The organism is Thalassospira sp. MCCC 1A01428, assembly GCF_002115825.1.
Taxonomy (GTDB): Bacteria; Pseudomonadota; Alphaproteobacteria; order Rhodospirillales; family Thalassospiraceae; genus Thalassospira.
In genome coordinates this window covers 1-57,671 of record NZ_JFJZ01000029.1, presented here as the reverse complement: position 1 = coordinate 57,671, position 57,671 = coordinate 1, and the positions used below count along the sequence as shown (strand labels likewise).

Below are 57,671 nucleotides of genomic sequence, written 5' to 3'. Positions count from 1 at the left end.
ATCAGTATTGTGGTTGAGTTACGGAGAAAACAGCGGTAACGTCACTTACTCCAAAATTTCTGAAACCACCGGATATCAACGGTTTCCGTGGCACCTTATAAGGACACGGATAAGCAAAGGAGCACAAAGTGCCCACGTCTAAACGGACCGAAAAGCTCCAAATTATGTTGGATGACGACGAGCTGAAGGTGATTGATGACTGGCGTTTCGAGCACAGAATGCCGACACGGGCAGCTGCGATCCGCGAATTAATTCGCCGCGGACTGGTATCTGAGGATGTTGATGCCCCTGATGTTGAGGGCAAAACCACCACAGATTTCCGTATCGAAGCCGAATAACGGCAAAAAAAGCGCCCGGAAAAATCGACCGGGCGTTTTTATTTCAATATTACAACAAATGTTCGCTTTAATATTTACCAGTTCCCGGCTTTATTTTGCCTCTTTGTTGCCTTGTTTGGCACTCTTGCTGGAAAAATAGTGGATATACCCGGCACCCAACAGACGGACAATTGCAAAAAGTCCGTAATATCGAATCGCCCGGGATAAAAAAATCGCGATAAAAAACAGCCAGAACGGATAATTCACACCACCGGCGGCCAATGCAGCAAGCTGCATCGGGGCTGGTGTAATGCTTATGATAAACACCACCCAGAATCCCCCCTCCTGGAACCGTTCTTTTAATTGATCGAATTGCTGGTGGCCGTTGCTCCAGTCCAGAAAGGGTGTAACAACATCGTCAAACACCCCCCAGGCCAGAAAATAAAGCACGACCGCCCCAATAACACTGCCGATCAATGTCACTGTTGCGATTTGAATGCCCCGTTTTCGCGAAAACGCCATCAGCGGGGCGATAATCACCTCGACCGGAATGGGAATGATCGTCGTTTCCAGAAAAGACGCAACACCGATACCGGCCAATCCACGTTTCCCCGCCGCCAGGGCATGTAGTGGACGCTTTATTTTTTGCCAAATACCGGCAAAACCGGAAGCCGGGGCCGACGATACATTATTGTTATGGACGGTTCCGCTATGACGGGCGGCTCCGTTTTCTTCATCAGAACACTTTTTATTCATGAACGACCTGTTCTGTTTTTGCCTAACACAAACGTTAAAACCCCGGCCATGACAGCCAGCATGACAGCCAGAACGCCATAACAGACGCTAAAATCAGAACGGCCCGCCTCAATTAATTGAGGCGGGCCGAAAAGCACCCTTGGACTAGCACGCGCCCGAACAGGTTGTGATGTCCGTTACTGAGCGTCAGGCTCGTCGTCGAGTGCATTCTGTGCCTTGTTAAGGGCTGCAATCGTCTCGGCCTTTACATCTTCCCATGTATCGGCGGACGCATCCTGTACGTCATCCATTGCTTCGCTGATGCTGTCTTTGGCATCTTCCCAGGCATCGGCCACAGCGTCCATTGCGTCGTCGCTGTTATCTGCGGCTGAATCTTTCATCTCGTCATATTTTTCGCCCAGAGCATCAGACTTGGATTTTGCCCAATCCATGAAATCTTCTTTTTGCTCGTAGGAATACTCCTTGGCATCTTCATATTCGTTTTTGGCATCGTTCTTCATTTCGGTCGCATCTGCCTTAACAGCATCATCCGTTTTCATCGTATCGGCGGAATCCGCATACGCCGGAATCATAACGGCCGAAGAAACCATAATAGTACCAGCCATCAACATTGCTTTACCAAGCATCACAACCTCCATTTTTTGTTTAAAAAGCGACGCCTTTATTTGACGTTGCTTACCCCTGATAACGGAATGGCAAAGATGATGTTCCCAGGCAGGTCTGTTTATTTCCTTGGAACTTCCCCCTTCACGCACGCGTTCTATAGGCAATCGTTCATCTGCTTTGGACGAACTACGATAAAAAATTCAGGAGTTACCAATGGCTCAGAGCAATATGCAGACCGTTGCCAAGGAATTACCGATTGAAACCGGTGTTGAACGCAAGGATCGCCGCAAACTTTCGGAAATGCTGACCCAGATCGTTGCATCGTCGCATGTTCTGTATGGTAAGGTTCGCGGTGTTCACTGGAACGTTGTGGGACCGAATTTCTATTCGCTGCACAAAATGACAGAAGAACAGTATGAAGACCTTCATACTGCCAATGATGACATGGCCGAGCGTATCCGTGCCATCGGCTTTACCGCGCCGACCGGCCTTTCAACCATGATCAAAAATTCGGTTGTCACCGACGAAACCGAACTTCTCAGCACCGACCAGATGGTTAAGGAACTGATCGAGGATCATGAAAAAATGGCCAAGCTGTTGCGCGAGGGTGTCACCGAAGCCGACAGTGTTGACGACCCCAAAACTGCCGACATGCTGACCGAACGCATTGGCGTACACGAGGAAGCAGCCTGGATGTTGCGCGCGACCCTTTCATAAGGGCAGAATTTATACAGGCGATGAACCGGCGCCACAAAGGCGCCGGTTTTTTTTACGACACTCGCAACGTAATATTTGGCACAGCAAAGCCACATTGGAGCATACTTCCTTTAATGGCAGTTTGCGGTTTTGGAACAGGCAGGGAGATCCCACAGGTGAATAACTCAGACCTCACCGGCAAGGTTCTTTTGTTGCTGACCCGTCACAAGGTCATCGACCGGTGGCGCCGCGACGGGGCACAAGCCCTGCGCAGCGTTTTTGAAAATGCGGGCTACCTTACAGAACTGGTATTCTGTGACGATCCCGATGCCATGATTGAACAAATCAAAACCAACACCCGGCCTGGTGACATTGTTGCCATTGGTGGCGGCGATGGCACCATAAATGCCCTGATTGACCCAATCTGCCAGTCTGGCACGATCCTGCTTGCCCTGCCCCTTGGCACGGCCAACGATTTTGCCCGCAGCCTGAAACTGCCTGACGACCCGATACAGGCCGCCCAGGCCGCCATTAACGGGCAGTTGACCCAGCTTGATATTGGCCGGGTAAATGGAAAAAGTTTTGTCAATGCGGCCTCTATCGGCGTTCCTGCCGATGCCCGCAAACGCATCAATCCCGACCTGAAACGCTGGACCGGTGCAATTAGCTATGCGATTGCCAACTGGCAAAGCTGGCATGAAATGACCCCGCTTGATCTGGACGTAACCTGTGCCGGGCATGACCGGCAACATCTTAAGCTGCGCCAGTTAACGGTTACCAACGGCCAGTATTTTGGCGGGGGCCTGCGCCCGCGTGAAAATAAACGCCTGGATGATGGCAAACTGCATGTCTTTGCCATTCGCGCCGACGTTGACACGCTGTCAGGCATGGATATCGGGGCGGCGCTGCTGTTTGGGTCGGTTGATGAATCGGAACTTGCACTGACAATGGAATGTGATGACATCCATATTGATTGCGCCGAACCACACCCGATTTTGGCCGACGGCGAAATCATCAGCAAATTACCCGCACATTTCACCCTTGAACGCGCGGTGTTGCCGGTTTTTGCCCCGGCAACCTTTACCGGCGACGTCAGCGTGCCTGACGATATCAGCGACAGCGATGCGCTAAACGATATAGCGACCGATGCCGAAGACCTTGCCATCCGCATGGAAGCAAGTTACGGCATTGCGCAAAGCAGCGCGCTGAAATCCATCTGTCATGATAATTCGCGGGTCCTGCGCGATATCATTCGCCAGCTTGAACTGGCCTTGCGCCCCTATGGTTTGCCGCTGTCATCCCCCGACCCGGATTTGCACAGCATGGAACAATTACGTGACAAGGCTTTGTCGTGGGTTCTAAACGACCTTGACGTCCGTATGGCCGCTGGCCTTGGCAACCAGATCAACGCGCTTCTGGCCCTGTTTGAAGACTGCCCAATCGATAACAAACCCGACCCGGTCAAAAGCAGCCTGATCGACCTGAAACAGGCACTGGCAAACATTCATACGGCCCTGGCCGACTTTCACGAAACTGCAAGCACCTGATCCCCCGGACCACAACACCTCATTGATCCAACCGGTCAACGAGGCCCTCTCGGTCGGGGGCTGGCTTCCATAAATCAAACGTAAGGAAGCCAACCAACATAATCTGAACTTTTGCGATATCAGCAAAAAGGCCGCCGGATATGCTCCGTGCGGCCTTTGATTTTTGCGGTAGTCAGCCAAAACTTAATCGGCAAGCCCGGCCAGGCTGCGGGCAAAGTTTCGCGCCTCGAACGGGCGTAAATCCTCGGCACTTTCGCCAACACCAATGGCATGCACCGGTTTGCCAAATTTTTCAGCCAGCGCCACAACCACACCACCTTTGGCCGTACCATCAAGTTTGGTAACAATCAGGCCTGAAACATTGGTCGCGGCGGAAAACAATTCGACCTGCGAATGGGCATTTTGCCCCGTTGTCGCGTCAAGCACCAGCAAGGTATCGTGCGGGGCAGTTTCGTCGCGCTTATGGATCACCCGAACGATTTTTTTAAGTTCATCCATCAGATGGGCCTTGTTTTGCAACCGTCCGGCCGTATCAATCAGCAAAACGTCGATGCCGTCACGCTGGGCCTGCTCGATCGCATCAAAGGCCAGTCCGGCGGCGTCCGCCCCGGTATCACGCGAAACAACCGGGCATCCCGTGCGTTCGCCCCAGACCTTTAACTGCTCAACCGCAGCCGCCCGAAACGTGTCGCCTGCCGCCATCATCACCTTCAGGCCCTGATCCTTATAGGATTTCGCCAGCTTGCCAATGGTGGTGGTTTTACCCGACCCATTAACCCCGACCACAAGAATGACGTGGGGTTTACGATTGGCATCAATCACCAGCGGGTGAGCAACCGGTTCAAGGATTTTAGCCACTTCCTGGGCTATGAATTCCTGAATCTCGGCAGAATCCACTTCCTTGTCAAAGCGGGTGCGGGCAAGTTCTGCACTTAATTTTGCAGCTGTTGTCACACCCAGATCGGATGTAATCAGCAGATCTTCGAATTCTTCCAGCGCATCGTCATCAAGACGGCGCTTGGTAAAAATATCGGCAATGCCGGTGGTCAGTTTCGAGGAGGACCGTTTCAACCCGTCCTTTAGTCGGGCAAACCAGCTTTTTTTCCCCTCATCACTCATTCCATCAGCTCCGCAATCAGTTTTCCATCTTCGTGGCCAATGACTTTTGCCTTGGCGATCGTGCCCGGTTCTATCACGCGATCCAGCACAACGGGAGCAAAATGCTCCGTATGGCCGGTATTTTCCTTTTCAACCAGCACATCTTCGATCAATCCCACGCGGGACTGCAAAAATGCACTTAATTGAACATCGCCCGCATCGCGCAGGGCTGCGGCCCGTTCTTTACGCTTTTCCTTGGCCACCTGTGGCATTTTCGCCGCTGGCGTACCGGGGCGCGATGAATAGGGAAACACATGCAAATAAATCAGCCCGCATTCTTCAACCAGGCGCAGGGTATTCTCGGCCATTTCATCGGTTTCGGTCGGAAAACCGGCAATAATATCGGCGCCAAAGGTCACATCCGGGCGCAAGGCACGGACTTTTTGGCAAAAATCGATCACATCCTGGCGCAAATGGCGGCGTTTCATGCGCTTAAGCACCATGTCATCGCCCGCTTGCAGACTAATATGCATATGCGGCATCAGGCGCGGTTCGGTTTCGATCAGGCGGAAAATGTCTTCGTCAATTTCCACCGAGTCGACCGATGAAATACGCAAGCGCGGCAATTCCGGCACCTGGGCCAGCAAGCGGCGCGCCATTTGCCCCAAAGTGGGCTTGCCCGGCAGGTCATGCCCGTAGGATGTAATATCCACCCCGGTCAAAACGACCTCGGCATAGCCATTGGCAACCAGTTCGCGCACCTGGGTCACAATTTCGCCCAGTGGCACACTGCGCGAATTTCCCCGGCCATAGGGAATGATGCAAAATGTACAACGATGGTCACAACCATTCTGGACCTGAACAAAGGCCCGCGCCCGGCCTTCAAAACCCGACACCAGGTGGCTGGCGGTTTCTTCAACCGACATGATGTCATTCACGATCACGCGTTCATGGCTGATATCCATGAAGGTTTCGGCCTTCATTTTGGTATCATTGCCAAAAATGCGGTCGATTTCTTTCATCCCGGCAAATTTGTCGGGGTTTACCTGAACCGCACAGCCGGTCACGAAAATTTTGGCATCCGGGTTTTCGCGGCGCAGGCGGCGAATATTTTGCCGCGCCTGGCGTTCTGCCTCGGTCGTGACAGCGCAGGTATTGATGATGATCGCATCATCAATACCTGCTGCCTTGGCGTGGTCGCGCATCACCTCGGACTCATAGGTGTTTAAACGGCAACCAAATGTAATGACGCGCGGCTCTGTCATGCTCGGCTTTCGAAGACTGGCGGTAAAAAGTAAAACGGAAACAAATTATTATATTCCGGCAAGCAAGGGCACCTGGCCCCAATGGTGCAAACCGGAAAACCCGGCAACGTTTAGCGTGCTCAGGCGCTGGTTACATACGCTTTTGAACAAATGATTGCAAGACCGGACGCCGGATGCTCCGCTATAGTTACCCACAGCAATCGGATGGCAACACCCCGGTAATTTTACGACCAACAAGGTGGCGGAAACCAAACATCTCCGCCCAACCAACTGAAATCGCACTATAATTTTTAGATACCAAAATACTGACATCGTAAGGCAGGGCGATCCCGGGCAAACTTTACAGCCCGTATCGCCTTTGGCAACACTGCCATGCATTGTGTGGTGACGGGCGACCTTAGACCGCTATGACAATGGTCACCCGCACCCGAACGAATATGCGTGAAAACGATAGCGGCAAACCTGAACCAATCAGGTCATGCCCGCGGTTCAGGGGGCAACGGTTTCCGGCTCACCTTCATAAGGCAGGGCGATGCTGTATTGATCGCGCCCCCCCTGTTTGGCCCGATAAAGCGCACTATCGGCCCGATCGACAATAGAAGACGAGGTTTCATACCTTTGATATTCGGCGATGCCAATGGAAATGGTCATACTGCCAAACGACGTGCCCGATGATTTCGCACGAATTTCGCGCGCACGCACGCGATTGCCAAGGTCTTCGGCCAGAAACAGGGCTTCATCCAGCGTGGTTTGCGGCAACAACACCGCGAATTCGTCACCGCCATAGCGCGAGACCGTGTCCCGCCCCTTGATATTGGTTTTCAAAATACCGGCAATCAGCATCAGAATTTCATCGCCAACCCGGTGCCCGTAACGATCGTTAACCTGCTTGAACTGGTCAAGGTCGATCATCATCAGGCAGAAAGGTTCGCTATCTTCGCCTTCGTCAACAGCATGGCATAAATCCGTCAGGATTTGTTCAAAATGCAACCGGTTGGAGACCCGCGTCAGCCCGTCGGTAAGGGATTGTTCCTGGGCTTTTTGCAGTTCACTTTGCAAATGTGCAATCTGCTGGTGATAGCTATCGAGCTGTTCTGCCAGTGTGCTAACGGTTTTCTGCACCTTGCGGGTATGGCGGGAAACGGCCGTTAGAAGATCTGACGGTTTACCATCCCGTCGTAAAACGGCGTCCGCTTCCTCAAGAACCTTGTGATAGATCCCCAATTCGGAACTGACAGACGCAATGCTTTGCTCGCTATTTTCAATAACGTCGGCAAAACTTTCCATGCCCTGGCGTAAAAAGTCAGTGGTGTGCCGATGCAGGATATATCGGTAATACAGATCAAGCAGTTGTTTTTCGTCAATTGCCGTGCCCTGCTGGCGCGCGAGTTCAATCGACCGAACGATATCAGGATTATCATCGGCGAAAAAAACGAACCAGACATGAAACAGTTCCGGCACAGGGGCCAGATCATATTCGCGCAACGCATCAAGGGTCGCTGCGACTGTATCCCAATGACGAGATTTAAGAGGAGACACCGTTGTCACCTTGCATATGCTCCGCAGTACCCAAAACAGCATGTCGGTGCTGCACGACACAAACCGAAAAATCCTCATCCACACCGTACTCTTCAGACGGACGAGTGATTATACATCAACTTGTATCGTGCGCACGAAATTGCCAGAAAAAAGGAAATTGATAAATACGGGGACTTACCCGCGAATCATTGTTCCGGCACCACGTTCGGTAAACAGTTCAAGCAAAACGGCATGAGGTGCCCGGCCATCAACAATAACCGCAGCCTCAACCCCGTTTTGAACGGCATCAAGGCAGGTTTCGGTTTTGGGAATCATCCCGCCCGAAATGGTACCATCGGCAATCATGGCATTGATGCTATCAACATTGGCATCACGCACCAGTTGCTTGTTCTTATCAAGAATGCCTTTAACATCAGTCAGCATATACAGGCGACGCGCGCCAACGGCCTTGGCAATCGCGCCAGCGGCGGTATCGGCGTTGATGTTATAGGTTTGGCCATCTTCCCCCACACCAATGGGTGCAATCACCGGGATGATGTCGGTATTGGTGAAACAATCAAGCACATGCGGGTTAACCGCCACGGGCTCCCCGACAAATCCCAGATCCAGCACCTTTTCGATATTGCTTTCGGGGTCGCGTTTGGTGCGTGTCAATTTTCGCGCCGTAATCAGGTGCGCGTCCTTGCCACACAGGCCAACACCTACACCGCCCGACGAATTGATGTTGGAAACAATTTCCTTGTTGATCTTGCCGGCCAGCACCATCTCAACAACGTCAATTGTTTGCTGGTCGGTCACCCGCAAACCATCAATAAATTCAGACTGAATGTTAAGTTCTTTAAGCATCTGGCCAATCTGAGGGCCGCCGCCATGCACCACAATCGGGTTCATGCCAACCTGCTTTAACAGCACCATATCCTGGGCGAACAAACGGGCCAGTTCCGGGTCACCCATGGCATGACCGCCATATTTAACCACGATTTTCTGGCCGTTATAACGTCGCATGTAAGGCAAAGCTTCCGACAGAACCTTGGCACGGGCCAAAGTCCGATACGCACTGGATTCGGAACTTTCGTCTTCGGGACGGATTTCTTCGCTCATAATGCTCCCCAATTCATGCAACGCGGCAGTCTATTAATTATAACAGGCTCGCAACCTCGGCACGCAATTCCGCAATGCCTGTGCTTTTTTCGCTTGAAGTTGCAAAAATCTGATTAAGGGCAGCAGGATGTTTTTTCAACGCTTCAACCACTTCGGCAATGCGTTTTTCCATCTGTCCTTTTTTCAGCTTGTCCGCCTTGGTCAAAACAACCTGATAAGACACGGCCGTTTCGTCGAGCATTTTCATCATTTCAAGGTCCGCACCCTTAAAGCCGTGGCGCGAATCGATCAGAACAAAAACACGTCGCAGCGTAACACGCCCGCGCAAATAATGGCGAATAAGCCCCTGCCAGCTGCGCACAACATCCTTGGGTGCCTGGGCAAAACCGTAACCAGGCAAGTCTACCAGGTTAAACGCACCATCCAGGTCAAAGAAGTTAAGCTGCTGGGTCCGACCCGGCGTGTTCGATGTCCGCGCCATATCCTTACGCGAACACAGCGCATTGATCAGGCTGGATTTGCCAACGTTGGAACGCCCGGCAAAACAGATTTCCACCTTGTCTTCGGTTGGCAGCTGCTCAAGTTTCGCAACCCCCAACATGAATGTAACCGGGCGCGTAAACAACATGCGCCCGGCTTCGATCTGCTTTTCTTTATAAGTCGGTACTGATGACAGCACCGGTATGTTTTCTTCGGTCATTTTTTTCCGTATCCGCCCTTTGGCGGCCCGAAGACGGGGGTCGTCAGACCCCCATCCGGTACATTATGTAGCGCTGCTGAAGAATCGACAGCGTGTTGTTCCAGGCCCAATAGATCACCAGACCTGCCGGGAATTTTGCCAGCATGAAGGTAAAGATCAGCGGAAGGAACATCATGATCTTGGCCTGGGTCGGATCGGCCGGGGCCGGGTTAAGCTTTTGCTGCAGGAACATGGTAATCCCCATGATCAGCGGCCAAACCCCAATCATCAGCATGTGCGGCGGCGTCCAGTCGATCAAACCAAACAGGTTGAACAACGTGGTCGGATCGGGTGCCGACAAATCCTGAATCCAGCCAAAGAACGGCGCATGACGCATTTCGATGTTCACAAACAGCACTTTATAAAGCGCAAAGAACACCGGAATCTGTACAACGATCGGCAAGCAACCCGATGCCGGATTGATCTTTTCACGTTTGTACAGGCCCATGATTTCCTGCTGCTGACGCTGACGGTCATCGGCGAACTGTTCGCGGATTTTCGTCATTTGCGGCTGCAGCTTTTTCATGCCGCTCATGGATTTGTAGGATTTGTTCGCCAGCGGGAACATTACCGCCTTGACCAGAACCGTAAAGGCCAGGATCGACAAACCAAAGTTGCCAATCACATGGTTGATCCACTGAAGGATCTGGAAGAACGGAATGGTCAGGAACCAGAACCAGCCAAAGTCAATCGCACGATCAAGCAGCTTGATGTCGTATTTGTCAGCATAGGCATCAAGAAGGTTATATTCCTTCGCCCCTGCAAACATATGGCTTTCCGAGCTGGCACTTGCCCCATTGGCAATGGTGCGCGCCGCGCCCAGATAATCGGCCTGGAATTTGTCGGTATTGTTGACACTGTGATGGCTGAAACGCGCGGTCAGGCTTTCGTCATTGGCAGGCGCCAGGGCAACCAGCCAGTATTTGTCGGTAATGCCAACCCAGCCGCCGGTCGATTTATTGCTAACCGTACCATCGTCTTCCATCAGGTCCTTGTAGCTGATTTCTTTCAGCGACCCGTCGATCACACCGACAGGACCTTCGTGAAGGATATAATAACCCGATGTATGGGGCAGACCACGACGCGAAATCAGACCGTAGGGATAAAGCGAAACGTCCTTGCCGCTGTCATTTTTGACCGACTGCTTCACCGAGAACATATAGTTTTCATCGATGGAAATCGTGCGGGTGAAAGTCAGGCCCTGGCCGTTATCCCAGCTAAGGGTTACCGGTTTTTCCGGGGTGAGCTTGTCGCTATCGGCGGTCCAGCGGGTATCATTGCCCGGCAGGGCAATATCACCGGCACCATCCGCGGCAACCCAGCCAAATTCACCAAAATACGCATCGTCCGACCCGGCAGGGTTCAGAACGTGGATCAGCGGGCTTTTCGGGTCTTCGGTTTCCCGGTAATCCTGCAACTGGATATCGTCAATCAGGCCACCGACCAGACGAATCGACCCCTGAACGCGCGGTGTATTGATAGCAATACGCGGCGACGACGCCAGGGCATCATCACGGTTGGCGACAGGCGCTGCGGTTTTACCACCAGGCGCAGACGGGGTCTGCGTCGATGAAGAAGGCTTCGGTGCAGTGGAATCAACATCCAGCTGCTCGCGAACCTGCGCCTCGCGAACCTGGGGATCAGGTTTGTGAGGGAAAAGGAATTGGAACCCGACCAGGATTACGACCGAAACCGCAATCGCAATCCAGAGGTTACGTTGTTCGTTCATCGCCTCTTTCCGCTTTCGTCCGGCGGCCATCGGCCTGACCGGCTGTTATTCTATCTATATGACGAAAGCGCCGAGGACCGAGGGTCTCTGTCCGGCGGCGCTTCTTTTCGTTCACAACCACAATCAGGCACAGGATCATAGCCATGTCCACCCCAGGGGTGGCACCGCATAATCCGTTTAAACCCGATCCAGCCACCTTTCAACGCCCCGTGTTTTGCCAAAGCCTCCATCATGAAGGCCGAGCATGTTGGCTGGTAACGACATTGCCACCCAACATAGGGAGATAAAACAAGCTGATAGCCCCGAACGGCGAGTTGCATGAGGCGCGCAAGAGGGCTCATTTTACTGAACCTCCTTTTGTCTGACGTTTGCCACCCTTGCCTTTATTCCGGCCCCGCACAGGGCGTGATCGGTCAGCAGGGGATGGTTTGGCGTCAGGTATGCGCCGCAAGGCAGTTCTCATGTCGTCAACCAGCGCATCAAAGGGCCGCTCGATGGTTTGATGCCGTCCTATAACGACATAATCCCATCCAGGCAAAGCCAGTTCTGCTGCCAACTGGTCGGCAACAGCACGCAAACGCCGCCGAACGCGATTGCGTACGACGGCCTTGCCCACCTTTTTGGTGACGGTAAAACCGATTCTGGCGAACCGGTCTTCTCCGGCGCTTTGGTCTTCCGGCTGGATCCCGGGACGCGGAGCGCCTTGCAGGATCAAACCGTCTGTTACCCATTTACGGCGGGTCCCGGCGACACGAAGAAACTCCGCGCGCTTTTTCAGGCGTTCCACCGTAACGGTCACAAGATTAAGCCGACAGACGCTTGCGGCCCTTGGCGCGGCGTGCGGTAATCACGCGGCGGCCACCGACGGTCGCGTTGCGGGAACGGAAGCCATGACGGCGTTTCCGTACGAGTTTGCTGGGCTGGTAGGTGCGTTTCACTGCACATACTCCGTTCTAATGAAGGTAATCCAATAAAATTCGAGGTCCGCTGTATAGGGCTTCCCACCTGCGCTGTCAATCACACCACCGCCTTTTATCCCCGAAATCCGGCAATAGCGGCGGGTTTTGTTAAGCGCAGTATCGATTTGGAACGCAAGGCCGCAGTGGATAAGGGGCTTATGGGGTAAAGTCAACGTGATTTCGCTTTAATTGCCGAATACCCCGACGAATCGCACCCTGAAAACCAGACAAACAAACCCGGGCAACCTGTTTCACCCATGGGTAGAAAATCCGGGTTTTCGGCCTGGGCAACACACTGCCAATCGGGCAACCCGCACAAGGATTCGCCCGCCACCAATCACCCCCAATCAGGACGATCACGCAGCGGGTCGGCAAAAAAACGCATAACAAGGACACGAACGGGCCTGGCCCGCCGCCTGCTGCCTTAAACACATGACCATCCCATGCGCCTATCAGGCTGCCTCGTGGTTAATCCTCGGTGTTATCGCCGCGCAAACGGTCCAGCGCGCGCCTTTCGGCCTTGGTCGGACGCCCACTACCCGTTTCACGAATGGCAACTGCAGCGGTGCGAATATCGGCGTCTGCATCCTGCTTTTTTATACGCGGCGGGGATTGATCCTCGTACAGGGTCTGTGCCTCAGGCGCGGGGCCACGCCGGGTGCCCACTGCAACAATTTCTACAATGCGGATATGCGGCCCCTGGAAAAACTGGAGTCGGTCCCCCGGCCCTACCGCCACACTGGGTTTTGAAACTGTATTGCTGTTCAAAACAATGTGCCCGCCCTGACACGCCTTGCTGGCAAGCGAGCGCGTTTTGAAAAATCGCGCAAACCACAGCCACTTATCAATGCGGACCTTGCCGCCATCCTGTTCGGCCATTGCCTTTTCCTGTTTAAAAACAATTTCGGCCTGCTGCGAAAACCACAACAGGCCGAAATCCTGATCATTGCTGCCTGCGAGGGCTTAACCCTTGGCGGCGAGCATTTCCTTAAGTTTCGCAAACGGCGAATCTTCGTTGATCTCGTTATTTTTTGCGGCAGCCTGATGGGGCTTGGCGTTGTTGCGGCCATGACCACCCTTCGGTGCGGCTTTGGGGCCGCCCTTGGCATGGCGCGGACCACCCCGCTGGCCGTTGTTGCGGTTACCTGCCCCGCGACCTTCACCACGGCCATCTGCACGCCCTTCGGCACCAGCACCCGAACCTGCGGCCTGATTGCGCGGGCCGCGGTTATTTTGCCCGGGCTGATGGCGCTTGCGACGATCAACGCGTACGAAAAATTTCACATCTTCGTATTCATCATCGGCAGTTTCAGCCGCGACTGCATCTGCGCTATCGGCATTTGCGGCAACATCCGAACCAACGGCATCCGATTCGCCCGAGGGCGCAACATCGGCTTGTTCAGCATCTGTTGTTGCAACAGATGCCTCACTGCCCTCCGCGGCATCGGCTTTATCTGCCACAACCACGTCCGAGTCGGTCGAGGCGGCAGGATCAGCAACCGGTTCCGGCGCGGCTTTTTTCACCTTGACGATTTCCGGGCGCCAGCCCAAAGCCGCAAACACACCTTCGGCCTGTTCAACCGTGCAGCCCAGCAACGAAAGAAGATCAGGATCCGGGCGGACCTTGCCATCATTTTCGCGGGCTTTCTGGCGCAGCAGGGCTGCAAACCGTTCCAGCATATCAACACGGGCAGCAAGCGGACCGACCGGCATATAGCCGGCAGCCAGATAAAAGCCCTTGGAATTGCTGCGATCATTGAGAACCGATGTCCGGCCTGCCGGCGGCAGTTCGGGCAGTTCTTCCAGATCGCGGGAAACGGCCCACAAGATGCCGCGCAACTCGACCGGGTCCGGCTTGAGCGCGTCAAGCACATGCACCGTTTCCACACCCAGACGCACGCCCAGCTTTGCCAGCGCCTTGCGATCCTCGTCGGTCAGATCCTTGATCAGACTTTCAAGTTCGGAGCGCGGAACACAGCCCAGACCTTCGTTAAGCTGGAACAGCAACCCGCGAATCGCCCCTGTCATCTGACAGTCACGCAAGCGGGTTAACATTTTAAGACGGGTTTCAATATGGCTGTTCAGCCATGTCTGAAGCCGTACCCGTACCCGTTCCCGGGTCGGGCCGTCAAAAAATTCGCTGTCGATGACGCTGATTTCGGGGCTCAGCACCGTGTCGCCCTTTTTAAGGGTGCCAACAACGGAGTCGTGCCAAAGGATCTCTAGTTTGCCATTCACGGCGAACTGGTTATCCTCGTCCGTTTCCAGTGTTTTGACACGCTGGGCAATTTCGCCACTCAGCGCACGACGGGCGGCACTGGCGATTGCCTTGCCTTCAAAGGCGGCGTCGGTTTCATCGGCAATGAAACGGAATCCTTCCAGTCGGCCGACGAATTCACCTTCGACCTGGACTTCACCATTCGCAGTGATGGTAGACATGAGTTCAGACTTGTCCTTGAGACTTTTCAATAAAACCGAGGTCCGGCGATCCACAAACCTTTGGGTCAACCGTTCATGTAGCACATCTGACAGCTTATCCTCAATGGCGCGCGTTCGTTCCTGCCAATGTATCGCATCATCAAGCCAGTTATGCTTGTGCGAAACATATGTCCAGACCCGAATACCCGCCAAACGCGATGACAGCTGATCGATATCACCATCATAACGATCCATACGCAAGACCTGTTCGCCCATCCAGTCAATTGGCAGCTTGCTTTTTGGCTGACAAAGGAACTGATAGATGGCCGAAAGCAGACGCGGATGGGCGTCAGTATGGATATTCCGGAAGTCTGGAATCTGACAGACTTCCCATAATAGCCGCACCCGGTCCGGGGACCGTGTGATACGGGCTATATCTTCTATATGCGCGAGATAATCCAGCATGATTTCGTCAACAGGTTCACGAACCCGGATCAATGTTGGATTATCAGGCAGGCGGCGCAACGATTTTTGCAAGCCGTCAATCGACCGGAAATCAGGCCGGGATGACCGCCAGTAAACCTTCGCCAGCGGCTCAAACTCGTGTTCTTCAATCTGCTCGATAATATCAGGGTCGATACCAGACAGATTACCCGTGACACCAAAACTGCCGTCATTCATGTGGCGCCCGGCACGCCCGGCGATCTGAGCGGTTTCAGCCGCACTTAAACTGCGGTGAAACTGACCGTCAAATTTTGACAGCGCAGCAAAGGCCACATGCTGCAAATCCAGGTTAAGGCCCATGCCAATGGCATCGGTGGCAATCAGATGTTCGACATCGCCATTCTGGAACATCTCAACCTGGGCATTGCGTGTGCGCGGGCTTAGCGCGCCAAGCACCACCGCCGCCCCGCCCTTCTGGCGGCGCACCAGTTCGGCCACGGCATAAACTTCCTGGGCAGAAAATGTGACAACGGCGGATTGCGATGGCAGGCGCTGTATTTTTTTCGGCCCCGAATAGGTCAGGGTCGAAAAACGTGCCCGTCTGTCAAATTCAACATTCTCGACCAGTTGCCGGATCACAGGGCGAATGGTTTCGGCCCCCATGAACATGGTTTCATAGCGTCCGCGCGCATGCAAAAGGCGATCGGTAAATACATGGCCGCGTTCCGGGTCCGCGCACATCTGGATTTCGTCAATCGCCATAAAATCAACCGGCATGTTCACCGGCATGGCCTCGACCGTACACAGATAATATCTGGCATGTGGCGGCAGAATACGTTCTTCGCCCGTAATCAGGGCGACGGCCCCCTTGCCCACCTTGGCAATGGCGCGGTCATAATTTTCGCGCGCCAGCAAACGCAACGGAAAGCCAATCATACCCGTGGTATGCGCCAACATCCGTTCCATGGCCAAGTGGGTCTTGCCGGTGTTGGTCGGCCCCAGAACGGCAAGGATGCGGGGACCTGATCGGGTTGAAATCTGCATTAAACTCTTCCAGCAGGCGGTTACCCGATACGGGAACCACCGGTCTTAGCGCTTTTCAACACTTTGCCCGCACAAAGTCAAGTATTCTGCCGTTTTACCCTGCCCCGTTGCACAAGAACGGTTTTACGCCCCGATACAGGCATTTCTATGCTGTTCATTGCTGATATGCCCATCACATTGCCCCTAATGTGCAACAGACATGCACAGCCCCGCATGATCGTTTTGTGGCACCACGACGTTACACGGATAAATTTGTGCGCAAAAACAAACCCTATGGTAGATTTTAACGGAACAACAAACACCCAAAGACACATGGGCAACGACGCAGGTTTAAATCGGGGCACGTAGCTGTTTATGACTTTCGCCTTCAGTAATAGAAAAAAACTATCGAAAGTTAATAAATTTGTGAATTCACTTTAAAATACTGCATTGCTAGAGTTGCCGAAGTGAAGAGATTGCATCCCGAAATATGCAGTGCGGTCACAAAAAATTCGCAGTTAAACGGCACAGGGTCCAATCGCCATTTGCCGGTAAATTAGTCAACGAAGCCATGATCGGAGATTAAGATGGATGGAAACGGTAAGAATACAGCCGGTAAATGCCCGGTAATGCACGGCGCACATACCTCTACCGGTGAAACCAACACAGATTGGTGGCCCAACGCCCTGAACCTGGACATTTTGCACCAGCACGATACCAAAACCAACCCGCTGGGAACGTCCTTTAGCTATCAGCAGGCGCTAAAAGGCCTTGATGTTGACGCCCTGAAAAAAGACATGCACGCCCTGATGACCGACAGTCAGGAATGGTGGCCGGCCGACTGGGGACATTATGGTGGCCTGATGATCCGCATGGCATGGCATTCAGCCGGGTCCTATCGCCTGGCAGACGGGCGGGGTGGTGGCGGCACCGGCAACCAGCGTTTTGCCCCGCTTAATTCATGGCCTGACAACGTAAGCCTGGACAAGGCACGCCGTCTGTTATGGCCGCTCAAGAAAAAATACGGCAACAAGGTCAGCTGGGCCGACCTTTATATTCTGGCAGGGACCATTGCCTACGAATCGATGGGATTGAAAACATTCGGTTTTGCCTTTGGCCGCGAAGATATCTGGGCACCGGAAAAAGACACCTATTGGGGCGCTGAAAAAGAATGGCTGGCCCCCAGTGATGGCCGTTATGGCAACGTTGAAGACCCCACCACAATGGAAAATCCGCTTTCAGCGGTGCAGATGGGCCTGATTTATGTGAACCCGGAAGGGGTCAATGGCAGCCCGGACCCGATGAAAACAGCGGCACAGGTTCGCGAAACATTTGCCCGCATGGCAATGGATGACGAAGAAACCGCAGCCCTGACAGCCGGCGGCCACACCGTTGGTAAAACCCATGGTAATGGCGATGCCAGCCGCCTTGGCCCCGAACCCGAAGCCGCCGACGTTGATGCCCAGGGCCTTGGCTGGGCCAATCCGAACGGCAAGGGCGTTGGCCGCGACACCATCACCAGCGGCATTGAAGGGGCGTGGACGACCAACCCGACCAAATGGGATAATGGTTATTTCAAACTTCTGTTCGGTTATGAATGGGAACTCAAGAAAAGCCCGGCTGGCGCATGGCAGTGGGAGCCGATCAACATCAGGGAAGAAGACAAGCCGGTCGATGTCGAAGACCCGTCCATTCGTTGCATGCCGATCATGACCGATGCCGATATGGCCATGAAGGTCGACCCGACCTATCGCCAGATTTGCGAACGTTTTGCCAATGATCAGGAATATTTTTCCGACGTTTTTGCCCGCGCGTGGTTCAAACTGACCCACCGTGACATGGGCCCGAAAGCCCGCTATTTTGGCCCGGACGTTCCGAAAGAAGACCTGATCTGGCAGGATCCGATCCCGGCGGGCAGCACCAGCTATGACGTTGCCGCCCTGAAAACGGCGATTGCCAATAGCGGACTGAGCCTTTCGGAAATGGTCACCACCGCATGGGACAGCGCACGCACCTATCGCGGATCGGACATGCGCGGCGGTGCCAATGGTGCCCGCATTCGTCTGGCTCCGCAAAAAGACTGGGCTGGTAACGAACCGGCACGCCTTGCCAAAGTTCTGGGTGTGCTTGAACCGATTGCAGCCCAACATGGCGCAAGCCTTGCTGATACCATTGTGCTGGCCGGTAATGTTGGCATCGAACAGGCCGTGAAAGCCGCCGGTTTCAATGTTGATGTACCTTTCAGCCCGGGTCGCGGCGATGCCAGCGATGAAATGACCGATGCCGATTCGTTTGATGCCCTCGAACCGGTACATGACGGCTATCGTAACTGGCTAAAAGCCGATTATGCCGTCAGTGCCGAAGAAATGCTGCTTGATCGGACCCAGTTGATGGGCCTGACGGCCCCTGAAATGGTGGTTCTGGTTGGCGGGATGCGTGTTTTGGGCACCAACCACGGCGGTACCAAACATGGCGTTCTCACCGACCGTGAAGGTACGCTTAGCACCGATTTCTTCGTAAACCTGACCGACATGGCAAACACGTGGAAACCGGCAGGCAAAGATGTCTATGAAATCCGCGACCGTAAAACCGGTGCCGTAAAATGGACAGCAAGCCGGGTCGATCTGGTCTTTGGTTCCAATTCCATATTGCGTTCCTATGCCGAACTTTACGCACAGGACGATAATGGCGAAAAATTCGTAACCGATTTTGTCGCTGCCTGGACCAAGGTTATGAACGCAGACCGTTTTGACCTTGCCTGACAGTAATATCTGACATCAGTGCCCTATCCTTACATCCTTTATCCCTGCACCGCCCGCCGGTGCAGGGATTTTCTATAGGTAACGAACAACAACGGGGCGGCATCACATGCCGCCCCGATCCTTTCCCGGATAAAACCGCTATGATCTGCGCAGGGTCAGATCAATGATTGCGCATTTTCTCGGCATAGTCCTTTAGCTGCCGTCGCGCGGCCATAAAACTGTTTTTCAGCGCGATATAGACGTCCTCGTGCGCATGGTCGGCACTGTCGCGCTTGACCATAATTTCCTTTCCCGGAACGTTAATTCCAAAATGGACAGAATATTGCGTGCGCGCATGGGATGAATGGGGCTTTTCAATAACCACATGGCACGATGTCATGCGGTCGAAGGTTTCTTCCAGTTTCTCCACCTTAAAACGAATACGCTCGTCAAGCGCATCGGACTGATCAACATCACGATAGGTGATTTGCACGGGAACCTTCATATAGGGCCTCCTGTTTAAGGCTTGGACGTTCACAAGACTTTGCGCCTTGCATTTTATCCGGGATGACGCCCATCCCGGGGCAGGACCGACACCCTGTTTGCGGTGCCGGGAAAAACCATCTTTAATATAGATGTAGGATACAGGGCTTGCGCTGCAAGATGTGTTGACGCATATCAAGCAGATTAAGGTCGCGGGGGATATAATCGTATCCCTTGTAAATTGATGGTAAGTCCATTGATCCCAAAGGAGAAAACAGAGGTCATGACGGAAGAAAAAATGCGGTTCGAGGCCGAGGTCAGCCGCCTTCTCGACATCGTTGTCCACTCGCTTTATTCCAATAAGGACATCTTCCTGCGCGAGCTCATTTCCAACGCATCTGATGCGTGTGACAAGCTGCGCTACGAAGCCATTGGCAACCCGGAACTGATTGCCGGGGACAGCGAATTTAAAATTCGCCTGATGACAGATAATTTCCGCAACGTTCTGACCATCATTGATAACGGCATTGGCATGAACAAGGCCGATCTGGTGGAAAACCTGGGCACAATCGCCAATTCGGGCACGGCAAAGTTTGTTGAAGCCATGACCCAGGCCAAGGACGCGAAAAAAAGCGTCGATCTGATCGGGCAGTTCGGGGTTGGTTTTTATTCAGCCTTCATGGTTGCCAACAAGGTGGAAGTCATTACCAAAAAGGCGGGTGACAGCCAGGCCTGGAAATGGACATCGGATGGCAAGGGTGAATACACCATCGCCGAAACCGAAATGGAAGGCCGCGGCACCCAGATCACGCTGCATCTGAACGATGACGCCAAGGATTTCACCGAAGAACACCGCCTGCGCCACATCGTTAAAACCTATTCCGACCATATCGGCATTCCGGTTGTGCTGATGAAGGCCGATGGCGATGACGAAACCCTGAACGAAGCATCGGCCCTGTGGACGCGCCCGAAATCGGAAATCACCGACGAGCAGTACAAGGAATTTTACAAACACAGCTCGCACGCGTTTGATGAACCCTGGAAAACCATCCACTATCAGGCCGAAGGTGCCATTGAATATACCGGGCTTCTTTATATCCCGACCATGCGCCCGTTCGATTTGTATGATCCGTCACGCACCAATCACCTGAAACTTTATGTGCGCAAGGTTTTCATCACCGAAGGTGCCGACGAATTGCTGCCACCCTGGTTGCGGTTTGTATCGGGCGTGGTTGACAGCCAGGACCTGCCGCTTAACGTTTCGCGCGAAATGTTGCAGGACCACCCGCTGCTGACCAAAATCAAAAACGGCCTGACCAAAAAACTGCTTTCGGAACTTGAAAGCAGCGCCAAAAAGGACACCGAAGGTTACAACACCTTCTGGGAGGCCTTTGGCTCGGTCGTGAAGGAAGGGCTGTATGAAGATTATACCAACCGTGACCGTATCCTGAAGCTGGCCCGGTTCAAATCATCCAAAGCCGATGGCTGGACCAGCCTTGAAGATTATGTCAGCCGGATGAAAGAAGGCCAGAAAGCCATCTATTATATCAGCGGCGAAGACGTCGATGCCCTGCGCCGCAGCCCGCAGCTGGAAGGCTTTGATGCCAAGGGCGTTGAAGTCCTGCTGTTGACCGACCCGGTTGATGAATTCTGGATGCCGTCTGTCGGCCAGTTTGACGAAAAAGACTTCAAATCTGTCACCCGGGGCGGTGCCGATTTGAATGACGTCAAAACCGATGAAAATGAAGCCGACAAAAAAGACGACGCCGATGAAAAACCGGTGAGCGACGCCGAACTTGATACCCTGATTGCCGCGATCAAAATTGCGCTGGGTACCAATGTGAAAGATGTTCGCGAATCCGACCGTTTAACCAGTTCTGCCTGCTGCCTGATCGCCGATGAAAGCGACATGGACCTGCGGATGGAACGGCTGATGAAACAGCATAACCGGGTTGACGATGTCAGCACGCGCATTCTGGAAATCAACCCGAAACACAGCCTGATCAAAAAGCTGTCCGGTGTTGCCAATGCCGATGCCAAAGCTGATATCCTGAATGACGCTGCCCTGCTTTTGCTTGATCAGGCCCGCATTTTAGAAGGCGAAGCCCTGCCCGACCCTGTCGCCTTTGCCCGTCGCCTTGATCTGGTAATGGAAAAGGGGCTGGGCCAATAAGGCATCGGCCCTTACAAAACCCTTAAAATGAAGTGGCGCGTTCCCCAACGCGCCACTTTTTTAATATTTAAGGTTGTATTAATCGGCATTTACAAACACAGGAGCCCCGGATGAAACGCCTTGAAAACAAAACCTGTGTCGTTACCGGTGCTGCGCGCGGTATCGGTGCCGCCATTTGCCGGGCTTTTATCAACGAAGGTGCAAATGTCATCGCCACCGATTGTGACGAAACAGCCCTTCAGGCTTTTGCCCGCGAAACAAAATGCACGCCCGTTCACCATGATGTTGGCTGTGAAAAAGGCTGGCAGAACCTGGCAAAGGCGGTGCCGGAAATCGATGTTCTGGTCAATAATGCCGGCATCACCGGTTTTGAAAATGGTGTGGTTGCCCATGACCCCGAACATGCCAGCCTTGACGACTGGCAGGCCGTTCATCGCGTTAATCTTGACGGAACATTTCTGGGTTGCCGATATGCCATTGGCGCCATGCAAAACCGGCCTTCCGGATCGATCATAAATATCTCATCGCGGTCCGGCATGGTCGGCATTCCTCTGGCTGCCGCTTATGCCGCCTCAAAGGCTGCTGTTCGCAACCACAGTAAAACGGTTGCGCTTTATTGTGCCCAGAAAGGGTATAATATTCGCTGTAATTCCATTCATCCTGCCGCCATTTTAACACCCATGTGGGAACCCATGCTGGGTACTGGCCCTGACCGCGAAACACGGATGGCAGCCCTTGTGGCCGATACACCGGCCAAACGGTTTGGCACCCCCGCCGAAGTCGCCGCCGTAGCCGTGATGCTGGCATCGGACGAGGCTGCCTATATGACAGGGGCCGAACTTACCATTGATGGCGGCCTGCTGGCTGGGTCGGCTGCGGTGCCCGGTGCATAATTAAATTTTACCCAACCTGTTTTAGCAGCAGCAGTCTTAAGGTTATATCATGACCTTTGCGGCAAAGTGCGCCCATGACCGACACATTCAGGAACCAAAACAGATGATGAACTGGCAAAAACTGCTGTCCCCGGCCCGGTTGGGCACCCAACATTCATCTGTGGGAACCTTTGGCCGGTCCGATTTTCATAAAGATTACGACCGGATCATTTTTTCATCGGCCTTTCGCCGCCTGCAACGCAAAACCCAGGTTCACCCCCTGCCTGAAAACGACAATATTCACACCCGGCTGACCCACAGCCTGGAAGTTTCCTGTGTTGCGCGGTCAATGGGGCTGATGGTAGGGCATCGTCTGGCGGAAAAACAGCATCTTCCCGACCATGTCGAGGCCGATCATTTGGCCGCAATCAGCCAGGCCGCCGCCTTGGCCCACGATATTGGCAACCCGCCTTTTGGTCATGCCGGGGAATATGCCATTCGCCAATGGTTTGCCGAAGCCGACGAAAAATTCCTGGCGCCGCTCTCCGATGGTGAACGCGCCGATTTACTGACATTCGAGGGCAATGCCCAGGGTTTTCGGTTGCTGACCAACAAACGCACCGGCCTGCATGATGGCGGCATGCGCCTGACCTATGCCACCCTTGCCAGTTTCATCAAATATCCGTGGACGGCAATTGACAGCCCCTTTCCCGAAAAGCGCAAATTCGGCGCGTTTCAACAGGAAGCCCCGATGCTGGCAAAGGTGGCGGACGTCACCGGTCTGATCAGGCGGGGAGAAAATTGTTATGCCCGCCACCCGCTTGTTTATCTGGTCGAGGCGGCAGACGACATTTGTTATGCCCTGATCGATATTGAAGACGGGATCGAACTGGAACTGGTTGATTTTCAGGTATTTGAGAACCTGATCATGCCATGCATCCATGATGTACCAGGGGAATATCACCGCGAACAAAACGTTACGCGAAAAATGAACTTTCTGCGGGGGCGCATCATGACCGGGCTGCTTGCCGCGACCAGCGATGCCTTTATTGCCAACGAAGAACAATTGCTGGCGGGCGAAATGACGGGCGAACTTCTAAGCCATGTCGATGGCCCCTATAACGATATGATTTTACGGGCCAAGGAATTTTCCGAACAGCAGATCATTTTGAACCGCCGCAAGGTTCAGATCGAGGTTGGTGCCTTTGCCTGTATCGAAGTCTTGCTGGAAACCTTTTGTCGCACGGCACTGGAAATTCATCAGGCGCATAGCGAAAGCGAATTATCCTATCGCGCCGCACGGGTGCGTGAACTGATTGGCCGCGATGATTTACCAATCGGTGGCGGGCTTTATGATCTTTATCTGTCGATACTCGATTATATTTCCGGCATGACCGACGATTTTGCAGCCCGCCTGACCCGTGATATTGGCGGTTCGCAAGGGCGATAATTGCAATACACTGATCACGGTATAATACGGCACCACCCAATACCCGCATCGCTTCGAAGGACTAAACCATAAAAAAAACCCGGCACATATGACAGTGCCGGGTAACATGTCTGGTCCATTTTCGCCGTATCAGAACGTGCGATCGCCGAACGCGTTCTGGATCTTTTTGTCGGTATTATACTGGCTTAGCGCATAAACCGCCCAGATCGCAGCCGGAATCCAGCCGAGAAGGGTGATTTGCAAAATCAGGCAGATAATCCCGGCAAAAGGCCGCCCAATGGTAAAAAACAACAGCCACGGCAGCAATAAAGCAATCAGTAAACGCATTTCATATCCCTTGTTCAAATGCAGAACGGTTCTTTCCCATTCCATACAGATTAATCACGAAACCGCAGGCGCAACATTGTTAAAATATCAATCTCCTCGCGGCGCTATATAAGCGATAGAATTTGGCAAGTTTAGGGCTGTTTAGCCCTGATTTCATGCCTTTAGGCTTGCTGCAGCCTGCCCGACAAATACAGTATCAGGACAACGCCACTGCGGCCCCTGTTGTCATTCGCTATCGGACTTACCCGTGCCAAACAGACCTTTAACCGCATTTCCCACGGCATTCGCTCCATTTTTTAACGAACTACCGCCATCTGTGCCCGATCCGGCGGCTCCCGACGTTCCCAATGCCCCCAGCGGGGCCGTCAGGCTTTTGCTAAAATCACCAACACCCTGCATCAAACCGTCCATATTCAACTTTGAAACCGAGTTAATCACAGCACCGTTCATCGCCGATAAAATTTTCTCGGCAACCTGTGCAGGCGTTGCCCCGTTACTGTCGCGGCCGATATCGGTCAAATGCAGGTCAGGCAACGATGTTGACAGCTTTTTCCCGCCGAGGAAACTGGCCGAAATTGCCACAGAGCCATTCTGAATATACACGTGATCAATGACAACACGGGTGCCACTTTGATCCTCGTTGATTTGTTTGGCATCCCTGGTCGCATCATCACCGGCCGGCCCGGAAACACGACTGATAAAACTTTCAACATTGCGCTGGATCGTCGCAATATTGGATGTGTTATCGCCGACCTCGTAAATGATCGACGGCGCATCGATCATAACCTTTTCAACATGAATAACAGGCTCGGTCAGTGACGATCCATCAATCACAACCGAAATATCCCCTAGCGAAAAGGCCTGCTCGCTATAAAATCCATCCGGATTACCAATTTTCAGACCTTTGATCTCGGCGGTGTTCTGGGTGGTTTCAATCTTAACGGCATCAACGCTAACCTCGGCCTGGGTCACCCGCGTTCCGGCTTCCTCGATGGTCGATTTCACAATCGAATCAAGGTTGGCATAAAGATAAACAAGAAACCCGACAACGATCAGCACAATGATCGTCAGGCCAATCAGGATTTTACGCATATCATTTTCCCACTTCCGGAAATACTGGACGAACCGACATAATATCGAGCACAGGATTATTACGCCAAAGGCCCAATCGCTATTTCCTCTCCCCAAACCGGGGGAAAGTTTCCCATAAAAAAAGCACAGGAGGAAGAAAAATCCGCTGTTTCAAGCAGATACCTCGCCTGTGCTTCTTTTTGTATCGCGGCAGCCTTTGTACCGGTTCCTGACCACAAGAACCGGTTAATCTGCAAATATCAAACGTTGAACTCGGCAATGACTGGCGCATGATCCGACGGTTTCACCCAATCACGCGCAGTATCGTATACTGATGCCCTGGTGACTGTTCCGGCCAGTTCCGGTGTCATCCAAACATGGTCCAGCCGTCGGCCCTTGTTCGAGACCCGCCAGTCGCGTGACCGATAGCTCCACCAGCTAAACAGTTTTTCCGGTTCCGGGTAAATTTCACGCACAGCATCAATAAAATCGCCGCTTTGACGAAAACGTTCCAGCGCTTCCACCTCGACCGGGGTATGGCTGACCACTTTCAAAAGCTGCTTGTGCGACCAGACATCATTTTCCGACGGGGCAATGTTAAAATCCCCAACCAGCACGGCTTTACGTTCACCGGTCTGGCGGCGTTCTGTCCACCACTGAGTCATTTCCTGCAAAAATGACAGTTTATGCGCGAATTTTTCATTGATGGTAACATCGGGTTCATCCCCACCGGCGGGGATGTAAAAATTATGCACTTCAACGCCATTTTCAAACACCGCCATACAATGACGACGGTCTTCCTTGCCGCAAAAATGCTTAATTTCAGTGCCGGTAAATGGCATTTTGGAAATAATCGCCACGCCGTTATAGGATTTCATTCCATGCACGTGGCGATGTTTATAGCCCAGTGCATCAAAGGCCTCGTGGGGGAAATGCTCGTCGGGGCATTTTAATTCCTGCAAGCACAACACATCGGGCTGCTGGTCGCGCAAAAACTCTGCCACCTGGTCGATGCGCAAGCGCACCGAATTGATATTCCAGCTTACGATTTTCAAAACCGGCTCCGTTATTGGGGTTACTCAGGTTATTTCAATGTCACCGACAGTGAACCAACATTTTCAATCACCAGGTCCATGCGGTCGCCACGGACAACCGCACCAACACCTTCGGGGGTTCCGGTATAAAGCAAATCGCCCGCTTTAAGTTCGATCAGGGTGGAAAGATGAACCAGCGCATCAATCGCCGGCCAGATCATTTTGGCGGTTGTATCATTCTGGCGCACGGTATCGTTAACCGACAGCTGCAAATTGGTGTCAGCCGGGGTACCACAGGCATCTTTCGGGCGAATGGCCGAAATCGCGGCACAATCATCAAATGATTTGCCCATATCCCACGGCAAGCGGCGCTCCTTAAGGTCGCCCTGCACATCGCGGCGCGTCATATCAAGTCCGCAGGCATAGCCAAAAATTGCCTCTTCAATTGCCGCCCGGTCCAGATCCTTGCCACCCGCACCCAGGGCAACAACCAGCTCACCTTCATAATGCAAATCCTGCGTGGCAGAAGGATAGGCCAGATCGCCGTCACCAACCTTCAGGCAATTTGCCGGTTTCATGAAAATACAAGGTGGCGTGCTGGCCGGGTCCGACCCCATTTCACGCACATGATCGGCATAGTTTTTGCCAATGCAAAAAATACGATTTACCGGAAAAACATCGTCGCTGCCGTCAACCGGAACAGTCGTAACATCGGCAGGTGCAAACAAATAGGCCATTGGGGGAACTCCCTGAGAGACATTTATCCCCCAGTGATACCGAAGCCTGTGGCAAAAGGAAATGGCGCAACGTTCAAATTCGCCACACCCCTGTCAGGATATGTCAGGAGGAGCGATTAATTTACCTGACCACCCCAACCTGCCCGCCCCAAAATGACCCGATATATTTTACCCCGGCGGAACCGCAGCATAAAAAAGCCCGCCGTCTATCATTGCGGCAGGCTTTTGGCAGTTGATATTGATAGAGACCTGAAAACAGAACCTGTGTTTTACAGTAACCCTTCAATCACGCGGTCGGGCGGGGTATGTCCATCGACAAAGGTTTTAATGTTAATCAGCACCTTTTCGCCCATATCAATGCGCCCCTCGATGGTGGCCGACCCCATATGGGGCAACAGCACGGCATTGTTAAGTTCGATCAGTTTCGGGTTTACCGCAGGTTCATGTTCAAACACATCCAGCCCGGCCCCGGCAATTTCCTGATTGGACAACATCCGCGTCAGCGCGGCTTCGTCAACAATTTCACCGCGTGCGGTGTTAACCAGAATGGCGTGTGATTGCAAAAGCTTTAACCGCCGCGCCGACAGCAAGTGATAGGTCGCCGGTGTATGCGGGCAATTGACCGATACCACATCCACATGGGCCAGCATCTGGTCCAGGCTTTCCCAATAGGTGGCTTCAAGTTCTTCTTCAATATCGGGGTGAACCCGGCGGCGGTTATGATAATGCACCGACAGGCCAAATCCCTTGGCCCGGCGTGCCAAAGCCCGGCCAATGCGGCCCATGCCAACAATACCCAGGCGCTTGCCCCAAATACGGTGGCCCAGCATCAATGTTGGCCCCCAGCCATTCCAGTCGCCAGAACGAATAAGGCGTTCCCCCTCGCCGACCCGGCGCGAAACGGAAAGGATTAACCCCATCGTCATATCGGCGGTGTCTTCGGTCAGGACATCGGGGGTATTGGTCACAGTAATGCCGCGCTGGCGTGCTGTTTGCAGATCAAGATGGTCTATACCATTGCCAAAGTTGGCAATAAGACGCAAATTCGGCCCCGCATGGGCCAGAACCGCCGCATCGATACGGTCGGTAACAGTCGGCACCAGAACATCGGCATGTTTCACAGCTTCGATCAGGGCGGTTTTGTCCATCGGCGTATCGTCGATGTTCAACCGGCTATCGAACAGTTCCATCATGCGGGTTTCAATCGCTTCCGGCAACTTGCGGGTCACGATGACGAGGGGCTTTTTCTTGGTCATCTGCCGATCCTATGCGGTCTTTTAACTCTTTGCTGGCAAGATTGCTTTTTGGGCCTTTGCATCTTGCCGCAATGCAGTGATGCCACGGCCAAAGGTACGAAAGCAAGAATTTTGACGTCTTTTTTGTAATTTTATTTCTTAAATATCCGATTTTGACGATAAAGTCGGGTTACTGACCACAAAAAGGGAACCACCCCCATGCCTGCTGGGATGCGAAAGCTCCTTCTATTGATCGTATTATGCGGTTTTATCCTGCCAAACTTTGCTCTTGCACAAGAATCGGGCCTGCCGATCCCCCGGTTTGTTGCATTGCGGTCAGATAAGGTACATCTGCGTTCCGGCCCGGGGCTGCGTTACCCCAAGGTCTGGATTTATCAGCACAGCCATTTACCGATGGAAGTGGTATCGGAATTTGATACCTGGCGCAAAGTACGCGACTGGGAAGGCAGCGAGGGCTGGGTCCATCAAAGCCTGCTAATCGGCACCCGTTATGTCATTGTCACCGGCGATGAAATTACGCTTTATGCCGCAGCCGACAAAAATGCCCGGCCCATTGCCCTGGTTAAAGCCGGGGTTGTCGGCCGGGTGGAAACCTGCCCCAAAGGGGTCGACTGGTGCCAGGTCCAGTTTCAGGATTACGACGGCTGGGTGCAACGCCAGGGAATTTGGGGTGTCTATGACACCGAAACCATCGAATAAACGGGCGGCCCAAACCAGGCCGCCCTGTTAAATGCAGGGTCACATCAAAACAGGGCGACGATACGATATTAACCCTGTCAGGTCATGTTATTGCCAATAGGCAGCTTTATGACGCAGGAAAGGACACACCTGTCATTTTCTCGCTTAACTGCCACAGCTTTTCCGCCTGGTGCGGATCACAGGCCCACGGCCACACACCGGGAAAGAAAACCCCGACCGTTTCCGCATCGGCACTTACGACGGGGGAAATATCGCAATCTTCGCAATAAACCCCGCCCATACCGTTTAATTGCGGGCTGGTTGCACACCAAACCGTGGTGGCCGCCCCTTGTTCCAGTGTTTTTTTGCCTGTTTCAGGGTCGATAATTGGCGATCCGTCTTTGGCAACAAAACCGGTTGCCTGTAATGCCTCGGCGGACATATGCCGGCTAAGATTTGTGGCAAGAATACCGCCTGGATGCAGCGAAAAGGCCCGCACATCATGGGCTTTACCACGTTGATCAAGTGCCAGGGCAAACAAGGCATTTGCAGTTTTTGACTGACCATAGGATTTCCACGGGTCATAATCACGATTGTTAAAATTCGGGTCTTCCAGATCCACCGGCGCGTACCGATGCCCACGGGACGACACCGCCACCACGCGCGCCCCTTTGGCCTTGCACAAAGCCGGCCATAACCGCATCGTTAACTGAAAATGCCCCAGATGGTTGGTGGAAAACTGCGCTTCGTTGCCGCGATCATCGCGCAAAAGCGGGCTTGCCATCACAGCGGCATTATTTACCAGCACATGCAATGGACGCCCGGATGCCAGGAACGCATCGGCAAAGGCATCAATTGATGCCGGGTTCATCAGGTCCAGGTCCATAAGTTCTGCACCGGGCACCTCCGCCAGCGCCTTTTCCGCCCGGGCGCGGTCGCGGGTGGGCACAATCACCTGTGCCCCAGCCTTTAGAAAAACCCGAACCGTTTCCACGCCAAGCCCCGAATACCCGCCGGTAACAATGGCAACCTTACCTGTCAGGTCTTGTCCGTTGATAACATCGTTTGTCGTTGACGCGGCCTTGAACCCCGAGCCGATGGGCGCCTGTGCTGTTGTCATTTTGTGTCTCCTGTTCATACGGTGACACTTGATATAAGCTGGGAATTCTGAATGATGAATACGCTAAAGTCCCAATAAATTGCGCGATCGTACCAAATGACTGTTGATCCCCTGTCCGATGCCCTACATATTTTAAATGCTCGCAGCACCATTTCCGGGGCGATGAAAGCAGGCGGCAAATGGGCCTTGCAATTGCCGCCTCCTGACGGTGTAAAATTTAACGCCGTTGTCCAGGGTGGCTATTGGCTAATCCCGGACCCGCGCGAAGATCTATCAGCGGTCTGGATCGAAACCGGTGACGTTGTGCTGTTTAACGGGTGTTACGGCTATGTCATGGCCAGTGAACCGGGCCTGACGCCAATTGATGCCCGCAAGGCGTACCGGGACACCACAAATAATTGCCTTGTCATTGGCGAACAGCCGGATTGTTTTGTTCTGGGGTTGCATGTTCGCCTTGATATCGACGGGGTGGATTTTTTGACCGGCGTTTTACCCAAACTGGTGCGTATTCGCGCAGATAACCGGGAATCGGCGATTTTGCGCTGGTTACTGGAACAAATGATTGCGGAAAAGGACCTGGGTTTGCCAGGTCAGGCTGTGGCATCCAACCAGTTGGCACAATTGATGTTCGTACAGGTATTGCGGACCTATATTGCCAATGCCGACCCGCAGGAACGCGGCTGGTTACAAGCCATTGGCGACCCGCATATCGGCCCGGCCCTGCGCCATATCCACACCAGCCCCGCCCACGCATGGACCCTGGCCGAACTTTCCCAGAAAGTAGGCATGTCACGCACCAGTTTTGCCTTGCGGTTTCGCACCAGGGTTGGCATGCCGCCATTAACCTATGTGCAAAACTGGCGTATGCGCCTTGCCCGTCGCGCCCTTCGCGAACGTGATATTCCCGTATCCTCGCTCGCCCTTGAACTGGGTTACATGTCGGAAAGTGCCTTTAGCACTGCGTTTAAACGCAATACCGGCCTGTCCCCCAAACAATTTCGCACCACTGCCCGCCAGTTACACGAAAGGCCACAATCAGTTGCAGGAAACCCGCAGCAAACTGTGGCCTAACACACATAAAACAGGCACACCCGGCCCGTAATTACGCAGCAGCGGGCAACGTCCGGCGCAAAACGGCAAACATTTCAAGATGGGGCGACCACAAAAACTGATCGACCGGCACCACCTGTTGCAATTCATAACCACCATTACGCAACAGACGCATATCACGGGCAAAGGTTGCCGGGTTGCACGACACCGCCAAAATCCATTCCGGGCCAAAATTAGCCAAAATTTCGCATTGTGCCAGTGCCCCGGCGCGCGGCGGGTCAAACACCACAACATCGGCATCTTTCAGGGCTTCGGCATCCAGCGGCTGGCGAAACAGGTCGCGATGCACAACCTCGATCGGCGCAGATGCCCGACCAACGGCATATTGCATCGCCCGCACGGCAGCAATATCCCCCTCAACCGCCATGACCCGGCGCCGGTCACCGGTTAAGGCCAGCGGAAAGGTGAAACTGCCAATTCCGCAAAACAGGTCAATCACCTGACGGGCAGGAATGCGCGACAATGCGCTGGCAATGGCATTGGTAAGGGCCGTTTCGCCCTGTTTGGTTGCCTGCAAAAAACCACCCGACGGAACAAACACCGGCACATCGGCAAAACGAACTTCCGGCGTACGGCGCTGGGCAACGGGTTCGGCTGCGTGATCGCCCACTTTCCATGCCAAACGGGCAAGATCAACGTGATCAGCCAGTTCGGCCAGGCCCTGGCGCAAATCAAGGTTGGGCTCATGGGTGGCGCCAATCATGACATCAAGGCCGTTGTCGGCAGCATTGACCACGACATTGCGAATGATGGCAACGGTTTCACGCGGCAATGATTCGAGAAACGCCTGGCACTGATTTCTAAAATCTACAATCGCCGGCAGCAAAACAGCACAATCGGAAACATTGACGATATGGTGACTAAAACGTTCGGTAAAGCCGACAAAAACGCCGTCCTGCGTACAAATAACCGAAAAATCGGCCCGGCGGCGGCTGGCGGGCGGCGATGTTTCAAGGGCAGCAACCATGTTTTCGGCCGCCCCGGCATCGGAAATACCGGCCCGCATCACAGCCTGCACCGCACGATGCCGTTTCCAGATGCGATAATCCTCGTCAGGAAGATGCTGTAACGAACAGCCCCCACACTGGTCATAATGCGAGCATTTGGCGGCTGCATGGTCTTTGGGGCGTTTTTGAACCGCGACAACCTCGGCGCCATATCCGTCACCGCGTTTTTGACGCAGCTTAACGCGAACCTCATCGCCGGGCAGCACCCCGTCGACATAAACCAATACCGATTTTCCCCCAATGGCTGTGGTTTCGGCCAAACCGTCTCCTCGCGCGCCGATATCGGCAATTTTAACATCAACCTCAACCCCGATCAGCGGGTCACGCCGGGGCGCTCCGGAACGACGGCCGGGACGGGAACGAGGATTGCGCGCGCGGTTTTTCATAATCGATCTCTTATACGGGATAAAATTTCAAACCTGCCTTGGCCTTCATCGCGCGATGGCGTTTTTCTGTCACGATGGGACCTGCGGGTTATGACGGCCCCTGTTATAGGGCCTTGGGCCGCCTGTGCCTAGGGTCCAACTGGCGCCTATTGCCATGTCGCAGGAGATGACCCCTAACTTCCGTATAGGCGTACCGATTTATCTTTTATCCCTAACCTCTGTTTCAGAAAACATTTCGCGACACATTTGGAATGAAATCCGATAAGCTGCCATCTTAAGGTGCGGAACGACATGGGCGAATTCCTGATTTGCCCGGATAAGTGGGGGATCGTCGGGCCAGTTCCAGGAAACCTGGCCTTCGCACAGACCAGGACATAAATAACAAAACGGGGAGCCCATGCAGGACGGCGTTGATCTGCCTGACGATGGTCGGGAAAAAAACAGAACCGCAATCAAGCCACGTGCAGTCGCTATTGCAGCCCTGTTCTTCTGTATACTGGGCGGCGCTTTCTGGCTTGTGGCCCGGCAAATGGAACAGGCGAACGATCACGCCCTTGCCGCCAATGCGAACCTGCTTGCGCAGGGGCTTGGCGACCGGATTGATGAAACCATAACCGCCAATTTACATGCCCTGGAAAACTTTGCCGATAGCTGGCAGGGCGACGCACCGCTGGATGAACGCCAATATTTATCCCACGCGTCCTCGTTGCAGTCCCGGTTCGAGGCGTTACAGGCCGTCAACTGGATTTCCCCCAACTATATCATCCAGTTTGTCGCCCCGATAAAGGGCAATGTCCCGGCAATGGGGGCCGATTTAAAACGCCACCCGGTTGCGGGGCCGGTTCTTGACATGGCGTTTGACCAGCGCAAAATCCAGATGACGCCGACACTTGAGTTATTGCAAGGCGGGCGCGGATTTGCCGCCTATGTGCCCGTTATAGACAGCAAGGGCGAAATTATTGGCATGGTAAACGGGGTGTTTCGCATCCGCACCATGCTAAGTAACGTTCTGGAAAGCGATTATCTGGCGGGCTATACTATTCGGGTACGCGAAGGCGATAGCGTCCTGTTTGAAATGCAGGGCGACAGCACCGACCCCAGACTAACCCGCAGCACTCGCATCAATGTGGCCGGGCGGCACTGGGATATTGAGGTTACGGCCGATCCCGACATTTCCGGATTGAGCGCCCTGACCCCGAACATGATCAGTGTTTTTGGTCTCATACTGGCGTGCTTGCTGTCTGGCTTGTTATTTATGTATGCCAACCGCAACCCGACGGCAAAAAGCCTGCACCGCCTGCGCGGGCGCGAAAATATCAGCGACCTTGCCCTGACCATTAACAAGGCAGATGGTCATTTGCGTATGATGTCGCCCGAAACCGCCAGTTTTTTTGATCTGCGCGAAGAAGATTACGGCTTTATCCGCCTTTATAATATCGCCCCTGAATTTCAATCTGATGGCACATCATCGCACCGCGCCCAGGACAAGCTGTTAACCGCCGTCAGCCAGGGCGAAACGGAAGTCCGCCGCGAATGGGTCGTTCGCAGTGCTGAAGGCGTGCATGTTGTTTGCGATCTGTTGATGACGCCGTCGGATGTGCATCCCGATTGCATTGATGTTGTGTTGCATCATAACCCGGCGGCCAACGCGGCGGTAAACCGCCTGCGTTACCTTGCCACCCACGACCCGTTAACCGGCCTGCCCAACCGTGCCCTGTTTGATGACCGCCTGAACCAGGCCGTTGCCCACGCCAAACGTTACGAAAAACTGTTGTCGGTTCTGGTTGTCGATATCGATAACTTCCGGGCGGTGAATGATAAATACGGGTCCGATGTGGGCGATGAAACCCTGCGGTCCATTTCCGGGCGATTGCGCGCCACAGTGCGCGAAAAAGACACCTGCGCGCGGCTTTCCGGTGACATGTTCGCCATTATTGCCACCGACCTTTCCGAGGCCGAAGGCGCCGCCCTGGTGGCTGAACGCATTGTCGAGGCAATTTCCCATCCTATTCCCATTGCAGGGGATGAAATCCGCTTGCATGTCAGCGTTGGCGTGGCCCTTTACCCCAATGATGCGCGTGCGCCATCCCAATTGCTGGCCAATGCCGATGCGGCAATGTACCGGGCGCAAAAATCGGCTGAGTCGTCTTATTGTTTCTTTGTTGAAACCATGAACAACGTCATGCACGCCCGTCTGTCACTGGAAACACAGCTACGCCGGGCAGTGGATGAAAAACGCTTTGTTCTGGAATATCAACCACGTTTTCGTTTGTCCGATCATGGTGTGACCGGCTTTGAAGCCCTGCTGCGCTGGGTCGATGATAGCGGCCAACGTCACCTGCCCCCCGACTTTATTGCCGTGGCGGACCGAACCGGTCTTTTGGCACCGCTGGGGCGCTGGATCATTGAAACAGTGTGCTTGCAAATCAATCAATGGCGCAGCGAGGGATATTTGCCGGTGCCCATTTCCCTGAACCTTTCGGGGCGGCAATTTATTCAGGCCGATATTATCAAAAACATCGTCGAGGAAACCGAACGTCAGGATATTCCACCAGCCCTGATCGAAATTGAGGTTGCCGAAGATATCGCCATGCGCGACCCCGAACGATCGTTAACCCAGTTTTATCGCTTTGCCGAAGCCGGTATCGGCCTGACGCTGGATCAGTTTGGCGCTGCCAATTCGTCGCTACGCTATCTTAAACGCTTCCCGATCCAGCGGATAAAACTGTCGCGCAGCCTGTTTGATATCGAGCTCGATGAACAACCTGAAAACAGCGTGCTAAACCCCGCTGTTCGCCTGTGCAAAAGCCTGAACCGCCGGGTTGTTGCCGTTGGTGTCGAAACCGAAGACCAACTGGCAATGCTGGGTGCGGCGGATTGTGACGAAATGCAGGGGTTCATTTTTTCGGCCCCGGTTGCAAAAGACGAAACCCAAACATTTTTGACCCGCCAGGCAACGACAGATCAGCCCGGCGATCATTGATTTTATATCAGGCGGTGACCATACGGCACGAACCAGCCGCATTGATCATGGCTACCGTTACCAGGCGGTAGCCATTTTCACATCGCCATAACATATGCAAATTACCGTGGCGGGAATTGCACCCAAAACTGAAACCCGCGTGCCGGGTGACCATTACGGGCAAGTCCCAAACGGGCGCGCAGGGCATTGAGCCTGGTTAGCAGGCGTTCCTACATTAAAAAGGCAGCCGCCAGCCCCAAAAAGGCAAAGAACCCGACCACATCGGTAATGGTGGTTAAAAAAACCGATGACGACACCGCCGGGTCCACCCCGGCCCGTTCAAGGGCCAGCGGAATAATCGCCCCTGCCGCACCGGCCATGATCAGGTTAATGACCATCGCCACCCCGATAACCGCGCCCAGGCGCATGTTATCAAACCAGAACCAGCTAACAGCCCCGCTTAGCACCGCGAATGCCAAACCGTTAAGCGTGCAAACCGCCACTTCCTTGCGCACCACGCGCCAGGCATTGGTGCTGTTTAATTCGCGGGTGGCAATGGCGCGTACAGCCACTGTCAGGGTTTGTGTCCCGGCATTTCCGCCCATCGAGGCCACAATCGGCATCAACACGGCCAGGGCGACCAGGCTTTCAATGGTATGTTGAAACAGGCCAATCACCAGAGATGCACCAATCGCCGTTCCCAGATTGACAAACAACCAGGTAAAGCGGGACCGCGTGGTATCAAAAATGGCACTGGAAAGGTCGTCTTCCTCGCCAACACCGGCCATGCGCATCATGTCTTCTTCGTATTCTTCGTCAATCACGTCCACCACGTCATCGACCGTAATCACACCAACCAGCCGGCCATTATCATCAACGACAGGGGCGGAAATCAGGTCGCGCTGGCGAAACAGATGGGCGACATTTTCCTGTTCCTCGGTGACCAGCACCGTGCGCATGTCGTCTGTTTCCATCACGTCACGCACCAGCACCGGGCGATTGGTACGAATGGCGCGCGATAACGGCACCATGCCCACCGGGCGATACCGCGGGTCCACCACGATAATATCGTAAAAATCTTCGGGCAGGTTTTTGGCTGAACGCAGAAAGTCAATTGTCTGGCCGACACTCCAGTAATCGGGGATCGCCACCAGCTCGCGCTGCATAATACGGCCAGCAGTGTATTCCGGGTACGACAGGGCTTCCTGTACCCGGGCGCGTTCAATTTCCGATAACGCGCCCAGCAATTCGCGCTGGTCTGCTTCTTCCAGGTCTTCGATAACTTCAACCACGTCATCCGAATCAAGTTCGGAAATGGCTTCGGCCACGGCTGCCGTACCTAGCTGCGCGATGACTTCCTCGCGCAATTCGTCGTCAAGTTCGGTTAGAAGTTCGGGGTCAAAGTCGGGGCGGATAACATCGACAAGCTGCTGACGTTCCGTACTGCCGGCCCAGCCCAGCAAATCGGCAATATCGGCAAAGTGAAGCTCGCCAACCAGCTCTTCAACGCGTGGCGTATCTTCCTGATGCAGGGCATCAAGAATTTCGCGGGCATATTCGGGTGTCAGATCAACATAATCATCGCCTGTCGATACAGACGACGTCGCACTGCCCGGACGATCAAGTTCGTCGATGTCAGTCATCTGCCCCTCCCCAGTTATTTTACATGCTGCGCCGGTTTACTGTCCCAAAGAAAAAAGCCGTACCGGACATTGCAGTCCGGCACGGCTGTTTCTGCGCTAACGTTCATGTCCGGTCAAGTGCGGTGATGCACTGCCCGGTTAAACGCAATTAATTGCGAGACTGTTCCCGGTCAATCGCATCCACAACAGCGATGGCGCTCATATTTACAAGGCCACGCACAGTGATTGACGGGCTAACCACATGAGCAGACTTTGCCGCACCGACCAGAATCGGGCCAACAGGCAAGCCATCGCCCAGCATTTTAACCATATTATAGGAAATATTCGCCGCATCCAGGGTTGGCATCACCAGCAGGTTGGCAGCGCCCTTCAACATCGAATTGGGGAAAATGCGATTACGAATGGTTTCGGAAATGGCTGCGTCGGCATGCATTTCGCCTTCAATTTCCAGATCCGGTGCCTGAACACGAATAATTTTCAGGGCATCCCGCATCTTGCAAGCTGACGGATTTTCATGGCTGCCAAAATTGGAATGCGAAATTAACGCTGCCTTTGGCGTAATCCCGAACCGTTTTACCACATCGGCCGCCATAATCGCGGTTTCGGCTACATGCTCGGGGGTTGGATCAACCGAAACATAGGTATCGGTCAAAAAGAACGTCCCCTGTTTCATGATCATCATGTTTACAGCCGAGAAATCCGAAACACCTTTACGCAGGCCGACCAGATTACGGACATAGCGCAGATGGCGCAGGAAACCGCCCTGGCAGCCGCAAACCATCGCGTCCACCTCGCCACGGCGTAGCATCAGGCAGGCCACCACGGTCGGGCGGGTCCGCACGATAGAACGGGCATATTCCGGGTTAATGCCGCGACGGCCCATAATGTTATGGAAATCCTGCCAGTCCTGTTCGAAATGGCGATTATCGTCGGGGTCGTGAATTTCGACCTGAACATCCGGGATCAGGCGCAAGCCAATTTCCTTGATGCGATCCAGAATAACCTCGCGACGCCCAATCAGCACCGGATGGCAAACGCCATCATCCACCAGAACCTGACAGGCCTGAAGCACACGCCGCGATTCGCCTTCGGGGTAAACCACCCGTTTTTTATGGCTGCGTGCCATATCAAATACCGGCTTCATCACCAGGCCAGACCGGAAAACAAACCCTTCCAGCTGCTGGCGATAGGCATCGAAATCCTCGATCGGGCGTTTGGCAACACCACTATCCATGGCAGCCTTAGCAACACGGGGCGGAATTTCCAGCATCAGGCGCGGATCAAACGGTTTTGGAATCAGATATTCCGGCCCGAATTTAAGTTCCTCGCCACCATAGGCCGTGGCAACAATGTCCGAAACCTCGGCAGTTGCCAAATCGGCAATCGCCTCGACAGCGGCGATTTTCATTTCCTCGTTAATTTCGGTGGCACCAACATCGAGCGCGCCACGGAACAGGAACGGGAAACACAGAACGTTATTAACCTGATTGGGGTAATCGGTCCGTCCGGTTGCCATAACGGCATCGGGGCGAATTTCCTTAACCAGTTCGGGCGAAACTTCCGGTGTCGGGTTGGCCAGCGCCATAATGATGGGGCGTTCGCCCATTTTGCGCAGTTCTTTTTCGCCCATGATGTTTGGTGCTGAAAGACCCAGAAAAATATCGGCCCCTTCGATCACGTCATCAAGGGTGCGGGCATTGGTTTCAATGGCATATTCCGCTTTCCACGGGTCCATTTCCTCTTCGCGGCCTTTGTAAACCACGCCGAAACGGTCGGTAACGGTGATGTTTTCGCGCGGCAGGCCCATCGATACCAGCAGGTTCAAACAGGCAAGGGCGGCGGCCCCGGCACCCGATGCCACCAGACGGACTTTTTCAATGTCCTTGCCAACAACGCGCAAGCCATTGCGCACGGCAGCGGCAACACAAATGGCAGTACCATGCTGGTCATCATGAAAAATCGGAATATTGCAACGTTCGCGCAATGCTTTTTCAATGATGAAGCATTCCGGCGCTTTGATATCTTCAAGATTGACGCCGCCAAAGGTGGGTTCCAGGGCTGCGACAATATCAATGAATTTTTGCGGGTCCAGTTCGTTCACTTCCAGATCGAACACGTCGATATTGGCGAACTTTTTAAACAGGACGGCCTTGCCTTCCATCACCGGTTTCGATGCCAGCGGGCCAATCGGGCCCAACCCCAAAACAGCCGTACCATTGGTGATGACCGCCACCAGATTGGCACGCGCCGTGTAATGAACGGCGGTTTCCGGGTCTTTGACAATTTCCTCGCAGGCAAAGGCGACGCCGGGCGAATAGGCCAGGGCCAAATCACGCTGGTTGGCAAGTGTGGTGGTTGCCGCGACTGCCAGTTTACCGGGGGTGGGATACCGGTGATAGTCCAATGCCGCTTCGCGCAGCTTGTCGTTTCTGTTTGTCATAATAATACCTTTAACTTCAGGTATTTAGGTGAAATTAACCTAAAGTCGATTAAGTCCTGAAAAATTGTAGCCGTGTGGGACCGGCCACCGTAGTGGAATTATCACACCGAGAGAAGCGTTCTATTGTTTCAATAGCAAAAATCCCCGCCCCCTTTGCGTAAAAACCGCCAAGATCTGGCAGAGCATAACACGGATGGAACGCCATTCGAAAACTTTAACATTTTCCAACTGTGTTCCATCCTTATGGTCTTAAACGGTTCGCACGGCCTCTGTTTGTCCGATCTTTTGCCACCCTGACAAATTGGAACGATCTAGTGGCAATCCCTTACTCGAACTCGGCCAACGTGACATATTCGCCGTAATGCAAACGGGGGTGTTTTCCCGGCTGCATATAGGCGTTCTTAAAATCGTCTGTGGCATCAATCGTAAGTAATTTGCAACGCTGCTTTGCCAGAAATGCTGCCATCTCCGGGGCCTCCATCGACCATTTAATCGGCTCGCCAATCAGTTTCAGATACAGGAAAAGGGCCAGCCGGGTATTGTTGCGCGGGCTTTCGCGCGGCTCCACTGCGGTAAATAAAAACCGGGTTCCAACCCCGCACAAATTACGGATAGAGGTAAACATATGCGTCACCTCCTCGGTTGTCAGATACATCGTCACACCCTCGCTAATGAAAAGGGTCGGACGCTCGCTGTCAAACGGTTCAAATGACCGTAATCTGTCTTCGATATTCTGATGGGTAAAATCGACGCTCAGATAATTCACATTGGCAAGGCCGGCCTGTGCCTCGGCAGCATTTTTAAAGGCATCGGCCTTGAATTTCTGGGTATCGGGGTGGTCAATCTCAATAAAATTAACATCGGGAAATTCACAAGACAGCCGAAAGGCAAGGCTGTCAAACCCGGCACCAAGACTAATGACCTGTTTTGCACCGGCGGCAATGGTGGCACGGGTTTTATCCTCGATACAGCGTTTGCGCAAAATGTAGTGCAGGGTAATGCCGGGCAGAAAAATAAATTCACGAATGGCGGTTTTTAACCGCACCAACGGATGGTCCAGCTCGGCCAGACGCGCACGGCCTTCTTCGGATGCCGCCAAAACACATTCGCCAAGACGCCGTATTTCATCGGGCACCAGATAACTTTGCGACGTACATTTCGCGGTAAAAACCAGCCCCTGTAAAACCGTATATGCCGTCGAACTTGCGGTATTTTCCTTCACTTTGCTTCGTCCCCAAAAAAGGTAATGTGCCGCGTGGAATATTCCAGCAGTTTTTGATTTTTCAATATTTCCAGATAGCTTTGCGCTTCCTCGACAGGTGCCAACGCCATTTCGGCAAATTCCTGCAAGGATACCCGGGATTTAAGAATTGTCGGGTCGCGCGGGTCGGGAATGGCGGCCTTGCGCACCATGTCGGTAAAATACGCCAGACGCTCGGCCAGGGGCGCATAGGCATATATCATGCTCAGGTTATTGGCATCGCGCAGGCGACTTGAAAGGATCTGCATCAGGTCTTTTAACCGTGACGGGTCCTCGTTGCTTTTTTGCCAGAACGTTTCACGATTAATCACCACCAGTTCAGTATTCCGGCTTGCCACAGCCGATGCCGAGCGCGGCGACGAATCGATCAGGGACAATTCACCAAACATATCCCCCGCCCCCAATTTGGCCAAACGCAGGGTTCGGTCCGAAGGTTCGTGATAACGGGTGATGTCGATCCCGCCCTTGGTTATCAAAAAGGCCTCGTCCTGCGCGAAAATCTCGGTTCCCGCATCCACCAGAAGCCACTGAAAACTGCCGCTAAAATGATCCAGCAGGTCTTTTTGTTCCTTGAACATGCCAAAGGCCCAGCGATACATCGGCTCCATCGGTGTCACAAACGGCGTAATTTCAACCCCGAGGCTGCCCAGTTGCAAGGGTTCTGAAAGCCGTTCCCAGCCCAGGCGTTGATAGATACCCGACGTATCGGAATTAACCGTCGCGATAATATGGGTTACCCCCCACATATGACCAATATCAACAGCCATGCGAAACAGCCCGCCAAAAACGTTCCGGCGGTTACGCCATTGCGCAACAATGGCCAGCATACCCGCACTGGCAAATACCGGTGCCGGGCGGCCTGCAACCTGTTCCTGTATGGTTATTTTTTGCCGATAGCTTGAAAAATCAAACGAATGATCGGATGGCAACTGCAAGGTTGAATCGCGATTCACCCGAATCGTCGCAACAGGTGTTTCATCGCTATAGGCAATGATGTTGGCAACTGATGGAATGGCATCAAACAAGTCCACCACGGCCCCGTCATATTTTTCGGCAAAATGTCCCTGTTCCGAATAAACCTGATACCGCAGCCGATAAACGTCGCTCAGTTCTTTTTCTGTCCTGGCAATCTTTATTCGAATAGACATATTTTAATTCTGCACTCCCCGTGTTCCAGCCTGCATCTGCATTGCACAGCCACAGCAAATATAAGGGCAAAAGCAAAACCCGCGGTATCCCGGCGTTTTGCGCATACAAATCCTGCCACCCAAGCATTATTGGAACAGATATTAATTTTGCCCTATACCCCGATAGAACAATAATAATATACAGAAGTAGGTATTTATCTATTAAAGAATATGGAAATTTATCGCCGGCCCCGGCATGGCAATGACACGTATAAAACCATTGCAGCCAAGCCTGAAATACAATTTTGGGCCAGAATCAGAAAGGCCCTTCCTTGCAAAACAAGGAAAGGCCTTTTTGGTGCGGTCGAGAAGACTCGAACTTCCACGGGGGTTAGCCCACAGCGACCTCAACGCTGCGCGTCTACCAATTCCGCCACGACCGCATATATAGTAGTAACAAGCCCTGTGAGGTAACTTTGCGGGCTTGCCTTGGCGCGGAAAGGGAGATAGCAAAAAGCCTGACCCCAATCAAGGGGAGTTTTCATTTATTTGACAGGAAAAATGAAAAGTATCGATTTTAAGGCTAAAAAGCCGGAATGGCGGGTCGCAACCAGCCCGGTTTCCTACCCCGAAGCTCTTTTGGAAATGGAATCCCGCGCCGACGCCATTTATCGCAACGACGCGAACGAACTGATCTGGCTGGTGGAACATCCCCCTCTTTACACGGCGGGCACCAGTTCAAAACGCGAAGACCTGGTAGAGCCGGACCGTTTCCCCGTTTACGACGCCGGGCGCGGCGGCCAGTACACCTATCATGGCCCGGGTCAGCGCACGGCCTATCTGATGATGGACCTGCGCAAACGGGGCCGTGATGTGCGTGCCTATGTTCACAGCCTGGAAGAATGGATTATTCGCACACTGGCGCTGGCCGGTGTCACCGGTGAACGCCGCGACGGCCGGGTTGGCATCTGGGTGGACCGTGGCAATGGCCGCGAAGACAAAATCGCGGCTATTGGGGTTCGGGTTCGGCGCTGGGTCACATTTCACGGAATTGCGATTAATTTAAACCCGGATTTGACACATTTTGGCGGCATCGTGCCCTGCGGCATTGCCGAACATGGCGTTACCAGCCTGCAAGATCTGGGAGTCGACATCACCATGGCGCAACTCGATCAGCTACTGGCACAGACATTTGACGATGTCTTTCCCACGCCATCTATCGCTAATGCCACAGATGCCTGATGTAAATATATGCCCCAAAAGAAACGGAACTGCGCACTATGGCTGCACCGATGGATGAAATGACCAACCGCGATCATGACACACCTGGTCATGGCGACACAGACATGCCCGAAAGCATCGCGGTCGGAAATTTTGTCGATGCCGAACGCGATATCCTCGCGGAACTGGAAACAGCCCTTTCCGAACATATTTCCCTGGTGCTGGAATGGAACCGGCGATTGCTGGTACGCCACGATGACGCGCCCAGCCCCCGGTCGCAAGACACCCCGGCCCCCTCACAAACAGTTCCACAGTACGCCAGCCCTCACACACATGACCACGCACATGATCATGACTGCAATTTTGGCGCCTGGTATGCATTAAACCGGCATAACCGCCTGCTTGACCAGCCAGCGATCAAATCGCTGGCTGCCACCCATGAACAGCTTCATGCATGTGCCCGCCGATTAATGGATCATTCAAACCGGACGGGCACGGTTGATGCGGCTGAATATGATGCGATGGCATTACGGGCCGAATCGTTTTTTGCCCAAATACGGCGGCTGGAACGGGCATTTCGCACCGCGCGCTCCGACGTGGACCCGTTAACCGGCGTTTATAACCGCCAGACCATGCTCTCTGATTTGGAAATCGAACGGGAAAGGTCAATCCGCACCCATTCATCAGCGGCCATTGCCCTTGTCGATCTGGATTTTTTCAAGGCTGTTAACGATACGCACGGCCATCAGAATGGCGACCTTGTTTTGCAATCTGTTGCCGGTATCTTGCAATCGCATGTGCGGCCATTTGACAAGGTTTACCGTTATGGCGGCGAGGAATTCCTGATTTGCCTGCCAAATGCCGACATGCGCCAGACCGCCCGCGTTCTGGAACGGCTGCGCCGCGTAATCGAGGCATCACCGGTGACCTTGTCGAACGGCATGTCATTGCCTGTAACCACATCCATTGGTGCCGCCCCGATCCTGGCGGACAGGCAGATCGGTCAAATCATTGAAAAAGCGGATCGCGCCCTTTATGCCGCCAAGGAAAGCGGACGCAATCGGGTTCGTGTCTGGCGCAGCCCCGATGAAACCGACCAGGACAAAAAAATCACCCCGGGAACAGGAAACCGTGCGACATAACATAACAGGACACAAACAGCCGATTATGCCTGTTTCACATCATATGCCGTGCCTGTGGAGCTTGTTTTATACAAGTCATGTGCGGACAACATCGCAATCAAGGCAAATAAAAACCATCGCCTGACGCCCGCAATACGCGAGTATTTTCAATACACTTCGCGTCTACCTATTCCTTTTGCGCGCATTACAATCCCGATATCACATTAAAACATAAAAAAATTCTACCGGGGCGCACTCTTGTCTTCACAAGTTTGAAACATATCTGCAAACTATAATAATAATAACGCAACCGGGTATTCATACCGCAAACAATAATGGTTGCCCCTTGGGAGGGAATTCGTTTCGCCAAAGACGGAGGCCCATAATGACGACCACAACAGATTACACCCCTGGCGACCCGGCCCTGATGTTGACAATTCTACGCTCGGCCAGCGCCAACCTTGGTCCTGACGCCCTCAGGGATAAAGTCCTTGCGCTGTTCTGCTGTGATGATGACGGCATCCAGATCACCCTGCAAGATACCCCGACCTTACGTTCCCGCATCGAATATGCCGCATCCCACCTGAAAATGGCGGGTCTGATTCGTATTGCCGATGATGGCACACTGGCAATTACGTCGCTGGGCGAGGCCATGCTGATCACGTATCCACTAGGTATTGATGACGGTGTTCTGTGTTCACTGCCTGCCTTTCGCAACCGGATCTACAGCGACAACGCGCCCGTCACGCAATCACGCCCCTTGCCCAACCCCGCGTATGGATATGGGTTTTCGGCCGGTCTTGGCGCCCACCGCCTGACAGAAAACCCCTATCCCGCCGATTGTCGCGAACATGAAGACTGGCTGATGGGCTGGGACGAAGCGCTGGACCAGGACAAACGCGAAAAGGAAACACTGCTGAGCTGATGCTAAAACCGTGATAGTGAACATCACAAAAGCGGCTATTTGACATATGGCGTTAACCAACGCCGCGAAACTTGCAAAACCGGACACGGTATTGCAAATGGAGCTGCACCCATTGTGCCCTGATGCACGATGCAATCGCGTGACGGAATTTATCAAATCAATCAGCTTCCGCCCGATATCTCCACCGGCAGATATCCGCAAAGCGGCGCGTTATCGCGGGAAATTTTCACCGCGTACATCCCCCAACATGGCACCTGCGCTGCCATCCCGAATTTACAGCATGCGCCGATATCCCGAGGTCAGGTTCCCATCTGGAAATAGCATGATCTGGCAATAAAAGCGTGATCGGCCAACCGCTCTCCGCTGAATCGCAGCCATTACCACAATCATTTACCGCCATTCCGATTTCAGGAATTTTTCGGGGTCGGTTTTTTACCACGCCATGCCGCAATTTGAACGACACGGGAAACCTCAGCCTCATCACCGTTTTTTGGCAAGGTTGCATCAGCCTGCCCGGCCAATGCCTTGTCATCTGCTGGAACCATGCTATCGCCGTCATTATCCCCTTGCGGCGTTTTAAGCGTACTGGTGGCTTGCTGGGTTTTGGCGGGGCGTTTGTCGCAATCGGATGGCAACGGCTCACCACCAGCTGCGTTGGGCGTCTTACTGCCATTACGCCCAACATGATCCGTTTTCGCACGGCGAGGGCGCTCTATTTCTGGCACACCGCCTGATATCGCAGCGTTTAAATTCGGATCCGGGCTTGCATCCATGTTTTTTGCCGGCGCATCCACCTTATCGCGCAGGTGGCCTTCAATTTTTTTCGTGGCCATATCTTTCAGGGCGCGGGTTTCACTGCGTTCGGCGCGGGTTCGGCCAAATTCGACGCGGTTGGCATCCGCCTTTTTCGATTTTTCGTCGCGCGCCTTGCGTTTGCGATGCTGACGCAAATTCACCAAATCGGCCATTGTCGCCTCAAAAATTGCTGCCAAAACAAAAACCGGTTACCGGGCCATATCTATCATATCCACCCATAGACCCCGAGCAAATTGCACGAACATGCTTTCGTGATGCCATCGTTATCGACACCCATCGGCATAAAACCGGCGCGTTTTCTGACAAAAGGCATCGAAGAAAACCATGCTGCCAACAGCAATTTCCCAGGGCCCAACAGGAAAAAGGGCACCCCCGAAAGGAGGCACCCTGTTTTGGCCGTTCACCCGATCAGGATCGAAACTGACTAGCGAACGAAAACGTGAACTTCATTTGCCGAGACGGCAGAACTCGTCGAGTCTGACAGGCGAACACGTGAATTGGGCATGCCCATATCGGTTAATGAGCGCACAACACTTTGCGCGTCGCGCTTTGCCTTGCTGCTGTTTAGTGCAACCTGTGCCGGGGTACCCCGGTTCGGCGTCACAGCCACAATGTCAAAGGTCGCATCAGGACGACGTTCCAGCGCGCGATTAACAGCGTTATAAAGTGCCTGTTCGTATTTCACGCTGGCACTGTCAAAACGGATAACCACAAGCGGACGATCACCCGAGTCGGGCATATCCCGGTTACTTGCAATCGGCTGTGCCGGTGCAGACTTGGTTGCCAGCGACGCGCCAAAAATCTCGCCATTTTTAACGGCAAGCGACAAGGCGTTCAAATTGGAACGTTCGCCTGCAATATAATTGGTCTGGCGTGACAGGTCTTCGCTGATTTCACCCAACAACCGATCAATCAGAACCGACGTCCGGTTGGTTTCGTCTTCCAGCATGGCCAGTTGACGGTGATCTTCATCAACCGCACCGGAAACCTGATACGCGGAACGTACCGATTCCAAAAGGAAAGTCGACAAGGTGGAATCGGCAGCAACATCATTGGCCAGCGAATTTAGCGACGCGATATCGCCATTCACCCGGTCAAGTTCCTGCTGGGCCTGGTTCCACTGGTTAACCAGCACCGGGTTGCCCGGCGTGGTGCCAACCTGCAAGCGGGCATTAATTGCCGCAACCGTACCATGATAGGCCTGTGAATGGCTTACCGTCTGGGCACGCAGACTTTGCAGTTCGTTGTTGTGGGTGTTGAGTGCAGACTTCAGGCGGTTAAGCTCCTGACGCATGCTTTCAACCTTGGTCCCGACAAAAGTACCTGTCGATGACATACCGGTTAATGGCTGCGTACTGCGCACGACATCGGCCTGTCCGGCCCCTGTCCCGACATCCGCCTGTCCGGCTCCCATATTTGCGGAAGACTGGTTAGCCGAATTTCCGGCATCCTCCCCACTGAGCGCCGGCCACATGGCATCGGTAGAATTTGAACACCCGCCTAACAGCAGGGCGACGCCGAAAACGGCGAGGTAGGTTTTGCGAACGGCCATTTCGATCAATTACCTAATAGGAATAAGCGAATCTCCCTGAGCCTGCTTTTTTATAGAAGAAACAAGCCCCTGCTCCCCTGGGATTGAAAAGCATCTTAATAGAGGGTTCCCTAAGGAACAAGACGCATTTCCCCCTTTTTTCCCGTAACATAGCGATAATCGCTAACATGGCGGAAAACAGCGCTCTTCAACCGCCTTTATGGACGATTTTTTACGGCCCTGAAGAAAAAATACAGTTTTTTGAAAATTACCGCTTGCAAAGGGCAACGCGTTTTCATAAGTTCCGCTCCGCCGACGGGGAGCACACTTCGCAAGCCGCCGGAAACAAGGACGATGCGCCCATAGCTCAGCTGGATAGAGCATCTGACTACGAATCAGAAGGCCGGAGGTTCGAATCCTTCTGGGCGCACCATTGAAAGGCTCGACGTTAACGCGTCGAGCCTTTGTTTTTTCCGGGTTCCCGTTCCCCCGCACGAATGCCATCAGCCACGGCCCCGCAAATCACCCGGGGCATATGATGATGATCCAAATATCGCGCACCACGAAATTGACCTCGGCCACGACTGCCCCAAGAAGTTGGATGGAATGGCACGGCAAAGCTGTGCTAAATAGTTGGCGCACGATAATATAAAGTGTGAGCAGCAATATTCTTGCGCCTGCCAGCTTGCCGGACAACAACGGAGACATCCATGAACGCCAATACCCGCATTACCATTTCCTGCCAGGACCGGGTTGGTCTGGTGTCCGACATTACCGGTCGCCTGTTTGATATTGGCGTTAATCTTGGCCCTACCGGTTTTGCCCTTGATCAGGGCCGCGCCACATTTACCACCGAGTGCGAATTACCCGTCACCTGCCCAATCACCGAATGCGAAGTGGCCTTGTGCGAACTGTCGATGGAACAGGCAGAAGTCACGGTAGAGGCGATTTACCCGGTTCTGCCAGCGGCCAATGCCCCCGGTGCCACCCATATGATTGAATGTTCCGGCATCGACCAGCCCGGCCTGATTGCCCGCCTGTCAGAAATATTTATCGAATTTAACGCCAATATTGTGCAACTGGCCGCCAGCGCGTCCAGTGAAAACGATTCGCGCGTTTATACCACACGCTTTGCCGTTGCCATCCCGGCGGACCGTGCCGCCGCCTGCCTGGCAACCCTTGCCAATACAGCGGGGTCCCTGCGGCTGCTTTTCAAATTCGACGAAACAGGCAAATAAACCGCGCCAGGAAACGCGTCATATTTTGTTGCACGCAACAAGGGCCCATCGCACTGCGGCGGGCCCTTGTGATTTGTTTCATCAATGGGTGTGAACACTTAACGCCAGCTTAGCTAACGACCATGCCATCATCAAAAACAACATGGTCTTCGTCCAGGTCATCTATCGTGATGCCATCAATTTGGACACCATAATCATAATGCGCCCCATTGGCGAAATCGATATAAACACCGGTATCATTCTGCTCGGCGTGGTCGATAAAACCCTCAAAATTGGTAATGCCGGATTTATACTGAAAATTGTCCGACAGTTTTATGTAATCGGCATTTGATCCATCAGCCTGAAAATCGACGATACGGTCACGCTCGGCACCACCTTCATAATCATCCCATAAAAAGGTATCCGCCCCCGACGCAAGTCCTCTGTGGTGAACGTCGCCGATCAGATAATCATTGCCATCTCCGCCTTCAAGCACGTCATTACCATCCCCTCCCTGAAGCACATCATGGCCATTACCGCCCTTCAGATAGTCAGTGCCAGAACCACCTTCCAGCCGGTCGCGTCCATCATCGCCGGAAAGAAAATCATCGTCACCGAGGCCTTGTAACAAATCATCACCGCCGCCACCGCTCAGAGAATCATTCCCCCACTCGCCGTAAAGTACATTGCGACCGTCATCACCGAAAAAAATGTCATCGCCATAACTGCCGGTAAGGTTTTCAAAGTTGCTGATGGTGGAATTTTCATAGTGACCGCCGGAAATCTCGCTGGCCGCCAGATCAACGGTTATGGGGTTACCGGGATCAGTTGTCACAAACAGGGTATCTAAACCACTACCGCCATCCATAACGTCGCCATTTTCACCACCATAAATGGTGTCATCACCGCTGCCGCCCAACAGGGTATCGCTACCACCATCATGGGAAAACAGCCAGTCATCGCCACTACCCCCCCATAGTGTTGCGTTACCTGTTATCTCGGGATCAAAGTCACCACCGGCTTCCATCCAGTCATCGCCGTCGCCGCCAATCAAAATGTCATGACCGACACCATCGGCATACACCGAGTCATCCCCGGCACCGCCATCAAGATAGTTATCCGGGTTGTCACCAGCACCTTCATATTCGTCAGCATCGTTGCCCATGCTGTCATTGCCGTTCCCGCCATACAGGGTTTCGCCGTTCAATCTGTCATCGCCATCGCCACCATAAATGGTATCTGTCCCCATCCTGCCAAAAAGGGTATCGGCCCCATCCGTTCCCGTCGCGATATCATCAAACTGGCTTAAGCTGACAACCGTGAAATCGTGGATGGTATCGCCTTCGGCATAACCGCCACTGCCTTCACCTGTTTGCAAATTCACATTTACCCCGGCATCGGAGGCGAGATAGTCTAGGGTGTTTTTGCCTGCGCCGCCCAGCATGTAGTCGGCCCCTTCCCCGCCAACAAAGGTATCGTTGCCGCCACCGCCATCCATATAGTCGTCGCCGCTGCCGCCATCGAACTGGTCCAGCTTGGAACTGCCGATCAAAATGTCGTCACCGGCACCACTGTCAATAACGGAACGTTCATCTTCCAGGGCGACGAACTTATCATCAAAGGCCGTTCCGCGAAGTTCAACTGTATGCACATCATCGGAAAACGATATCTGGTCCCCTTCGGCCTCGCCGCCGTGCCCCAAACCGTCATTCAGGTCAAGCTGCACGCCTGCATCTGACGATGAATAATCCAGCACGCTCTGCCGATACAGATATTCACCCTTTTCAAAATGAATAGTATCCGCCCCGGCCCCGCCATCAACATAGCTGAAATCGCCGGTAATGTGGTCATCCCCATCACTACCGATCACGCTGATGGTGGGGCGACCGACTGAATCCCGGGCGACAATGCTGTCACCCTCGGCATCGCCACCCGATGCAGAAAAAACCGCATCGGGATATATCAGGGCGTCATTTAAGCGATAATCCAGATTTACAGCCTGCTCGGACCCTTCATATGAAAGGGTAACTTCGACCCTGCTTTCATCTATCACAAAGGTATCGCCACCGGCCCCGCCAACCAGAACATCACCGTCACCCACGGCAGTCAGCTGGTCATCCCCCGCCAGGCCATAGATCTGATCAACCTCTTCCGTGCCGGTTAACACGTCGTTCCCGCTGGTTCCGATAATGCTCGCCATTCTCGCCTCCTTGCGTACAGATGAAAAAGTACACCAAGGCTACTACCGCAGGTTAACAAATACAAATGCAATAAAACTAAATAAAATGAAGCAATAAATTATGTTATTGCCTCAAAATTAAAATTAATTCCGAGTAAATTAAAGTAAAATCAATTTTCATCGAAAATTAAAATCTTATTTTACATGAAAAAATTCAAATATTACTTACAACAACTGCTCCATGGCCGGAAATCAAATCAGATCTCCCTCAAAACCAACAGATTCTGTGTCCGAATCAGGTTCGTCGAACACAACATTGGCAGGTGTCAAATGCGAGATATCGATCCCGTCGATCTGCACGCCATAGCCATAATGTCGCCCGTCGGCAAAATCGACATACACGCCGGTGTCATTCTGTTCGGCATGCGCCAGCAAATCGGTAAAATCGTGAATGCCGGATTTATCCTGAAACTCTGCGCTGAATTCCAGTTTATCTTCGCTGCCAAAATCGGTGATGCGGTCACGTTCCGCGCCGCCTTCAAAAGTATCCCACAGGAAGGTATCCGCACCGTGCGCGCCGTTGGCATCCTCGCCATCACCGGTCAAAAGGTCGTTGCCATCACCACCAACAAGCGTGTCATCGCCAGCACCACCGCGCAATCCATCATGCCCGCCCGCGCCCCGCACAATATCGTCACCAAAGGAACCTTCAATAATATTGCGTCCCTGATCGCCTTCCAGAATATCGTCATAGCGCGAACCGCCAAGGTTCTCGATATCCTCGAACACGTCACCATCGGCACTTTCGCCTTCGGCAAGGCCGGTCGCAAGATTGACCCGGACACCACTTTCGCCGTGATCATTGTAATCAAGGGTGTCGATACCGGCACCGCCCTTTAACAAATCACCGCCAAGGCCACCGGTCAGGATGTCATTGCCATCACCGCCAATCAGGATGTCGCTGCCACCGCCACCTTCCAGGTCGTCATTGCCTACACCGCCATCAAGGTAATCGTCACTACTGGTCGCGCCAAATTCATCGCCGCGGAGGAAATCATTTCCGCCGCCGCCAAAAATAAAATCATCGCCGCCAAGGCCGCTCAGGACATTGCCGCCCTCATCGCCAATCAGGGTGTCATCAAAATTGGTGCCATATGCCACTTCGACACCACTATAGGTATCGCCGGTGGCTTCGCCTCCCTGCCCTTCACCCGTTGCAAGGTCAACATAAACACCCGTCGTCGCATCCGCCGTATCGTAATGCACGGAATCCAGGTTACCGGCCCCGCCATCAAAATGATCGGCACCGGCGCCGCCCGTCATGTTGTCATTGCCGCCACCGCCAGCAAGCGTATCGTCGCCAACCCCGCCGATCAGGGTATCAATGACAGAGGACCCGGTAAGCACGTCATCGCCCGCGCCGCCATCCATCCGGTTTCCGCTGTAATGTGAACTGGTCAGATAATCATCATGGGCAGAACCGATCAAACCCTGAAGGCCAAAATACGTTCCGAAACTATCACCTTCGGCATCGCCGCCACTGGCGTATCCGGTTGCCAGATCAACCGTAACCCCTTCACCTGAGTGGGCATAACTGACAACATTATATCCGTCGAAATGATCTGCACCGCCACCGCCTTCAAAAACGACATTTCTGCCATCAAAGTGATCATCATGATCCGATCCAATGATCGTCATGTCGATCCGACCGGCAGTGCTGATGACCGTGTCACCCTCGGCGTCCCCGCCGCTGGCATCAAGTTCGGCAGAATAGTAATCGTAATCAACATTGATCCCGGCATCCGAGCTGACATAGGAAAGCGTTGCACTTCGACCTTCTCCGCCAAAAACAAAGGTGTCGGCCCCTGCTCCACCTTCGATCACATCATGTCCGGCGCTGCTTTCAATACGGTCATTGCCATCAAGGCCGAAAATGTCGTCATTTTCTGCGGTGTCCTTAAGGGTATCATTTGCATCCGTTCCGACGATCTGCGCCATAACATCCTCCCTGGCCTCACAGGCCAAATAACGCGCCAAATACCGGGTGAAACTTTCCTGCTACTGCTTTGCAAGGCGTGGCCGGGCTGCCAAATTGCACATATTCATCTGCGATATCCGACAGGTTGATTCTGTCGATTTCCACACCAACGACGTCATGGGGCGTGTCGGTGAAATCACCATGGCTATCCGTTTGATTTCCCCGGCGGGGTGGCAAGAAAATCGGAAATTTTTAAATGCAGGTCTGTGCTGAATCTTGTTGCCACAATCACGGGCATCGACGTCAAAAATACCGTCGCGTTCCACGTCGTTTTCAAACGCTCCCCAAAAAAGAAGCGTGGAATCTACGTCAATTGCGAACTTTCTGCCTTTTCCCGTCTGTCTTTATTACCACTGGCATTTGAAACACACGTCATGGCCGCCTCTTTCTGCACGAATGAATAAGTACAGAAAGGTTACTACCGGATTCCAGACAAGACAAACATATAAAAACTAAATATAATGAAGTATTAAAATTCATTTTTGCGCCATTAAGGCAAACAATTTTGAATAAAATTCACAATATTCATTCTGACTTCAATGCAATCATGCGATCAGAATTGGATTCTGTTTCTTCCAGCATCTTTTGCGACAAATAGTTTTTCATCGGCACACTTTAATACGCGCCAGGGGTCACTTTCACCCTCGGCCCTTTCAGCCAGACCGATTGAAACCGTAATGCCAACGCCACGCTTTGCTTCGGGCAATGTAATTTTGGTCGCAGCAATTTTTTTGCGTAAAATTTCCAGCGTTTCCGTGGCGCGCACGGATGTTCGGCTGGCAAATAAAATGGCAAATTCTTCGCCACCATAGCGAAATGCCTTGCCGCCCCCCCCCATATGATCCAGTTCCCGGGCCACCTTGCGCAGTACAATGTCACCAACGTCATGGCCGTGGCTGTCATTGAATTTTTTAAAGTGGTCCACATCAAGCATGGCAATGCAATATTGCCCGCCCAGTTCCACCAGTGCATGGCTTAGCGCGCGCCGCCCCGGCAGCCCCGTCAGGTCATCCACAAATGCCATGCGCCAGGCTTCCTGAACAACACCGCCCAAAACCACGCCCGTCGCCGCCAGATAGCCAAACGGGACATATCGGGGTTCAACCACAATGGCCGTAAAAACCGCCGGTAACGTACAAACAAACGCAAATTCAAGCGACCGCCCCCGTGCCAGCAACACCACACCTGTTATGGCCGCAATGATAAAGGCCATCTGGGGGACTGTGTTTGCCATCCCGTCTAACGTAATGAAACGGATGTTCATCACGTTATATAAAGCGGTTGAAACATCGGGCCGGACAGCAAAAAGCATCAGGGCAAAAAACTGCAGGGACAGAAACAATATGCGCGCAATGCCCCGTTTCCGAAACACACCACGTTCCGACATAAACGCCAGCAACAACAGGTTCACCGGAATAATATAAAGTGTTGCCAGTTGCAGGAATTGCACACCCTCTGGCGACAGGAATGCGGGTGCACCGATAAAGAACCAGTAACAGAAGAACAAAACCAGCATCGCGTAAACAACGCGCCCCCGGTTAAACCATCCCCCCAGTACCACACCAAGTACCGCCATCAAAAACGGACGATACTGTACAAACCCGACAAGACCATCCGGCAAAACCCCGGCCCTGTCCGCAAATGCCAGTGCCGTTACCGCTGTCAAAATCAACAGCGGTATTGACCCGACAGAAATGCAGGCAAAAAAGGCACGACGCATCAGACCCCTGGCCCATTATATCGATAACCGGAAATTGGATCGGCAATATAAAGATAAAACCTGAACAATTCCTATAATAGTTTCAATTTCATACAAATACTGGCCAGTAACATTCGAAACCGGATCATCCCCAGCGCGATCCGGACACGCCAATGCCCGGCAGTTGCGGCCCGGCTTCGCCTTAGCCACGCATAATTATTGGCAAATGCACCCCCAACCATCGTCGCATTGGACGCCACCCGCCAGATTTTGCTAACATGCGCCAAATTATTGCGGCGCAAAAACAAAAAGACCGCATTTTCTGCCCAGGCAGGCTCCGGTACAGGTTTGACGCCATTGCGCCCTTAACGGCAATCCGCCGTTTTGCGCAATGACAGCAAGGAGAATGACATGAGCTTCACCACCCCGACCCCGGCCCCGGCACGCCTGAACCGATCCGAGCTGGCCGTGCCCGGCAGCCGCATCGAACTTTTTGAAAAAGCCGCCAAATCAAAGGCCGACGCCATTTTCCTGGATCTGGAAGATGCCGTTGCCCCGCGTGACAAGGAACAGGCGCGCAAAAACATCATTAGCGCCATCAACGACATTGACTGGGGCGACAAGGTTTTATCCGTCCGTATTAACGGCCTTGATACGCATTATATGTATCGCGATGTCGTTGATGTTCTTGAACAGGCTGGCGACCGGCTGGACCTGATCATGATCCCCAAGGTGGGCACGGCATCCGATGTTTATGCCCTTGATATGCTGGCAACCCAGATCGAGGCCGCCAGGGGGCGCAAAAAACGCATCGGGTTTGAACTGATCATTGAAACCGCGTTGGGCATGCAAAACATTCATGAAATTGCCGCCGCATCGCAACGCAACGAAAGCCTGCATTTTGGTGTGGCCGATTATGCGGCATCCACCAAAGCAATGACCACCGGCATTGGCGGCCCCAACCCGCATTACGGCGTTTTAACCGACAAGGACGGCGACGCCCCGCGCGATTATCATTGGGGCGATATGTGGCATTACGCCATCGCCCGCATGGTAGTAGCCGCCCGCGCCAATGGCCTGCGCCCGATTGACGGCCCGTTTGGCGATTTTTCCGACCCCGAAGGCTATCGTGCCCAGGCGGCACGGGCGATGGTGCTGGGATGTGAAGGAAAATGGGCGATCCACCCCAGCCAGATCACCCTTGCCAACGAGGTTTATTCCCCGTCAGAAGCGGAAGTAACCAAAGCCAAACGCATTCTTGAAGCAATGGAAAAAGCCCAGAATGAAGGGGCCGGTGCCGTGGCCCTTGATGGCCGCCTGATCGATATTGCATCGATCAAGCAGGCCGAAGTTATGGTGCATCAAGCCGATATTATTGCAGCAAAGGATGCGAAATAGGCACCCGAACCTAGAAAGCGGCACGCTGCCATCGTCCGGCAACCGTTTCCACGGGGTCGCCCGGTTGAACCAGATGAATATGCGTGCCGCCTTCACCACCCCCAAGGCCCGGTTTAAGACGCTGGCTGGCATCGTAATGCCCGCCATTCTGCGTTCGAAAAGGGATGGGGGCGACGGTGAACAAATTCTCCAGACAAAGGCAAAAGTCTGTACTTACCTGTCCCCAGCCGGCGTCGTCCATCCGGTCACTTTGATATACCGGGAAGGCAGGTAAAACATCGAAACCGGGATAAAACAGCGTCCCGTGCTGAAGGGGCCACAAAATATCATCCAGGCTACCATTCACCCCGCGATCGCTATAATGGGGTAAACGCCCGCCAATCGGCACAACCAGCATTGCCCGACGCCCGGCCAAAACCCCTTCGCCATAACGATCCCCCCAGCGTTCGCCGCCGTGCTGGCCCACACCATACGCAAAACCATAGGTAAAAACGCGGTCGAACCACCCTTTCAAGATTGCAGGTGCGCCAAACCACCACAGCGGAAAACTGAACAATACGGCATCGGCCCATAACAGTTTTTTCTGTTCGGCCTCTATGTCCGGGCTTTGGCTGTCGGATGCAAAAGCATGGCGCGATTCCGCAACATAACTTAACCGGTCTGCGGCCACCCTGTCGGTAAAATCGGCCTCGTCGGCAATCGCCTTCCAACCCATTGCATATAAATCCGATACCTGCACGACATGGCCCTGGTTGCGCAATGTCGTGATCGCCAGATCCTTTAATGCACTGGTTAACGACAGGGGTTCCGGGTGGGCATGCACAATCAGAATGTTACTCATAATTCCGTCCTTTTCAGAATGATCTGCTTTGATGCGTGATCATTCCCCATCACCCTGCTATCGTTGAAATTAAAGTTTTTATGATCTGGTATAAATTGAATGGATATCGAACAGCTTGATCTTAATTTGCTGGTCACGCTTGATACATTGCTGGCCGAACGCAACGTAACCCATGCCGCCCGTCGCCTGAACCTGAGCCAACCTGCCATATCGGCCCGGCTGACCCGGCTGCGTGATCTGCTGGGTGATCCTCTTTTATTGCCGTCCCAACGCGGCATGATCCCGACGGAACGCGCGCTGGACCTTCAGGCCCCGTTGCATGATGCCATCGAGGCGGTGCGCCGCGTCATTGCCGAAACCAGCCCGTTTGACCCAACGCAGATAGAAGCAACAATCGCCATTGCCGCCAGCGATTATGTTCAATATTCGGTGTTGATACCGCTTGCCCAAATCATTCGGGCAGAAGCCCCGGGTATTCGCATTGCCTGGCGCACCATTGATACGGCCCGGCTTGAGGAGCAAATGGTCCGCGGGGAGGTTAACCTGGCCCTAACTGTTTAGTCCCGGCAT

The 57,671-nt window shown here is 53.4% G+C and carries 47 protein-coding genes and 2 tRNA genes; 17 read left to right on the top strand and 32 right to left on the bottom strand.

Annotation, left to right across the window (positions count from 1 at the left end):
• Nucleotides 1-128 precede the first annotated feature (128 nt).
• Entirely contained in the window at nt 129-338 is a 210-nt protein-coding gene (locus THS27_RS18710; RefSeq protein WP_085593582.1) for a hypothetical protein, read from the top strand.
• A 90-nt stretch (nt 339-428) separates the two neighbouring features.
• On the opposite strand, the gene THS27_RS18705 is transcribed toward THS27_RS18710, so the two are convergent.
• Both THS27_RS18705 and THS27_RS18700 read right to left on the bottom strand, forming a co-directional pair.
• Nucleotides 429-1,073 carry a YqaA family protein gene (locus THS27_RS18705; RefSeq protein WP_085593581.1) on the bottom strand — a complete coding sequence of 215 codons (645 nt, stop codon included), beginning with the start codon at nt 1,071-1,073 and terminating at the stop codon, nt 429-431.
• Nucleotides 1,074-1,249: 176 nt separating this feature from the next.
• Nucleotides 1,250-1,843 (bottom strand): hypothetical protein, encoded by a 594-nt coding sequence (locus THS27_RS18700; RefSeq protein WP_246833020.1) that lies wholly within the window; start codon nt 1,841-1,843, stop codon nt 1,250-1,252.
• Nucleotides 1,844-1,892: 49 nt separating this feature from the next.
• Between THS27_RS18700 and THS27_RS18695 the strand changes: the two genes are divergently transcribed.
• Nucleotides 1,893-2,396: a Dps family protein gene (locus THS27_RS18695; RefSeq protein ID WP_085593580.1), complete on the top strand. Its 504-nt coding sequence runs from the start codon at nt 1,893-1,895 to the stop codon at nt 2,394-2,396.
• A 155-nt stretch (nt 2,397-2,551) separates the two neighbouring features.
• Entirely contained in the window at nt 2,552-3,922 is a 1,371-nt protein-coding gene (locus THS27_RS18690; protein WP_085593579.1) for a diacylglycerol kinase family protein, read from the top strand.
• Nucleotides 3,923-4,105: 183 nt separating this feature from the next.
• On the opposite strand, the gene ftsY is transcribed toward THS27_RS18690, so the two are convergent.
• The 11 genes from ftsY to THS27_RS18630 form a co-directional block, all read right to left on the bottom strand.
• The gene (ftsY, locus tag THS27_RS18685) at nt 4,106-5,041 is read right to left on the bottom strand and encodes a signal recognition particle-docking protein FtsY (protein WP_085593578.1); all 936 of its coding nucleotides are present in this window, start codon (nt 5,039-5,041) and stop codon (nt 4,106-4,108) included.
• The gene (mtaB, locus tag THS27_RS18680) at nt 5,038-6,285 is read right to left on the bottom strand and encodes a tRNA (N(6)-L-threonylcarbamoyladenosine(37)-C(2))-methylthiotransferase MtaB (protein WP_085593577.1); all 1,248 of its coding nucleotides are present in this window, start codon (nt 6,283-6,285) and stop codon (nt 5,038-5,040) included. Before mtaB ends, ftsY begins: the two co-directional genes overlap by 4 nt.
• A gap of 489 nt (nt 6,286-6,774) precedes the next feature.
• Nucleotides 6,775-7,824 carry a diguanylate cyclase gene (locus tag THS27_RS18675; protein ID WP_246833019.1) on the bottom strand — a complete coding sequence of 350 codons (1,050 nt, stop codon included), beginning with the start codon at nt 7,822-7,824 and terminating at the stop codon, nt 6,775-6,777.
• A gap of 174 nt (nt 7,825-7,998) precedes the next feature.
• On the bottom strand, nt 7,999-8,925 hold the full coding sequence (gene argB / locus THS27_RS18670; RefSeq protein WP_085593576.1) for an acetylglutamate kinase: 927 nt from the start codon (nt 8,923-8,925) through the stop codon (nt 7,999-8,001).
• Nucleotides 8,926-8,962: 37 nt separating this feature from the next.
• Nucleotides 8,963-9,625, bottom strand: a complete 663-nt coding sequence (gene yihA / locus THS27_RS18665; RefSeq protein ID WP_085593575.1) for a ribosome biogenesis GTP-binding protein YihA/YsxC — start codon at nt 9,623-9,625, stop codon at nt 8,963-8,965.
• A 43-nt stretch (nt 9,626-9,668) separates the two neighbouring features.
• Nucleotides 9,669-11,393 (bottom strand): membrane protein insertase YidC, encoded by a 1,725-nt coding sequence (gene yidC / locus THS27_RS18660; protein ID WP_085593574.1) that lies wholly within the window; start codon nt 11,391-11,393, stop codon nt 9,669-9,671.
• Nucleotides 11,394-11,443: 50 nt separating this feature from the next.
• Nucleotides 11,444-11,713 carry a membrane protein insertion efficiency factor YidD gene (gene yidD / locus THS27_RS18655; protein ID WP_246833022.1) on the bottom strand — a complete coding sequence of 90 codons (270 nt, stop codon included), beginning with the start codon at nt 11,711-11,713 and terminating at the stop codon, nt 11,444-11,446.
• A gap of 17 nt (nt 11,714-11,730) precedes the next feature.
• The gene (gene rnpA, locus THS27_RS18650; RefSeq protein ID WP_085593572.1) at nt 11,731-12,192 is read right to left on the bottom strand and encodes a ribonuclease P protein component; all 462 of its coding nucleotides are present in this window, start codon (nt 12,190-12,192) and stop codon (nt 11,731-11,733) included.
• A gap of 4 nt (nt 12,193-12,196) precedes the next feature.
• Complete coding sequence (rpmH, locus tag THS27_RS18645) at nt 12,197-12,331, bottom strand: 50S ribosomal protein L34 (RefSeq protein ID WP_073953396.1); 135 nt, start codon at nt 12,329-12,331, stop codon at nt 12,197-12,199.
• Nucleotides 12,332-12,820: 489 nt separating this feature from the next.
• Nucleotides 12,821-13,279, bottom strand: a complete 459-nt coding sequence (locus THS27_RS18635) for an RNA-binding S4 domain-containing protein (protein ID WP_371455894.1) — start codon at nt 13,277-13,279, stop codon at nt 12,821-12,823.
• A 36-nt stretch (nt 13,280-13,315) separates the two neighbouring features.
• Nucleotides 13,316-16,258, bottom strand: a complete 2,943-nt coding sequence (locus tag THS27_RS18630) for a helicase-related protein (RefSeq protein ID WP_085593570.1) — start codon at nt 16,256-16,258, stop codon at nt 13,316-13,318.
• Between the two features lie 566 nt (nt 16,259-16,824).
• Between THS27_RS18630 and katG the strand changes: the two genes are divergently transcribed.
• On the top strand, nt 16,825-18,999 hold the full coding sequence (katG, locus tag THS27_RS18625) for a catalase/peroxidase HPI (protein WP_085593569.1): 2,175 nt from the start codon (nt 16,825-16,827) through the stop codon (nt 18,997-18,999).
• A gap of 160 nt (nt 19,000-19,159) precedes the next feature.
• Here katG and THS27_RS18620 read toward each other — a convergent pair whose 3' ends face one another.
• Complete coding sequence (locus THS27_RS18620; RefSeq protein WP_085593568.1) at nt 19,160-19,483, bottom strand: HPF/RaiA family ribosome-associated protein; 324 nt, start codon at nt 19,481-19,483, stop codon at nt 19,160-19,162.
• Nucleotides 19,484-19,744: 261 nt separating this feature from the next.
• Here THS27_RS18620 and htpG point away from each other — a divergent pair, with 261 nt between their 5' ends.
• From htpG to THS27_RS18605, 3 genes are all read left to right on the top strand, one after another.
• Nucleotides 19,745-21,634, top strand: a complete 1,890-nt coding sequence (gene htpG, locus THS27_RS18615) for a molecular chaperone HtpG (protein WP_085593567.1) — start codon at nt 19,745-19,747, stop codon at nt 21,632-21,634.
• Between the two features lie 110 nt (nt 21,635-21,744).
• Nucleotides 21,745-22,527: an SDR family oxidoreductase gene (locus THS27_RS18610; RefSeq protein WP_085593566.1), complete on the top strand. Its 783-nt coding sequence runs from the start codon at nt 21,745-21,747 to the stop codon at nt 22,525-22,527.
• Nucleotides 22,528-22,630: 103 nt separating this feature from the next.
• The gene (locus tag THS27_RS18605; protein WP_085593565.1) at nt 22,631-23,956 is read left to right on the top strand and encodes a deoxyguanosinetriphosphate triphosphohydrolase; all 1,326 of its coding nucleotides are present in this window, start codon (nt 22,631-22,633) and stop codon (nt 23,954-23,956) included.
• A 129-nt stretch (nt 23,957-24,085) separates the two neighbouring features.
• Here the strand turns inward: THS27_RS18605 and THS27_RS18600 are convergent, their stop codons facing one another.
• The 5 genes from THS27_RS18600 to THS27_RS18580 all read right to left on the bottom strand — a co-directional run bounded on the left by THS27_RS18600 (nt 24,086) and on the right by THS27_RS18580 (nt 28,381).
• On the bottom strand, nt 24,086-24,283 hold the full coding sequence (locus THS27_RS18600; protein ID WP_085593564.1) for a YqaE/Pmp3 family membrane protein: 198 nt from the start codon (nt 24,281-24,283) through the stop codon (nt 24,086-24,088).
• Between the two features lie 225 nt (nt 24,284-24,508).
• Entirely contained in the window at nt 24,509-25,375 is an 867-nt protein-coding gene (locus THS27_RS18595; protein WP_085593563.1) for a hypothetical protein, read from the bottom strand.
• A gap of 239 nt (nt 25,376-25,614) precedes the next feature.
• The gene (gene xth / locus THS27_RS18590; RefSeq protein ID WP_085593562.1) at nt 25,615-26,409 is read right to left on the bottom strand and encodes an exodeoxyribonuclease III; all 795 of its coding nucleotides are present in this window, start codon (nt 26,407-26,409) and stop codon (nt 25,615-25,617) included.
• A gap of 29 nt (nt 26,410-26,438) precedes the next feature.
• Nucleotides 26,439-27,125 carry a fumarylacetoacetate hydrolase family protein gene (locus THS27_RS18585; RefSeq protein ID WP_085593561.1) on the bottom strand — a complete coding sequence of 229 codons (687 nt, stop codon included), beginning with the start codon at nt 27,123-27,125 and terminating at the stop codon, nt 26,439-26,441.
• 269 nt (nt 27,126-27,394) lie between these two features.
• A complete protein-coding gene (locus tag THS27_RS18580) occupies nt 27,395-28,381 on the bottom strand; it encodes a D-glycerate dehydrogenase (RefSeq protein WP_085593560.1) in 987 nt (328 codons plus the stop codon).
• 198 nt (nt 28,382-28,579) lie between these two features.
• Between THS27_RS18580 and THS27_RS18575 the strand changes: the two genes are divergently transcribed.
• Nucleotides 28,580-29,080, top strand: coding sequence for an SH3 domain-containing protein (locus THS27_RS18575; protein ID WP_085593559.1), 501 nt, complete (start codon nt 28,580-28,582; stop codon nt 29,078-29,080).
• A 106-nt stretch (nt 29,081-29,186) separates the two neighbouring features.
• Here the strand turns inward: THS27_RS18575 and THS27_RS18570 are convergent, their stop codons facing one another.
• Nucleotides 29,187-30,179 (bottom strand): oxidoreductase, encoded by a 993-nt coding sequence (locus THS27_RS18570; protein WP_085593558.1) that lies wholly within the window; start codon nt 30,177-30,179, stop codon nt 29,187-29,189.
• Nucleotides 30,180-30,275: 96 nt separating this feature from the next.
• Between THS27_RS18570 and THS27_RS18565 the strand changes: the two genes are divergently transcribed.
• A complete protein-coding gene (locus tag THS27_RS18565; RefSeq protein WP_085593557.1) occupies nt 30,276-31,250 on the top strand; it encodes an AraC family transcriptional regulator in 975 nt (324 codons plus the stop codon).
• A 31-nt stretch (nt 31,251-31,281) separates the two neighbouring features.
• Here THS27_RS18565 and THS27_RS18560 read toward each other — a convergent pair whose 3' ends face one another.
• A complete protein-coding gene (locus THS27_RS18560) occupies nt 31,282-32,682 on the bottom strand; it encodes a class I SAM-dependent RNA methyltransferase (RefSeq protein ID WP_085593556.1) in 1,401 nt (466 codons plus the stop codon).
• Nucleotides 32,683-33,079: 397 nt separating this feature from the next.
• Here THS27_RS18560 and THS27_RS18555 point away from each other — a divergent pair, with 397 nt between their 5' ends.
• Nucleotides 33,080-35,665, top strand: coding sequence for an EAL domain-containing protein (locus tag THS27_RS18555; protein WP_085593555.1), 2,586 nt, complete (start codon nt 33,080-33,082; stop codon nt 35,663-35,665).
• Nucleotides 35,666-35,874: 209 nt separating this feature from the next.
• On the opposite strand, the gene mgtE is transcribed toward THS27_RS18555, so the two are convergent.
• The 5 genes from mgtE to THS27_RS18530 form a co-directional block, all read right to left on the bottom strand.
• Nucleotides 35,875-37,287 carry a magnesium transporter gene (mgtE, locus tag THS27_RS18550; RefSeq protein ID WP_085593554.1) on the bottom strand — a complete coding sequence of 471 codons (1,413 nt, stop codon included), beginning with the start codon at nt 37,285-37,287 and terminating at the stop codon, nt 35,875-35,877.
• A gap of 148 nt (nt 37,288-37,435) precedes the next feature.
• Nucleotides 37,436-39,727: an NADP-dependent malic enzyme gene (locus THS27_RS18545; protein WP_085593553.1), complete on the bottom strand. Its 2,292-nt coding sequence runs from the start codon at nt 39,725-39,727 to the stop codon at nt 37,436-37,438.
• A 325-nt stretch (nt 39,728-40,052) separates the two neighbouring features.
• The gene (locus THS27_RS18540; protein WP_168184944.1) at nt 40,053-40,949 is read right to left on the bottom strand and encodes a class I SAM-dependent methyltransferase; all 897 of its coding nucleotides are present in this window, start codon (nt 40,947-40,949) and stop codon (nt 40,053-40,055) included.
• Nucleotides 40,946-42,136 carry a cyclic nucleotide-binding domain-containing protein gene (locus THS27_RS18535; RefSeq protein ID WP_085593551.1) on the bottom strand — a complete coding sequence of 397 codons (1,191 nt, stop codon included), beginning with the start codon at nt 42,134-42,136 and terminating at the stop codon, nt 40,946-40,948. The genes THS27_RS18540 and THS27_RS18535 overlap by 4 nt, the downstream gene beginning before the upstream one ends.
• A gap of 335 nt (nt 42,137-42,471) precedes the next feature.
• Nucleotides 42,472-42,558 (bottom strand) — tRNA-Leu (locus THS27_RS18530).
• A gap of 118 nt (nt 42,559-42,676) precedes the next feature.
• On the opposite strand from THS27_RS18530, the gene lipB reads away from it, so the two are divergent.
• The 3 genes from lipB to THS27_RS18515 all read left to right on the top strand — a co-directional run bounded on the left by lipB (nt 42,677) and on the right by THS27_RS18515 (nt 45,382).
• Nucleotides 42,677-43,357 carry a lipoyl(octanoyl) transferase LipB gene (gene lipB, locus THS27_RS18525; protein WP_085593550.1) on the top strand — a complete coding sequence of 227 codons (681 nt, stop codon included), beginning with the start codon at nt 42,677-42,679 and terminating at the stop codon, nt 43,355-43,357.
• 38 nt (nt 43,358-43,395) lie between these two features.
• The gene (locus THS27_RS18520; RefSeq protein ID WP_246833018.1) at nt 43,396-44,478 is read left to right on the top strand and encodes a diguanylate cyclase; all 1,083 of its coding nucleotides are present in this window, start codon (nt 43,396-43,398) and stop codon (nt 44,476-44,478) included.
• 364 nt (nt 44,479-44,842) lie between these two features.
• Nucleotides 44,843-45,382, top strand: coding sequence for a hypothetical protein (locus tag THS27_RS18515; protein WP_085593549.1), 540 nt, complete (start codon nt 44,843-44,845; stop codon nt 45,380-45,382).
• Nucleotides 45,383-45,789: 407 nt separating this feature from the next.
• Here THS27_RS18515 and THS27_RS18505 read toward each other — a convergent pair whose 3' ends face one another.
• Nucleotides 45,790-46,374 (bottom strand): DUF4169 family protein, encoded by a 585-nt coding sequence (locus tag THS27_RS18505; protein ID WP_246833017.1) that lies wholly within the window; start codon nt 46,372-46,374, stop codon nt 45,790-45,792.
• Nucleotides 46,375-46,622: 248 nt separating this feature from the next.
• On the bottom strand, nt 46,623-47,750 hold the full coding sequence (locus THS27_RS18500) for a hypothetical protein (protein WP_085593547.1): 1,128 nt from the start codon (nt 47,748-47,750) through the stop codon (nt 46,623-46,625).
• A 335-nt stretch (nt 47,751-48,085) separates the two neighbouring features.
• Here THS27_RS18500 and THS27_RS18495 point away from each other — a divergent pair.
• Nucleotides 48,086-48,162, top strand: a tRNA-Arg gene (locus THS27_RS18495).
• A gap of 277 nt (nt 48,163-48,439) precedes the next feature.
• Entirely contained in the window at nt 48,440-48,967 is a 528-nt protein-coding gene (locus tag THS27_RS18485) for a glycine cleavage system protein R (protein ID WP_085593545.1), read from the top strand.
• Nucleotides 48,968-49,076: 109 nt separating this feature from the next.
• On the opposite strand, the gene THS27_RS27660 is transcribed toward THS27_RS18485, so the two are convergent.
• The 3 genes from THS27_RS27660 to THS27_RS18465 form a co-directional block, all read right to left on the bottom strand.
• Nucleotides 49,077-51,146 carry a hypothetical protein gene (locus THS27_RS27660; protein WP_085593544.1) on the bottom strand — a complete coding sequence of 690 codons (2,070 nt, stop codon included), beginning with the start codon at nt 51,144-51,146 and terminating at the stop codon, nt 49,077-49,079.
• Between the two features lie 231 nt (nt 51,147-51,377).
• The gene (locus THS27_RS27655; protein WP_085593543.1) at nt 51,378-53,123 is read right to left on the bottom strand and encodes a calcium-binding protein; all 1,746 of its coding nucleotides are present in this window, start codon (nt 53,121-53,123) and stop codon (nt 51,378-51,380) included.
• A gap of 593 nt (nt 53,124-53,716) precedes the next feature.
• Entirely contained in the window at nt 53,717-54,883 is a 1,167-nt protein-coding gene (locus THS27_RS18465) for a diguanylate cyclase (RefSeq protein ID WP_085593541.1), read from the bottom strand.
• A gap of 390 nt (nt 54,884-55,273) precedes the next feature.
• On the opposite strand from THS27_RS18465, the gene THS27_RS18455 reads away from it, so the two are divergent.
• Nucleotides 55,274-56,260 (top strand): CoA ester lyase, encoded by a 987-nt coding sequence (locus THS27_RS18455; RefSeq protein WP_085593539.1) that lies wholly within the window; start codon nt 55,274-55,276, stop codon nt 56,258-56,260.
• Between the two features lie 10 nt (nt 56,261-56,270).
• On the opposite strand, the gene THS27_RS18450 is transcribed toward THS27_RS18455, so the two are convergent.
• Entirely contained in the window at nt 56,271-57,101 is an 831-nt protein-coding gene (locus tag THS27_RS18450) for an NAD(P)H-dependent oxidoreductase (protein ID WP_085593538.1), read from the bottom strand.
• 99 nt (nt 57,102-57,200) lie between these two features.
• Between THS27_RS18450 and THS27_RS27605 the strand changes: the two genes are divergently transcribed.
• Complete coding sequence (locus THS27_RS27605; RefSeq protein ID WP_085593537.1) at nt 57,201-57,662, top strand: LysR family transcriptional regulator; 462 nt, start codon at nt 57,201-57,203, stop codon at nt 57,660-57,662.
• The last annotated feature ends 9 nt before the right edge of the window (nt 57,663-57,671 follow it).

Excerpts from the sequence above, each read along its gene's own strand:
- THS27_RS18705 (WP_085593581.1), bottom strand. The coding sequence starts at position 1,073 with ATGAATAAAAAGTGTTCTGATGAAGAAAACGGAGCCGCCCGTCATAGC.
- THS27_RS18695 (WP_085593580.1), top strand. The coding sequence starts at position 1,893 with ATGGCTCAGAGCAATATGCAGACCGTTGCCAAGGAATTACCGATTGAA.
- ftsY (WP_085593578.1), bottom strand. The coding sequence starts at position 5,041 with ATGAGTGATGAGGGGAAAAAAAGCTGGTTTGCCCGACTAAAGGACGGG.
- mtaB (WP_085593577.1), bottom strand. The coding sequence starts at position 6,285 with ATGACAGAGCCGCGCGTCATTACATTTGGTTGCCGTTTAAACACCTAT.
- argB (WP_085593576.1), bottom strand. The coding sequence starts at position 8,925 with ATGAGCGAAGAAATCCGTCCCGAAGACGAAAGTTCCGAATCCAGTGCG.
- yihA (WP_085593575.1), bottom strand. The coding sequence starts at position 9,625 with ATGACCGAAGAAAACATACCGGTGCTGTCATCAGTACCGACTTATAAA.
- yidC (WP_085593574.1), bottom strand. The coding sequence starts at position 11,393 with ATGAACGAACAACGTAACCTCTGGATTGCGATTGCGGTTTCGGTCGTA.
- yidD (WP_246833022.1), bottom strand. The coding sequence starts at position 11,713 with ATGCAACTCGCCGTTCGGGGCTATCAGCTTGTTTTATCTCCCTATGTT.
- THS27_RS18630 (WP_085593570.1), bottom strand. The coding sequence starts at position 16,258 with ATGCAGATTTCAACCCGATCAGGTCCCCGCATCCTTGCCGTTCTGGGG.
- katG (WP_085593569.1), top strand. The coding sequence starts at position 16,825 with ATGGATGGAAACGGTAAGAATACAGCCGGTAAATGCCCGGTAATGCAC.
- THS27_RS18620 (WP_085593568.1), bottom strand. The coding sequence starts at position 19,483 with ATGAAGGTTCCCGTGCAAATCACCTATCGTGATGTTGATCAGTCCGAT.
- htpG (WP_085593567.1), top strand. The coding sequence starts at position 19,745 with ATGACGGAAGAAAAAATGCGGTTCGAGGCCGAGGTCAGCCGCCTTCTC.
- THS27_RS18610 (WP_085593566.1), top strand. The coding sequence starts at position 21,745 with ATGAAACGCCTTGAAAACAAAACCTGTGTCGTTACCGGTGCTGCGCGC.
- THS27_RS18605 (WP_085593565.1), top strand. The coding sequence starts at position 22,631 with ATGATGAACTGGCAAAAACTGCTGTCCCCGGCCCGGTTGGGCACCCAA.
- THS27_RS18600 (WP_085593564.1), bottom strand. The coding sequence starts at position 24,283 with ATGCGTTTACTGATTGCTTTATTGCTGCCGTGGCTGTTGTTTTTTACC.
- THS27_RS18595 (WP_085593563.1), bottom strand. The coding sequence starts at position 25,375 with ATGCGTAAAATCCTGATTGGCCTGACGATCATTGTGCTGATCGTTGTC.
- THS27_RS18585 (WP_085593561.1), bottom strand. The coding sequence starts at position 27,125 with ATGGCCTATTTGTTTGCACCTGCCGATGTTACGACTGTTCCGGTTGAC.
- THS27_RS18580 (WP_085593560.1), bottom strand. The coding sequence starts at position 28,381 with ATGACCAAGAAAAAGCCCCTCGTCATCGTGACCCGCAAGTTGCCGGAA.
- THS27_RS18575 (WP_085593559.1), top strand. The coding sequence starts at position 28,580 with ATGCCTGCTGGGATGCGAAAGCTCCTTCTATTGATCGTATTATGCGGT.
- THS27_RS18570 (WP_085593558.1), bottom strand. The coding sequence starts at position 30,179 with ATGACAACAGCACAGGCGCCCATCGGCTCGGGGTTCAAGGCCGCGTCA.
- THS27_RS18565 (WP_085593557.1), top strand. The coding sequence starts at position 30,276 with ATGACTGTTGATCCCCTGTCCGATGCCCTACATATTTTAAATGCTCGC.
- THS27_RS18560 (WP_085593556.1), bottom strand. The coding sequence starts at position 32,682 with ATGAAAAACCGCGCGCGCAATCCTCGTTCCCGTCCCGGCCGTCGTTCC.
- THS27_RS18555 (WP_085593555.1), top strand. The coding sequence starts at position 33,080 with ATGCAGGACGGCGTTGATCTGCCTGACGATGGTCGGGAAAAAAACAGA.
- mgtE (WP_085593554.1), bottom strand. The coding sequence starts at position 37,287 with ATGACTGACATCGACGAACTTGATCGTCCGGGCAGTGCGACGTCGTCT.
- THS27_RS18545 (WP_085593553.1), bottom strand. The coding sequence starts at position 39,727 with ATGACAAACAGAAACGACAAGCTGCGCGAAGCGGCATTGGACTATCAC.
- THS27_RS18535 (WP_085593551.1), bottom strand. The coding sequence starts at position 42,136 with ATGTCTATTCGAATAAAGATTGCCAGGACAGAAAAAGAACTGAGCGAC.
- lipB (WP_085593550.1), top strand. The coding sequence starts at position 42,677 with ATGAAAAGTATCGATTTTAAGGCTAAAAAGCCGGAATGGCGGGTCGCA.
- THS27_RS18520 (WP_246833018.1), top strand. The coding sequence starts at position 43,396 with ATGGCTGCACCGATGGATGAAATGACCAACCGCGATCATGACACACCT.
- THS27_RS18515 (WP_085593549.1), top strand. The coding sequence starts at position 44,843 with ATGACGACCACAACAGATTACACCCCTGGCGACCCGGCCCTGATGTTG.
- THS27_RS18500 (WP_085593547.1), bottom strand. The coding sequence starts at position 47,750 with ATGGCCGTTCGCAAAACCTACCTCGCCGTTTTCGGCGTCGCCCTGCTG.
- THS27_RS18485 (WP_085593545.1), top strand. The coding sequence starts at position 48,440 with ATGAACGCCAATACCCGCATTACCATTTCCTGCCAGGACCGGGTTGGT.
- THS27_RS27660 (WP_085593544.1), bottom strand. The coding sequence starts at position 51,146 with ATGGCGAGCATTATCGGAACCAGCGGGAACGACGTGTTAACCGGCACG.
- THS27_RS27655 (WP_085593543.1), bottom strand. The coding sequence starts at position 53,123 with ATGGCGCAGATCGTCGGAACGGATGCAAATGATACCCTTAAGGACACC.
- THS27_RS18465 (WP_085593541.1), bottom strand. The coding sequence starts at position 54,883 with ATGCGTCGTGCCTTTTTTGCCTGCATTTCTGTCGGGTCAATACCGCTG.
- THS27_RS18455 (WP_085593539.1), top strand. The coding sequence starts at position 55,274 with ATGAGCTTCACCACCCCGACCCCGGCCCCGGCACGCCTGAACCGATCC.
- THS27_RS18450 (WP_085593538.1), bottom strand. The coding sequence starts at position 57,101 with ATGAGTAACATTCTGATTGTGCATGCCCACCCGGAACCCCTGTCGTTA.
- THS27_RS27605 (WP_085593537.1), top strand. The coding sequence starts at position 57,201 with ATGGATATCGAACAGCTTGATCTTAATTTGCTGGTCACGCTTGATACA.